This is a genomic window from Bacillus sp. CFBP9009, assembly GCF_036541465.1.
Taxonomy (GTDB): domain Bacteria; phylum Bacillota; class Bacilli; order Bacillales; family DSM-1321; genus Peribacillus.
This window is the reverse complement of the sequence record NZ_JAZHFU010000003.1, coordinates 576,714-634,384: the sequence shown is the minus strand read 5'-3', so window position 1 is coordinate 634,384 and position 57,671 is coordinate 576,714. Positions and strand designations below refer to the sequence as shown.

58 protein-coding genes (2 of these 58 cut by a window edge) are annotated in these 57,671 nt (G+C 42.9%); 2 read left to right on the top strand and 56 right to left on the bottom strand.

Going from position 1 to position 57,671, the window contains the following annotated elements:
• The 33 genes from hslV to V3595_RS12305 all read right to left on the bottom strand — a co-directional run.
• Positions 1-206, bottom strand: the start of a protein-coding gene (gene hslV / locus V3595_RS12465; RefSeq protein WP_048684874.1) for an HslVU peptidase proteolytic subunit. Its footprint begins 322 nt before the window's first position; the window shows 206 of its 528 coding nt (coding positions 1-206); it begins with the start codon at positions 204-206; its stop codon lies off the left edge, out of view.
• Between the two features lie 20 nt (positions 207-226).
• Positions 227-1,129 carry a tyrosine recombinase XerC gene (gene xerC, locus V3595_RS12460; protein ID WP_048684877.1) on the bottom strand — a complete coding sequence of 301 codons (903 nt, stop codon included), beginning with the start codon at positions 1,127-1,129 and terminating at the stop codon, positions 227-229.
• Positions 1,130-1,188: 59 nt separating this feature from the next.
• Positions 1,189-2,496 carry an FADH(2)-oxidizing methylenetetrahydrofolate--tRNA-(uracil(54)-C(5))-methyltransferase TrmFO gene (gene trmFO / locus V3595_RS12455; protein WP_101224639.1) on the bottom strand — a complete coding sequence of 436 codons (1,308 nt, stop codon included), beginning with the start codon at positions 2,494-2,496 and terminating at the stop codon, positions 1,189-1,191.
• Positions 2,497-2,922: 426 nt separating this feature from the next.
• Positions 2,923-4,998: a type I DNA topoisomerase gene (gene topA, locus V3595_RS12450; RefSeq protein ID WP_402900291.1), complete on the bottom strand. Its 2,076-nt coding sequence runs from the start codon at positions 4,996-4,998 to the stop codon at positions 2,923-2,925.
• 267 nt (positions 4,999-5,265) lie between these two features.
• Positions 5,266-6,132, bottom strand: a complete 867-nt coding sequence (gene dprA / locus V3595_RS12445; RefSeq protein WP_485907434.1) for a DNA-processing protein DprA — start codon at positions 6,130-6,132, stop codon at positions 5,266-5,268.
• A gap of 118 nt (positions 6,133-6,250) precedes the next feature.
• Positions 6,251-7,153 carry a succinate--CoA ligase subunit alpha gene (gene sucD / locus V3595_RS12440; RefSeq protein WP_241591141.1) on the bottom strand — a complete coding sequence of 301 codons (903 nt, stop codon included), beginning with the start codon at positions 7,151-7,153 and terminating at the stop codon, positions 6,251-6,253.
• A gap of 18 nt (positions 7,154-7,171) precedes the next feature.
• Positions 7,172-8,332: an ADP-forming succinate--CoA ligase subunit beta gene (sucC, locus tag V3595_RS12435; protein WP_101224636.1), complete on the bottom strand. Its 1,161-nt coding sequence runs from the start codon at positions 8,330-8,332 to the stop codon at positions 7,172-7,174.
• Positions 8,333-8,824: 492 nt separating this feature from the next.
• Positions 8,825-9,097, bottom strand: coding sequence for an EscU/YscU/HrcU family type III secretion system export apparatus switch protein (locus tag V3595_RS12430; protein WP_485907432.1), 273 nt, complete (start codon positions 9,095-9,097; stop codon positions 8,825-8,827).
• The gene (locus V3595_RS12425) at positions 9,094-11,013 is read right to left on the bottom strand and encodes a hypothetical protein (RefSeq protein ID WP_485907430.1); all 1,920 of its coding nucleotides are present in this window, start codon (positions 11,011-11,013) and stop codon (positions 9,094-9,096) included. Before V3595_RS12425 ends, V3595_RS12430 begins: the two co-directional genes overlap by 4 nt.
• Before the next feature lie 13 nt (positions 11,014-11,026).
• Entirely contained in the window at positions 11,027-11,809 is a 783-nt protein-coding gene (locus tag V3595_RS12420; RefSeq protein WP_485907592.1) for a ribonuclease HII, read from the bottom strand.
• A gap of 175 nt (positions 11,810-11,984) precedes the next feature.
• Positions 11,985-12,857: a ribosome biogenesis GTPase YlqF gene (gene ylqF, locus V3595_RS12415; protein ID WP_485907428.1), complete on the bottom strand. Its 873-nt coding sequence runs from the start codon at positions 12,855-12,857 to the stop codon at positions 11,985-11,987.
• A gap of 17 nt (positions 12,858-12,874) precedes the next feature.
• A complete protein-coding gene (gene lepB, locus V3595_RS12410; RefSeq protein WP_485907426.1) occupies positions 12,875-13,435 on the bottom strand; it encodes a signal peptidase I in 561 nt (186 codons plus the stop codon).
• Positions 13,436-13,651: 216 nt separating this feature from the next.
• The gene (rplS, locus tag V3595_RS12405; RefSeq protein WP_034313702.1) at positions 13,652-13,999 is read right to left on the bottom strand and encodes a 50S ribosomal protein L19; all 348 of its coding nucleotides are present in this window, start codon (positions 13,997-13,999) and stop codon (positions 13,652-13,654) included.
• Positions 14,000-14,129: 130 nt separating this feature from the next.
• Positions 14,130-14,864: a tRNA (guanosine(37)-N1)-methyltransferase TrmD gene (gene trmD, locus V3595_RS12400; RefSeq protein ID WP_101224632.1), complete on the bottom strand. Its 735-nt coding sequence runs from the start codon at positions 14,862-14,864 to the stop codon at positions 14,130-14,132.
• Positions 14,864-15,382, bottom strand: a complete 519-nt coding sequence (rimM, locus tag V3595_RS12395; RefSeq protein ID WP_485907424.1) for a ribosome maturation factor RimM — start codon at positions 15,380-15,382, stop codon at positions 14,864-14,866. The genes trmD and rimM overlap by 1 nt, the downstream gene beginning before the upstream one ends.
• A 10-nt stretch (positions 15,383-15,392) precedes the next feature.
• The gene (locus V3595_RS12390; protein ID WP_034313711.1) at positions 15,393-15,779 is read right to left on the bottom strand and encodes a YlqD family protein; all 387 of its coding nucleotides are present in this window, start codon (positions 15,777-15,779) and stop codon (positions 15,393-15,395) included.
• Positions 15,780-15,989: 210 nt separating this feature from the next.
• Positions 15,990-16,220 (bottom strand): KH domain-containing protein, encoded by a 231-nt coding sequence (locus tag V3595_RS12385; RefSeq protein WP_137018754.1) that lies wholly within the window; start codon positions 16,218-16,220, stop codon positions 15,990-15,992.
• Between the two features lie 13 nt (positions 16,221-16,233).
• A complete protein-coding gene (gene rpsP, locus V3595_RS12380) occupies positions 16,234-16,506 on the bottom strand; it encodes a 30S ribosomal protein S16 (protein WP_057913437.1) in 273 nt (90 codons plus the stop codon).
• Between the two features lie 153 nt (positions 16,507-16,659).
• Positions 16,660-18,000 carry a signal recognition particle protein gene (gene ffh / locus V3595_RS12375; protein ID WP_101224630.1) on the bottom strand — a complete coding sequence of 447 codons (1,341 nt, stop codon included), beginning with the start codon at positions 17,998-18,000 and terminating at the stop codon, positions 16,660-16,662.
• A gap of 11 nt (positions 18,001-18,011) precedes the next feature.
• Positions 18,012-18,344 carry a putative DNA-binding protein gene (locus V3595_RS12370; protein ID WP_034313718.1) on the bottom strand — a complete coding sequence of 111 codons (333 nt, stop codon included), beginning with the start codon at positions 18,342-18,344 and terminating at the stop codon, positions 18,012-18,014.
• A 217-nt stretch (positions 18,345-18,561) separates the two neighbouring features.
• Positions 18,562-19,578: a signal recognition particle-docking protein FtsY gene (gene ftsY / locus V3595_RS12365; protein ID WP_402900325.1), complete on the bottom strand. Its 1,017-nt coding sequence runs from the start codon at positions 19,576-19,578 to the stop codon at positions 18,562-18,564.
• A 27-nt stretch (positions 19,579-19,605) separates the two neighbouring features.
• Complete coding sequence (gene smc / locus V3595_RS12360) at positions 19,606-23,169, bottom strand: chromosome segregation protein SMC (RefSeq protein WP_485907423.1); 3,564 nt, start codon at positions 23,167-23,169, stop codon at positions 19,606-19,608.
• A gap of 24 nt (positions 23,170-23,193) precedes the next feature.
• A complete protein-coding gene (gene rnc, locus V3595_RS12355) occupies positions 23,194-23,934 on the bottom strand; it encodes a ribonuclease III (protein ID WP_101224626.1) in 741 nt (246 codons plus the stop codon).
• Positions 23,935-24,198: 264 nt separating this feature from the next.
• Positions 24,199-24,432 (bottom strand): acyl carrier protein, encoded by a 234-nt coding sequence (locus tag V3595_RS12350; RefSeq protein ID WP_034313729.1) that lies wholly within the window; start codon positions 24,430-24,432, stop codon positions 24,199-24,201.
• A gap of 57 nt (positions 24,433-24,489) precedes the next feature.
• The gene (gene fabG, locus V3595_RS12345; protein WP_170971444.1) at positions 24,490-25,230 is read right to left on the bottom strand and encodes a 3-oxoacyl-[acyl-carrier-protein] reductase; all 741 of its coding nucleotides are present in this window, start codon (positions 25,228-25,230) and stop codon (positions 24,490-24,492) included.
• Positions 25,230-26,177, bottom strand: a complete 948-nt coding sequence (fabD, locus tag V3595_RS12340) for an ACP S-malonyltransferase (RefSeq protein ID WP_101224624.1) — start codon at positions 26,175-26,177, stop codon at positions 25,230-25,232. Before fabD ends, fabG begins: the two co-directional genes overlap by 1 nt.
• Before the next feature lie 27 nt (positions 26,178-26,204).
• Positions 26,205-27,191 carry a phosphate acyltransferase PlsX gene (plsX, locus tag V3595_RS12335; RefSeq protein ID WP_485907421.1) on the bottom strand — a complete coding sequence of 329 codons (987 nt, stop codon included), beginning with the start codon at positions 27,189-27,191 and terminating at the stop codon, positions 26,205-26,207.
• A gap of 24 nt (positions 27,192-27,215) precedes the next feature.
• A complete protein-coding gene (fapR, locus tag V3595_RS12330; RefSeq protein ID WP_034313744.1) occupies positions 27,216-27,773 on the bottom strand; it encodes a transcription factor FapR in 558 nt (185 codons plus the stop codon).
• A gap of 119 nt (positions 27,774-27,892) precedes the next feature.
• The gene (gene recG, locus V3595_RS12325; RefSeq protein WP_485907420.1) at positions 27,893-29,944 is read right to left on the bottom strand and encodes an ATP-dependent DNA helicase RecG; all 2,052 of its coding nucleotides are present in this window, start codon (positions 29,942-29,944) and stop codon (positions 27,893-27,895) included.
• Positions 29,941-30,825, bottom strand: coding sequence for an L-serine ammonia-lyase, iron-sulfur-dependent, subunit alpha (sdaAA, locus tag V3595_RS12320; RefSeq protein WP_101224621.1), 885 nt, complete (start codon positions 30,823-30,825; stop codon positions 29,941-29,943). The genes recG and sdaAA overlap by 4 nt, the downstream gene beginning before the upstream one ends.
• 37 nt (positions 30,826-30,862) lie before the next feature.
• Entirely contained in the window at positions 30,863-31,525 is a 663-nt protein-coding gene (gene sdaAB / locus V3595_RS12315; protein ID WP_137018761.1) for an L-serine ammonia-lyase, iron-sulfur-dependent subunit beta, read from the bottom strand.
• 207 nt (positions 31,526-31,732) lie between these two features.
• Positions 31,733-33,403, bottom strand: a complete 1,671-nt coding sequence (locus tag V3595_RS12310) for a DAK2 domain-containing protein (RefSeq protein ID WP_485907419.1) — start codon at positions 33,401-33,403, stop codon at positions 31,733-31,735.
• 18 nt (positions 33,404-33,421) lie between these two features.
• The gene (locus V3595_RS12305) at positions 33,422-33,784 is read right to left on the bottom strand and encodes an Asp23/Gls24 family envelope stress response protein (protein ID WP_034313762.1); all 363 of its coding nucleotides are present in this window, start codon (positions 33,782-33,784) and stop codon (positions 33,422-33,424) included.
• 252 nt (positions 33,785-34,036) lie between these two features.
• Here V3595_RS12305 and rpmB point away from each other — a divergent pair, with 252 nt between their 5' ends.
• Entirely contained in the window at positions 34,037-34,225 is a 189-nt protein-coding gene (rpmB, locus tag V3595_RS12300) for a 50S ribosomal protein L28 (protein ID WP_034313767.1), read from the top strand.
• Between the two features lie 187 nt (positions 34,226-34,412).
• On the opposite strand, the gene spoVM is transcribed toward rpmB, so the two are convergent.
• From spoVM to V3595_RS12210, 18 genes are all read right to left on the bottom strand, one after another.
• Positions 34,413-34,493, bottom strand: coding sequence for a stage V sporulation protein SpoVM (gene spoVM, locus V3595_RS12295; protein ID WP_034313769.1), 81 nt, complete (start codon positions 34,491-34,493; stop codon positions 34,413-34,415).
• Between the two features lie 122 nt (positions 34,494-34,615).
• A complete protein-coding gene (locus V3595_RS12290) occupies positions 34,616-35,269 on the bottom strand; it encodes a thiamine diphosphokinase (protein ID WP_402900349.1) in 654 nt (217 codons plus the stop codon).
• 102 nt (positions 35,270-35,371) lie between these two features.
• Entirely contained in the window at positions 35,372-36,019 is a 648-nt protein-coding gene (gene rpe, locus V3595_RS12285; RefSeq protein WP_101224617.1) for a ribulose-phosphate 3-epimerase, read from the bottom strand.
• 1 nt (position 36,020) lies between these two features.
• Positions 36,021-36,902: a ribosome small subunit-dependent GTPase A gene (gene rsgA / locus V3595_RS12280; RefSeq protein ID WP_053534359.1), complete on the bottom strand. Its 882-nt coding sequence runs from the start codon at positions 36,900-36,902 to the stop codon at positions 36,021-36,023.
• A 23-nt stretch (positions 36,903-36,925) separates the two neighbouring features.
• A complete protein-coding gene (gene pknB, locus V3595_RS12275; RefSeq protein ID WP_485907417.1) occupies positions 36,926-38,959 on the bottom strand; it encodes a Stk1 family PASTA domain-containing Ser/Thr kinase in 2,034 nt (677 codons plus the stop codon).
• Between the two features lie 5 nt (positions 38,960-38,964).
• Positions 38,965-39,714 (bottom strand): Stp1/IreP family PP2C-type Ser/Thr phosphatase, encoded by a 750-nt coding sequence (locus V3595_RS12270; protein WP_485907415.1) that lies wholly within the window; start codon positions 39,712-39,714, stop codon positions 38,965-38,967.
• Positions 39,715-39,718: 4 nt separating this feature from the next.
• On the bottom strand, positions 39,719-40,813 hold the full coding sequence (gene rlmN, locus V3595_RS12265; RefSeq protein WP_485907414.1) for a dual-specificity RNA methyltransferase RlmN: 1,095 nt from the start codon (positions 40,811-40,813) through the stop codon (positions 39,719-39,721).
• Positions 40,813-42,165, bottom strand: coding sequence for a 16S rRNA (cytosine(967)-C(5))-methyltransferase RsmB (gene rsmB / locus V3595_RS12260; protein ID WP_485907413.1), 1,353 nt, complete (start codon positions 42,163-42,165; stop codon positions 40,813-40,815). Before rsmB ends, rlmN begins: the two co-directional genes overlap by 1 nt.
• Positions 42,152-43,111 carry a methionyl-tRNA formyltransferase gene (gene fmt / locus V3595_RS12255; RefSeq protein WP_485907412.1) on the bottom strand — a complete coding sequence of 320 codons (960 nt, stop codon included), beginning with the start codon at positions 43,109-43,111 and terminating at the stop codon, positions 42,152-42,154. Before fmt ends, rsmB begins: the two co-directional genes overlap by 14 nt.
• Complete coding sequence (gene def / locus V3595_RS12250; RefSeq protein ID WP_485907411.1) at positions 43,108-43,593, bottom strand: peptide deformylase; 486 nt, start codon at positions 43,591-43,593, stop codon at positions 43,108-43,110. Before def ends, fmt begins: the two co-directional genes overlap by 4 nt.
• A gap of 95 nt (positions 43,594-43,688) precedes the next feature.
• Positions 43,689-46,100, bottom strand: coding sequence for a primosomal protein N' (gene priA, locus V3595_RS12245; protein ID WP_485907410.1), 2,412 nt, complete (start codon positions 46,098-46,100; stop codon positions 43,689-43,691).
• 6 nt (positions 46,101-46,106) lie between these two features.
• Positions 46,107-47,315, bottom strand: a complete 1,209-nt coding sequence (coaBC, locus tag V3595_RS12240; protein WP_485907409.1) for a bifunctional phosphopantothenoylcysteine decarboxylase/phosphopantothenate--cysteine ligase CoaBC — start codon at positions 47,313-47,315, stop codon at positions 46,107-46,109.
• Between the two features lie 262 nt (positions 47,316-47,577).
• Positions 47,578-47,784 (bottom strand): DNA-directed RNA polymerase subunit omega, encoded by a 207-nt coding sequence (gene rpoZ, locus V3595_RS12235; protein ID WP_098371057.1) that lies wholly within the window; start codon positions 47,782-47,784, stop codon positions 47,578-47,580.
• Between the two features lie 3 nt (positions 47,785-47,787).
• Positions 47,788-48,402 carry a guanylate kinase gene (gmk, locus tag V3595_RS12230; protein ID WP_034313809.1) on the bottom strand — a complete coding sequence of 205 codons (615 nt, stop codon included), beginning with the start codon at positions 48,400-48,402 and terminating at the stop codon, positions 47,788-47,790.
• 10 nt (positions 48,403-48,412) lie between these two features.
• Positions 48,413-48,676, bottom strand: a complete 264-nt coding sequence (remA, locus tag V3595_RS12225; protein ID WP_034313813.1) for an extracellular matrix/biofilm regulator RemA — start codon at positions 48,674-48,676, stop codon at positions 48,413-48,415.
• 53 nt (positions 48,677-48,729) lie between these two features.
• A complete protein-coding gene (locus V3595_RS12220) occupies positions 48,730-49,605 on the bottom strand; it encodes a YicC/YloC family endoribonuclease (protein ID WP_137018775.1) in 876 nt (291 codons plus the stop codon).
• A gap of 155 nt (positions 49,606-49,760) precedes the next feature.
• On the bottom strand, positions 49,761-52,439 hold the full coding sequence (locus V3595_RS12215) for a calcium-translocating P-type ATPase, SERCA-type (protein ID WP_485907589.1): 2,679 nt from the start codon (positions 52,437-52,439) through the stop codon (positions 49,761-49,763).
• The gene (locus V3595_RS12210; protein WP_260357047.1) at positions 52,439-52,567 is read right to left on the bottom strand and encodes a hypothetical protein; all 129 of its coding nucleotides are present in this window, start codon (positions 52,565-52,567) and stop codon (positions 52,439-52,441) included. The genes V3595_RS12215 and V3595_RS12210 overlap by 1 nt, the downstream gene beginning before the upstream one ends.
• A 294-nt stretch (positions 52,568-52,861) precedes the next feature.
• Here V3595_RS12210 and V3595_RS12205 point away from each other — a divergent pair, with 294 nt between their 5' ends.
• Entirely contained in the window at positions 52,862-54,583 is a 1,722-nt protein-coding gene (locus tag V3595_RS12205) for an Rqc2 family fibronectin-binding protein (RefSeq protein WP_485907408.1), read from the top strand.
• 46 nt (positions 54,584-54,629) lie between these two features.
• Here the strand turns inward: V3595_RS12205 and pyrE are convergent, their stop codons facing one another.
• The 5 genes in view from pyrE to carB are tightly spaced (each overlapping or abutting the next) and all read right to left on the bottom strand, a layout consistent with a single transcriptional unit that may run on beyond the window.
• Complete coding sequence (gene pyrE / locus V3595_RS12200) at positions 54,630-55,265, bottom strand: orotate phosphoribosyltransferase (protein ID WP_101224604.1); 636 nt, start codon at positions 55,263-55,265, stop codon at positions 54,630-54,632.
• Positions 55,259-55,975, bottom strand: a complete 717-nt coding sequence (gene pyrF, locus V3595_RS12195; protein ID WP_402900385.1) for an orotidine-5'-phosphate decarboxylase — start codon at positions 55,973-55,975, stop codon at positions 55,259-55,261. The genes pyrE and pyrF overlap by 7 nt, the downstream gene beginning before the upstream one ends.
• The gene (locus V3595_RS12190) at positions 55,947-56,888 is read right to left on the bottom strand and encodes a dihydroorotate dehydrogenase (protein WP_485907407.1); all 942 of its coding nucleotides are present in this window, start codon (positions 56,886-56,888) and stop codon (positions 55,947-55,949) included. The genes pyrF and V3595_RS12190 overlap by 29 nt, the downstream gene beginning before the upstream one ends.
• Positions 56,885-57,664: a dihydroorotate dehydrogenase electron transfer subunit gene (locus V3595_RS12185; RefSeq protein ID WP_352921538.1), complete on the bottom strand. Its 780-nt coding sequence runs from the start codon at positions 57,662-57,664 to the stop codon at positions 56,885-56,887. Before V3595_RS12185 ends, V3595_RS12190 begins: the two co-directional genes overlap by 4 nt.
• A protein-coding gene (carB, locus tag V3595_RS12180; protein ID WP_402900393.1) for a carbamoyl-phosphate synthase large subunit crosses the window boundary here: on the bottom strand, positions 57,661-57,671 show its 3' end. The gene runs 3,196 nt beyond the window's last position; 11 of the gene's 3,207 nt are visible here — the last part of the coding sequence; its start codon lies off the right edge, out of view — the gene reads right to left on this strand; the stop codon is at positions 57,661-57,663. The genes V3595_RS12185 and carB overlap by 4 nt, the downstream gene beginning before the upstream one ends.

Genomic DNA, 57,671 nt, shown 5'->3' with positions numbered 1-57,671 from the left:
TACTCTTCAAGTTTAGCTTCGAACATCTCAAATAAAGTGAAAGCATCTGCAACGGAACCTGCAAAACCTGCAAGGACATTACCATTAAAGATTTTTCTTACTTTCCTCGCTGTATGCTTCATCACTACTGAATTTCCTAAAGTAACCTGCCCATCACCGGACATGGCACATTCACCTTTATGATGCACTGCAAATATCGTTGTCATAAAGTGTCCCCTTTCAACATTTAAGGCCGCGGATGTGATGCATTGTAGACTTTTTTCAATTGGTCTTTTGTAACATGCGTATACACTTGCGTTGATGAAATTTTTGAATGACCAAGCAATTCCTGAACCGTGCGAATGTCCGCCCCATTATTCAATAGGTGTGTAGCAAACGAATGCCTTAGCATATGGGGATGAAGACTTCCATCTGCGGCTGACTTTTTAATCAATTCATTTAATATATAGCGAACTCCCCTAGGTGTCAGAGGGTCTCCACGAAAATTAACAAATAAATAAACATGCGCCTTGGCGTCAGACGAAGTCAATTCCATCCTGGCTGTACGTATGTATAAATCTATCGCTTCCTGTGCATATCTACCAACCGGAACGTAGCGATCTTTTTTTCCTTTTCCATGGATCAGTACCGTCCCTAAGGAAAGATCGATATCCTGCAGTTTAATATCACAACATTCACTTACGCGAATGCCTGTAGCATACAATAATTCCAGTAAGGCATTGTTCCTTATTCCTATCGGTGAATCTTTCTTTAAAGAAGAAAACAACTGATCCATTTCCTTCTCATAGAGAAAACGTGGCAGTCTTTGATCCTTTTTAGGTAAAGAAGCAAGGGAAAAAGGATTATCCTTCACATCACCTTCACGTAGTAAAAATTTATAAAGGCTCCGCAAACAAGAAGTTTTTCTTGCTACAGTTCGCTTAGAAAGTTTTTTCTCATATAAATTCGTTAAATATAACCGGACATCAAGATATTCAACGGACGTGATGTCCTCAATGCCCTGTTCATTAAGGAACAGAAAAAATTCGTGAATATCACGTTTGTAATTTTCAATGGTGTAATGTGAACTGTTCTTTTCAATTTGTAAATATTCGATGAAGGATGATAATGCCTTTTTTTGATTAATCATGGAAACACCTCGCAAAGGCTAATAAATAGTATCATACTTTAAAACAGCAGGCAAATATTTTACAAATTTTTCACAAAGTTCTGAATTGTGTCTAAAGCGCGTTTAGCATGCGTTTCATTCCGCTCTTTTTTGGATTTGATTCTCACTTCAAGGTCTGGAAGCAATCCAAAGTTGGCATTCATCGGCTGGAAGCTCTTACCATTCGTCGAAGTTATGTACCTTGCCATGCTGCCCATCGTCGTCTCTGCAGGGAAAATGATAGGGTCCAATCCTTGAACGATCCTTGCAGCATTGATACCTGCAACCAATCCCGATGCAGCCGATTCTACATATCCTTCGACGCCAGTCATCTGACCGGCAAAGAATAAATCATCCCGATTCTTGAATTGGTACGTAGGCTTTAAAACATTAGGTGAGTTTATGAAAGTGTTTCGATGCATAACTCCATAACGGACAATTTCCGCATTTTCCAATCCAGGTATGAGCTGCAATACTTCTTTTTGCGGCCCCCATTTCAAATGTGTCTGAAAACCAACAATATTGTAAAGTGTTCCTGCAGCATCATCTTGACGCAATTGAACTACAGCAAAAGGACGTTTTCCCGTTTTTGGATCTTCTAAGCCAACAGGCTTCAATGGACCAAATAACATCGTTTTCTTCCCGCGTGATGCCATCACTTCAATGGGCATGCAGCCTTCAAAAAAGATTTCTTTTTCGAATTCTTTAAGTGGAACTGTTTCAGCAGCAATCAATGCTTCATAAAAGCGGTCAAACTCTTCTTCCGTCATCGGACAGTTCAGATAAGCGGCTTCGCCTTTATCATAGCGGGATTTCAAATATACTTTATCCATATTGATGCTGTCTTTTTCAAGAATTGGTGCGGCAGCATCATAGAAGTACAAGTATTCTTCATCCATGATTTGCTTTAAGCTGTCAGATAGTGACTGACTTGTAAGCGGACCGGTTGCAATGACAGTAGGACCTTCCGGAATTTCCGTTACTTCTTCATTGATGACCGTTACATTTGGATGATTTTTGACCCTTTCCGTAACAAGACCGGCAAATTCATGACGATCAACAGCTAAAGCACCTCCAGCCGGTACAGCACAAGCATCTGCTGCGGACATGATGACCGAATCCAGAATACGCATTTCTTCTTTTAATACACCAACTGCATTTGTTAACGTATTTGCCCGAAGTGAATTGGAACAAACAAGTTCAGCGAATTTATCGGTATGATGGGCTGGCGTTTGTTTTACAGGGCGCATTTCATATAGATCGACTTTAATTCCTCTTTTAGCTAACTGCCACGCCGCTTCACTTCCAGCAAGCCCAGCACCGATTACACTTACTTTTGTTTCTTTCATTTTTCGAACCTCCATGTATAGATATGATAAGACAGGATCATTTATCATTAAAACTGCTTTCATAAAAGTTTCATTTTTAACGATATCTATGTATTTATACCCGAAATACTCATTCCTGCTAACGATAATTTAAAGAATATGCCAGATAGCCGGCATTCTTCCTTCAATCCATTTCTTCTAAAAAGGGTAACGGACACAAATAGGAATTATATCTTTAAAAGAATGTACTTGTCCACTGAATTTTACATCACATGGCTTAAATAAAAAAGTTTCAAGCTTTATCCATTTTCTTCTTGGAAGTTAGTCCACATACTATCATGATATCATACTTTCCTGAACATAAAGAAACTCGGCAGATGCCGAGTCAATTTATATTTAGGTTTTTTCGATAGTTCACAATGATAGTAAACGATTTCACGGTCTTTTCTATGCTTGGGGCAATTCCTTGAAATCACAATCCATGCACTGTACTTGGACGCCTTTTTTGAGTTTTTTCTCAACAAGTGTACCTTCACATTTTGGACAACTCCGCGGCAGCGGTTTATCCCAAGATATGAAGTCACATCCAGGATAGGTATCACACCCATAAAATATGCGGCGTTTTTTACTTTTCCTTTCAATGATGTTTCCTTCTTTACATTTTGGGCATTTAACACCGATTTCTTTAACGATTGGCTTTGTGTTACGGCAATCCGGGAAATTACTGCATGCCATGAACTTTCCATAACGCCCCATCTTAAAGACCATCCCATGTCCGCATTCCACGCAATCTTCACCTGCAGGTTCATCCTTGATTTCAATTTTCTCCATCTCGACTTCAGCTTTAGCCAAATGAACTGCAAATTCCTTATAAAATTCATCGATGACCTTTATCCATTCGATACTGCCTTCCTCGACGCTGTCGAATTCCTGTTCCATCTTGGCAGTGAACTCTGCATCAAGAATATCCGGGAAGAATTCGCGTATCAATTCAAGAACGATCTCACCAAGCTCTGTAGGTATGAACCGTTTATTATCCAAGGTAACATAGCCCCGTTTTTGAATCGTATCCAAGGTAGGAGCATATGTAGAAGGACGGCCTATTCCCAGTTCCTCTAGGGTTTTGACAAGACGGGCTTCAGTATATCGGGGCGGAGGCTGTGTGAAATGCTGCTTCGGCTCGATATCTTTTGAAAAGAATTGATCCCCTTTTTTCACATCCGGAAGTGCATTTTCCTTTTCTTCCACCGAGTCATCGGACCCTTCAACATATACCTTCATGAAACCCGGGAATTTAATTTTTGAACCATTTGCCCTGAAGATGACATCCCCATTATGCAGGTCGATGCTCATCGTATCCATGACCGCCGAAGACATTTGACTAGAAACGAATCGTTCCCAAATCAATTTATAAAGACGGAATTGATCTCTGGATAAGAACTCCTTGACTACACCCGGTTCACGTAATGTACTTGTTGGCCTGACCGCTTCATGGGCGTCCTGGGCATTAGTCTGTTTTTTCTCTTTGCGCTGTTCAACCTGAACATACTCTTTACCATAATTATTTTGAATGAAGGTATGGACTTCCTCTTTCGCAACATCGGAAATCCGGGTCGAATCGGTTCTCATATAAGTGATTAACCCAACTGTACCTTCCTTGCCAAGCTCGATTCCTTCATAAAGCTGCTGAGCAAGCATCATGGTTTTCTTTGCACGGAAATTCAATTTACGTGCCGCTTCCTGTTGCAGGGAAGAAGTCGTAAAAGGAGCGGCTGGATTGCGCCTTCTTTCTTTTTTAGCGACAGCTCCTATCGTAAATTCGCCGCCATTTAAAGAAGCGAGCACTTTTTTGACGTCCTCTTCGTTATTCAACTCCTTCTTCTCACCGCCAATGCTGAAGAAGGAACCTTCAAACTGTTCTTTTCCTTTTACAAAATCAGCCTTGATTGTCCAATACTCTTCAGGGATAAAATCTTTGATCTCCTTCTCCCGGTCAATGATCATCCGTACAGCAACCGATTGGACCCGTCCCGCGCTTAAGCCTTTTTTCACCTTTTTCCACAAAAGCGGGCTTATATTGTATCCGACCAAGCGATCCAAGACCCTTCTTGCCTGCTGTGCATCAACCAATTTCATATTTATTGGCCTAGGTGATTTAAATGATTCTTTGATAGCCTCTTTCGTGATCTCATTGAATACCACGCGGCAATCTGAGTTAACGTCAACATCAAGACTGTGAGCCAAGTGCCAGGCAATGGCTTCCCCTTCCCTGTCGGGGTCAGCCGCGAGATAGATTTTTTTTGCTTTTTTTGCAGCGGTTTTCAATTCTTTTAAAACCGGGCCTTTGCCGCGGATAGTTATATATTTAGGTTCATATTCATGTTCAACATCGACACCCATTTGACTTTTAGGCAAATCGCGTACATGCCCCATGGAAGCCTTTACTTTATATTTTTTTCCCAAGTAACGTTCTATTGTTTTCGCCTTTGCGGGCGATTCCACAATCACTAAGTATTCTGACATCCAATAAATCCTCCTCAAAGAGGTAATATAAATCTTCACTATTATTAATCATTCAAAAATCATTTGTCAACACCTCTTTACTTTTCAAAGCTTGCTGATTCAATTATTTATAGGTATTTTGACAAGAGGTGTCATTTGCAAAACTTATAACAGTTTTACAATATTTTCAACCTTTTTGTCTAATAATTCAACCCATCCTTTTAAAAAACCACCTTTTTTTCTATATTTTCCCGTTTGATTCTCCGTCTATCTTCTATATTATATTGTTCAAAACTCTTCCTCGATCTGCCTGGCACTCAAAACAAGTTTGGCACCATCAGAAATCAATTGATTTGTCCCCAGCGATTCAGGGCTCGTAACATTACCAGGAAGCGCAAACACATCCCTGCCGTGTTCCAATGCAGCTTGTGCCGTAATAAGGGATCCGCTTCTTTCTTTTGCCTCGACCACGAATACTCCCTGTGATAATCCACTGATGATTCGATTCCGAAGCGGAAACATCCAAGGTTCCGCCCTCATTTCCGGTGGAGTCTCAGATATAAGCAAGCCTTTTTTGATGATTTCTTCAGCAAGGGGTTCATTGGATTTTGGATATATTTGCATAAGCCCCCCTCCTAAAATCCCAATCGTATCTCCGCCTTCGCTTAATGTAATCTTATGTGACTCTGCATCGATTCCAGCCGCCACTCCACTTATGATCACGAACTTTTTCTTTACTAGCGGTAATAGAATCGTTTTTAAGGCCTCCAGACCATACGAGGTTGGCTTACGTGTTCCAACAACACCTAGCGTATTCTTCCTTGTTAAAAGCCTCTTATCGCCTTTAAAATAAAGAACCCACGGAGGATCGAATATTTGCTTCAGCAAAAAAGGGTATTCATCATCGAAGATCGTCAAACAATGAATTTGGCTATCTTCGTATATTTTAAGTTTATCGATGGTATTGAGTGAATGTAAATCTTTGAGAAAGAGGTTGAGCTTATTTGAGGGGATAGGGAGCATTTTTGCCCATTCAGCGTGATTCGTCGTGAACAGGGAAGATAATGACGGGTCTTTGGACATGATTATTTGGATTGTTTTCCATCCTGCTCCGCGGCAATGATGGAGATGGATTAACTTTTCTTTTTTATTCAATTGGAAACGCCCCTAATCGGATATTTTTTTAAGTAGGTTGATAGTGATGTACTTGGTGTCTCCCGAGGAAATTGGAGGAAAAAAAGGCCGACCCAAAAAAAGGTCGGCCCAGCTTGAATCAATGTGTTTTACAAGGTTCGTAAATATCTTTTTCTTTCAAGACGGAGATCAATGTTTCACCCATTACGGATGGAGTTTCGGCAACTTTAATTCCACATTCGTTCATAACGCGGATTTTCTCGTCAGCAGTCCCTTTTCCTCCTGAGATAATAGCACCAGCATGACCCATGCGTTTACCGGCTGGAGCCGTACGGCCACCAATGAAACCAACAACTGGCTTAGTCATATTTTCCTTCACCCAGATTGCTGCTTCTTCTTCTGCCGTTCCGCCGATTTCCCCAATCATGATCACCGCATGTGTTTCCGGATCTTCATTGAACGCTTTCAAAACATCAATGAAATCCGTTCCGTTAACGGGATCTCCACCGATACCGACAGCCGAAGATTGCCCAATGCCTGCTTGCGATAATTGGTGAACGGCTTCATACGTCAAAGTTCCAGAACGTGAAACTACACCTACATGGCCTTTTTTGTGGATATACCCTGGCATGATACCAATCTTACACTCTTCAGGAGTAATGACACCTGGGCAGTTCGGTCCGATCAAGCGAGTTTTTTTGCCTTCCATGTAGCGCTTAACCTTGACCATATCCAGAACAGGAATATGTTCCGTGATACAAATGACAAGATCAAGTTCTGCGTCTACGGCTTCTAGAATTGCATCGGCAGCAAATGGAGCCGGTACATAGATAACAGATGCATTCGCGCCGGTTTCAGTGACAGCTTCGGAAACTGTATTGAATACAGGTACCCCTTCCACTTCTGTTCCACCTTTACCCGGAGTGACTCCTCCAACGATTTTCGTGCCGTATTCCAACATTTGTTTTGTATGAAATAATGCTGTTGCACCAGTGATTCCCTGAACGATCACTTTCGTATCTTTATTAATATAAACGCTCATTATGTTCCCCCCTGCCTATTATCCTACAAGTGATACTATTTTTTGTGCTCCATCTGCCATTGATTCAGCAGACGTAATATTTAAACCTGACTCTTTTAGAATCTTTTTGCCTAGGTCCACATTCGTTCCTTCAAGACGAACAACAAGAGGGACATCCAGGCCAAGCTCTTTAGCAGCAGCCACGACGCCTGTAGCGATGATGTCACATTTCATGATTCCTCCGAAGATATTAACGAAGATGCCTTTAACATTTTGATCGGAAAGGATGATTTTGAAGGCCTCTTTCACTTTTTCCTCAGTGGCGCCGCCACCAACGTCAAGGAAGTTAGCCGGATCTCCCATATAATGTTTAATGATGTCCATCGTCGCCATAGCAAGACCGGCACCATTAACCATGCATCCGATATTTCCGTCAAGCGATATGTAACTAAGGCCATGTTTTGATGCTTCAATCTCTTTCGCATCCTCTTCATCCAAATCACGGTACTCCGCGATGTCTTTATGGCGGTAAATCGCATTATCATCGAAGTTCAATTTAGCATCAAGGGCCATTACATCGCCGTCGCCAGTTACCACTAATGGGTTGATTTCTGCGATTGAGCAATCTTTATCAACGAAAGCTGTATATAAGTTAACCATCAGTTTGGAAGCTTTATTTATAAGTGAAGCCGGAATATTGATATTGAATGCAATCCTCCGTGCCTGGAAACCAGTCAGGCCGACAACCGGATCGATTACTTCTTTGAAAATTTTCTCTGGTGTCTTTTCAGCCACTTCCTCAATTTCCGTTCCGCCTTCTTCAGAAGCCATCAATACGACACTGTCCGTAGCACGGTCAAGGACCAGCCCGATATAATATTCTTTTGTAATGTCGCAGCCTTCTTCAATAAGTAAACGCTTAACTTCCTTGCCTGCAGGACCTGTTTGATGGGTCACCAATGTCTTGCCAAGAATCTCTTCTGCATATGTACGCGCTTCATCAAGATTCTTCGCTACCTTGACTCCGCCGGCTTTCCCGCGGCCACCCGCATGAATTTGAGCTTTGACGACAACAACTTCCGTACCTAACTCCTTCGCTGCTTCCACTGCTTCATCAACAGTAAAGGCAACCCGGCCATTTGGAACGGATACCCCGTATTGTCGCAATATCTCTTTCCCCTGATACTCATGGATATTCATTTCCCATCCTCCTTATCTACTAAAAAACAACTTTGAAATTTAATGCGTGTTTTCTCTAACATATTACAACAAAATTCTCCTTCGTGCATAATTTTCTTTCACATAATTTTTAAAATATTATTATAATATACTTCTATACCCATGTTTAAAATGGAGAAAACCTTCTTTGCCGTTGTGTTTTTTTCTTATTAAATTCATATATTTTAGTTCTAAAAATCTATTTTCAAAAAAGTCATTACAGTTATAAATCTTCTAAAAGCACCTCTATGAAAGCCTTTTCACTATATTAACCCAGAGGTCGATTCATTGATAAATTACAATTATCCTTGTCTTGATTCAAAGTAAAAGCAAAAGGACAAAGCCATGGCCTTGTCCTTTTGCTTTTACTTTAGTATTTTTTTAATATAATGAAAATTCATCAGTGATTTCCCTAATATTCTACATAAACTAACAGTAATCCATTAAGCAATATGACTGGGATAAATTAGGAAACTACCGATTCATGTCCTTGTCAACTTTATAAATGAATGCGAATACCTCTGCAACAGCTCCATACAATTCTTCCGGAATCGTTTGATTTATATCCAATTGACCTAAAAGTGCAGCAAGCGATTCGTCCCTTTGGACCGGTATATCCAGTTTCATCGCCTTTTCCAGAATATTTTCAGCCTTTTTACCTTTTCCCTTCGCCAATATGAAGGGCGCTTTAGATGTCTTTTGATCATACTTTAAGGCAATCGCTTCTTTTCGTTTATCATTCTTCATATTCGAATATCCACTCCACTATACGAACCGGCTTCTGAAAAAGGAATCGGTTTCACCCCTTGGTCCCGCTCTTTTTCATGCACGGGATTTACAAAGGAAACCCCTGACAATCTGTAATCCATTTTTTCAAGTTTCTCTCTCAGGATGTCAAGATATTGACCGGCTGCCTCTTCAAGGACCGCACCATTCCCATTGATGACCGTCACTTTGATGATTCGGTTTTGAACCTGCATGTCGATGACCGTCTCTTTAAGGCGTTCCAATTCTAAATAAAATAGGACACGGCAGTAATCCGGGTCAATTTTGCCATCTTTTGTTTTTCTTCCGCTCCATTGTAAAGTCAGATCCGTTTGAGCAGATCCCAGATTGAGTGGAAGTGTAAGAAGTAAATTCTGAATCGGTCCATTTTCCTGTGAAAGGATCTGTTGCGCAGTAATCCGATTTAGGATTTGTTCTGCCATCTCCTTCATAGATGCCGGAATTTGTTCATTCAGCAATTTAAGCAGCAGCGGTTTAAGTGTCTCCAAATCCTTCGGGAACTCCGCCATATCATCTCCAGAAAGGTTAATGAGTGCATGTTCCAGCTGAAGACCAAGGATCTTGGTCATTTCTTTCAGTTGATGTGCAACAGAAGGTCCATCGGTGAAATCGATTGTTTGAAACTCAGCTTCCAATACAAGTGAAAGGACCAGCTTCTCATTATTCCTAGCGTATTGGGCCTCAGGAAGCCTATTAAGCGACTGGAACAATAATTCAGCCGCCTTACCCTTCGACTCAGCTACTTGATCTGTGTCCTTATTCAAGTAGCCTATAAGGTCATTCACTTCCATTTTTCCGCCTACTGCCTTTTTAGCTGTTGCTTCGGTAAAAGAACTCTGGAGTAAATGAAAGGCAAGAGAGGAAAGTTTTTCTGCAGGAATGTTTTTTCTCGGCATCGAGTGGATATCAATTGGCAGTTTTGCCCCCACATGTTCATGACCGTTCAATATGCGATTAATAGCAGTATCGATCTCTTCAACTTTTGCAAATGCTCCGCTTTTTGCCTCGGAAAGCAGCTGCAATCCTTGGTGTAATTTATCAACCGCTGAATTCTTAGCAATACCTGACCTAGCCTCAGCTCCATCAATTAAATTCTCCCGAAAGACAGATTCCGTCATTCCCTTTGGTATGAAACCCGTCTTTTGAAGCAGGGAAAATGCACCAGATTTCATTTCTGGCGTTGAATCGAAATCCAGCCAAGTGGTGACTAGTTTTTGCAAACCGATTTGTTGAAACTGGTTCTGTTTAGCAACGTGTAAGGAGTCCAACACTTCCATTAGCTTGACGGCAGTCCTCGTTACTGCCCCACCATCCTCCAGCTTTTGCTTGAAGCCACTGAGGAGTTTATGGAAAGGTTCACTTTTGGACTGTGTAAATAAAGCATCAAATACATCTTCTACAAAAGGCAGTTGCTGAATGAACATCGTTTTTATTACAGGCAGACCGACTTCTGCAGCATCAGCAGCTTTTAACCATTGCATGGCGGGCTGAAAAGTTTCCTTGGTTATCGGGAGGCGATTTGTCAGGAGATATTCGGCAAGCTTCGTTGCGGACGGTTCGGGCGTTATGCCTAGATGAGCTATTAATTTTGCAGCCGTTCCCTTTATGCCGGAATCGTTCAAATCGGGGGAATCTAAAGCTTTTAACACGAGCCCCGCCTCAATTGGGTCCTGCACTTGAAACCAATGCCTTTCTCCTGTCCGAAGCGGGATATCGAGAGTGGCAATCATTTTTTGATGGCCAATCTGTACTTCGGCCGTTTGGTTAGGAAAAACCTTATTCACCTTCCCGAAAAGGATTTGCCCGTTTTTCCAACTCGCAGTTCCTTTTATTTCAATGGGTGAAGATAACGGTTGACCGCTTGTTATGGATTGCACCACTCATCCCCCCTTAATCCTTCGTTCGTGCAGCTATTTCCTTAACTGGTGCAAAACTTCTTCTATGCCAAGGTGTAAGCCCGTGCGTGTCGAGCGCTTCTATATGTTGGCTTGTCCCGTAACCCATGTGCTTTTCAAAACCATATTCCGGATATTTTTCACCATAATCCTTCATCATTCTATCACGGGTCACTTTCGCTATTATGGATGCCGCAGAGATGCTAATGCTTCTTGCGTCCCCCTTTATGAGCGAAAGCTGCGGAATCGGCACATCCAGTTCCATTGCATCGATCAACAAATGATCAGGAAGTTCCGACAGATCGTTCAATGCGGCCACCATTGCCTTTTTCGTAGCTTGATATATATTGATTTCATCAATTACTTCGCTATGTACAACACCTACACCTATGGATAGTGCTTCCTTAAAAATCATTTCATAAAACAATTCCCTTTTTGCTTCTGGAATCTTTTTGGAATCATTAAGCCCTGGCAAATAAAAAGATTCAGGCAAGATGACTGCACTTGTCACAACTGGTCCTGCCAGAGGTCCTCTTCCAACTTCATCGATACCAGCCAGAATGGAAAACCCCTGTTTTCGCAATTGACGTTCAAACTCCGTCATTTCCGTGAAAGCATCCCTTACCTGTTGTTCTTTTTCATAAGCTCTTTGCCATTTGCTTACTAAGTCGGTTACTCCCTTTCGTCCGTCCTCCCGGCATTTCTGTAAAAATAAATCTTCGGGCCCTCTTATTGTCTTTAACTTTGAGGAGATTTCCTTAATGCTCATTTCGGTTATCATCTTTATCACCCATCATATTAATTATCGGCAGCCTTGCTCTCTTTCTACAGTTCAGACAAAAATACGGAGCGGAAAAGAGACATCAAAAAGAGTAAGCCTTTTTGACATCCAACTCCAGCTCCGTATCAATCCTTTTCACTGATTGTCTTCAACAATCAGGTCAATGTTAATGTTATTCGGGGATATCATTCTCTTCATAATCCAAAGGGACCTCAAACGTAAGCGGACCCATCTTTTCTGAACGGATTTCACGTACGACCAACTCTGCGGTTTTGTCATAATCGATGAAGCCCCCAGATGCTAAACAGCCCCTGAACTTTCCGACCGCATCGAACAATTCGAGCGTTTCCTGCGGAATTACATCCAGGTTATAACGGGATTTCAACCTATCCGGATATTCTTTTTCCAAAAAGCGAAGACCGTATAATGAGACTTCATGCAAGTTTAAAATCGTATCTTTAATCGCACCTGTCAACGCAAGCTTCAAGCCTACTTCTTGATCCTCGAATTTCGGCCAGAGAATCCCCGGCGTGTCGAGCAATTCCAATTCCTTGCCAACTTTTATCCATTGCTGCGCTTTCGTGACGCCAGGCGTATTCCCTGTTTTGGCAATGTTCTTTTTGGCAAGTCGATTGATTAAAGTCGATTTCCCCACGTTCGGAATGCCGACTATCATGGCACGGATCGCTCTCGGCTTTATTCCTCTTGATTCCATCCGCTCATACTTCTCTTTTAAAAGTTTTTTGGAAGCAGCTGTAATCTGGTTTAAACCGTTTCCCGCCTGTGAGTTAATGGAAATCGCCGTTTTCCCCTGCGATTTATAATGTTCAAGCCACATATTCGTTTTTACCGGATCGGCCATATCAGCTTTATTCAAAAGGATGACCCTCGGTTTATGCTGAATGATTTCATCGATCATCGGATTTCGTGAAGATGCCGGTATCCGGGCATCCACAAGTTCAAAGATGATGTCGATCAGTTTTAATTTCTCTGTTACTTCCCGTCTTGCTTTGGCCATATGGCCAGGGAACCACTGTATTGTCAATGGAATGCACCTTCCTACTATTCCGCCAATCGAAAGTCTTCGATCGGCCAATAAACTAATTTAGTTTTTCCTAACACTTTATCGTAAGGAACGGCACCTACACCAATATGGCGGCTATCCTTACTGAAACGGCGATTATCCCCCAGGACAAATAGGTGGCCTTCAGGCACCGTTTCTTGTTCTATGACATCACTTAATGTAAAAGGTTCCGTCAAGTCCCCGCCATCAATCAATTGTTCTTTATATTCATCCAAGTATGGCTCATCATAAGCTTTTCCATTCACGTAAAGAGTATCATTTTTATATTCGACTTTTTCCCCTGGCAATCCGATGATCCGCTTTATGTAATCCTTGCCTTCTGGAGCTTCGAAAACGATAATGTCGAATCTTTTCGGTTCGCCAATCGAATAGGAAATTTTATTAACGATCATGCGGTCCGTATCCTTTAATGTCGGCATCATGGAATTACCGTCCACAACAATAGGAGCCAGAAGGAAATAACGAATCAGCGTCGCCGCTATAACCGCGATTATGACCGCCTTTGTCCATTCCCACAATTCATTTTTCTTTTTCGCCATCCTTACCCACCCTTTTTGAAGCATATCAACAATTATTTTAACATGTTGCGGACGCTATAGCGAGCAGGATTCTATATAGTTTTCACCGTAAGTGTATTCATCGTTTCTTAAAGTGCAAAAAGGGAGCCTGATAAACAAGCTCCCTTTTTGCATGATACTCTTTGGTTATTCACCTTATGTGGATCATGGTAAACCCGCATGAAGATATTCGAAGAATTAACGACGAATTTCTTTAATACGTGCTTTTTTACCACGAAGTTCGCGTAGGTAATAAAGTTTCGCACGACGTACTTTACCGTGACGGATAACTTCTAATTTCGCAATTTTTGGTGTGTGAACAGGGAAAGCACGTTCTACTCCAACGCCGTAAGAGATCTTACGTACTGTGAAAGTTTCACTAACTCCGCCGCCACGACGTTTGATTACAACGCCTTCAAACAACTGGATACGTTCGCGAGTTCCTTCAATAACCTTTACGTGTACACGTACTGTGTCACCAGGTCTGAATGATGGAAGATCTGAGCGAAGTTGTTCTTTTGTGATTTCGTTAATAAGATTTTGCATCGATTTCAACTCCTCCTGGACGCTCTTGCAAATACTTATTGTTTGCAGCGGAACATCGTTATAAGACTGAGCATTTTGCCCAAGTCACAAGGTATATCCTATCATACTATAAACGTCGATGCAATAGACATCAGTCTTCTTTTTTAATCTCGGACAATAATTTTTCTTCAACTTCCGATAGTTCATAACTATCGAGCAAATCCGGACGTCGAATCCAAGTTCTGCGCAGGGATTCCTTCATCCGCCATTCATCGATTTTTTTATGATTCCCGGATATTAGCGGATCGGGAACTTTCATCCCGCGGAAATCTGCAGGTCTAGTATAATGTGGATGCTCTAACAAACCAGAAGAATAGGAATCAAGAATTGGGGAGTCAACATTTCCAAGAACGCCAGGCAGCAAGCGCACAACGCTGTCAATAATGACCATTGCGCCCAATTCCCCGCCTGTAAGCACAAAATCACCTATCGATATTTCATCAGTGACAACATGCTCCCGGATCCGCTCATCATACCCTTCATAATGCCCGCAAATGAAAATGAGATGTTCCTCTTCAGCTAACTCTTCGGCTTTTTTCTGCGTATAACGCTCTCCCTGGGGGCAAAGCAGGACTACCCTTGGGGTTAGCTCAGCTTGCCCTTTAAGAGCTTCCACGGCATCAAAGATCGGTTGTGCCTTCAATACCATTCCGGCACCGCCGCCATACGGATAATCGTCTACCGTCGAATGCTTATTATCTGCATAATCTCGGAAATTGGTCACCTTATAGCTGACAGCCTGCTTTTCCGCAGCCTTTTTTAAGATTGATGAGCCAAATACCCCTTCGAACATTTCTGGAAAAAGCGAAAGCACATCGATTTTCATCAGTCTAAAAGTCCTTCCATCGGTGTAATGATGACCTTTTTAGCGGAAATATCCACTTCTTTTACAATTTGTTCAATATAAGGAATCAGAATGTCCTTACTGCCAGCTTTCTTAATGACCCAAACATCATTGGCACCAGGCGTAAGAACCTCAATGATTTCCCCAACTTCCATACCTTCATCCGTAAATACCGAACAGCCGATGATTTCATGGAAGTAGAACTCACCTTCGTCCAATTTACCAAGCTGTGCTTCCTTGACTTTAAGGACCCCGTTTTTAAAAGCCTCGACTTGTCCGACGTTATAATAGTTCTCGAACGTCAATAGGTTAAAGTTTTTATGGGTGCGATGCGACCTGATGACAAGCGGCAAAGGTTTTTTCTCAGTGTCCCTGAACAAATGCAGAGTATTTCCCACTTTGTATCGTTTTTCCGGAAAGTCTGTTGAAGAAATAACACGGACTTCTCCTAAAAGACCATGTGTGTTGACAATTTTACCTACATTAAACCATTTTTCCATTCTTTCACCTCTAACGAATTTCCGAGACGATTCCATCTTTAATGACAATGGTCTTCGTTGCCATGATTTCGTCCCAATCTGCCCCAATTTCCACATCAATGATACTTTGAACTTCCCGTTCCTTCAATTCACTTCCGGCGGGAAGGATCTCCAACTGCTCCATTTGAAATTCAAGCAGTTTAATTTTTTCTTGCCTCTGGTTTATTTCTTTTTCGAAATGAGCACGGAGACTAGCAGGTTGGAGAGTTCTTGTTTTTTCAAGTTTTTTCAGTTCAAAGCGAAGCTGTTCACTCTCTTTTTGAAGCTGAAGACGTTTTGACTTGTATTTCTCGAGGAGCTGATTCTTGCTGGATTCCGTTAATACTTGGTTAACGATTACATTTTGGAGAATTTTCATTCCAGCACCTCCTATTATCTATGATTTCGTATTTCCTTCAAAAAATATGTATGATTGGGGTAATCTTTTTGAAATGGGGGTCATTCTCTTAAGTATAACGTAAATCGGTAAAAGATGCGTCTTAAAAGGCGTAAAGTTTAAAGCCCGGATCTGATCAATTGGGATCTAAGCTTTCTTGAAGTACAAAAAAAGGAGGGGTATTAACCCTCCTTATTCGGAAATCTCCAAATAGATTTTCTTCTGCTGTGAAGATCCTGCTGCATATACCACAGTCCGAATCGCCTTAGCAACACGCCCTTGTTTACCGATCACCTTGCCCATATCCTCTTTATGAACGGAGAGGATATAAACAATCCGGTCGGATTCTTCCTTGGAGGTCACGATGACCTCTTCCGGATGATCCACAAGTGCTGAAACAATCGTTTCAATCAGTGCTTTCATCAACTACCGTCGATTACTTGCTGTTTTTTGCAACATGGAATTTTTCCATGATGCCTTGTGTTGAGAATAAGTTACGAACTGTATCAGATGGTTTAGCTCCATCTTGTAACCATTTAAGAGCAAGCTCTTCGTTGATATCAACTTTTGCTGGTTGAGCAACCGGGTTATAAGTTCCTACCACTTCAATGTAACGTCCGTCACGTGGTGAACGAGAATCTGCAACTACAATACGATAGAAAGGAGATTTTTTAGCTCCCATACGTTTTAAGCGAATTTTTACTGCCATTTTAAATAAGCACCTCCGAATAGTTTCACACAAGATAGTATAATATCAAATGTCTTGTATGTTTGTAAAGGTTTTTTTCTTAACAGGTAAAAAAAGTGTTGAAATACATGGCTTCGACCCGTATTTCACCTTAGTTCCGAGCTGAAATAAACCTTACATGAACGGGAATTTGAATCCCTTTTTCTTTCCTTTTTGCATGTTCGTAACCTGTTTCATCATCTTTTTCATTTCCTCGAATTGCTTCAGTAGACGGTTCACTTCTTGAATCGATCTGCCGCTTCCTTTGGCAATCCGTTTCTTGCGGGAAGCATTCATGGTTTCCGGATGTTCCTTTTCATGCGTTGTCATTGAACGGATGATAGCTTCAACATGACCGATTTGTTTCTCATCGATCTGAAGGTTGTCCATCCCTTTCATTTTATTCGCACCTGGAATCATTTTCAGAATATCATCAAGCGGTCCCATATTCCGCACCTGACCGAGCTGATCAAGGAAATCATCAAAGGTAAAAGTGGCTGTACGCATCTTTTTCTCTAATTCTTTCGCTTTTTCTTCATCTACATTGGCCTGTGCTTTTTCGATAAGGGTCAATACATCACCCATGCCGAGGATCCTTGACGCCATTCGTTCCGGATGGAACGCTTCAAGTGCATCCAATTTTTCACCCATACCGACGAATTTAATCGGCGTGTTGGTGACTGAACGAATTGAAAGTGCCGCACCACCACGTGTATCCCCATCAAGTTTCGTTAATACGGCTCCTGTCAGGCCCAGCTGTTCATTGAAGCTTTGGGCTACATTGACCGCATCCTGACCGGTCATCGCATCGACAACCAGGAAGATTTCATCTGGTTTTGTCAACTCTTTGATATCCTTCAGTTCGCCCATCAAGTTTTCATCAACATGAAGGCGGCCTGCGGTATCAATCAACACATAATCATGATGTTCTTCCTTAGCTTTTTCAATTGCCTGTTTGGCAATTTCAACAGGACTGACCTGGTCCCCAAGGGAGAAAACAGGCATGCTTAATTGTTTGCCAAGTGTTTCAAGCTGCTTAATCGCCGCCGGACGGTAAATATCAGCCGCAACGAGCAATGGCTTGCGGTTGTATTTTTTCCTTAGAAGATTGGCAAGCTTTCCGGTGGTCGTCGTTTTACCTGCACCTTGAAGACCTACCATCATGATGACAGTCGGTGGTTTCGAGGCAACGGCAATCTTGCTTTGTTCGCCGCCCATCAGCTCCGTCAATTCTTCCTTGACTACCTTTATTACCTGTTGACCGGGGGTTAAGCTTTTCAGCACTTCCTGACCTACCGAACGTTCACTGACACGTTTTACAAAATCCTTCACGACTTTAAAGTTAACATCCGCTTCAAGCAGGGCCAATCGAACTTCACGCATCATTTCTTTAACGTCCGCTTCGTTGACTTTCCCTTTTCCACGGATCTTTTGCATCGTGCTCTGCAGTCGGTCGGCCAATCCTTCAAATGCCATATTGCCGCCTCCTAATCCAACTTCTCAAGCGTTGTGATTGCGTCTAGCAGCTTCTCTTTTGAAAAGGATTCCTTTTCTATGAGTCCCTTCATATTCGCAATCCACTGGTTACGCTCTTGAAATTTTTGAAATAACAATAGCTTTGCTTCATATTCCTCAAGCATCGCTTCTGTTCTTTTTATATTATCATAGACTGCCTGCCTACTGACTTCGTATTCATCGGCAATCTCGCCAAGAGAGTAATCATCCAGATAGTAGAGGGACATGTAGCTCTGCTGCTTCTCTGTTAACAACGATTGGTAAAAGTCATACAAATAATTAATCCGCGTTGTCTTTTCAAGCATCTTAGCAAGCCTCCCTGCTGTTAAGTGAAAACCCTTTACAAGTTTATATTGTAAAGCCTTGTTTATTTGATGTCAAGTTAAACTCCTTACCACTTGTTTGCAAAGCATTATTTTTTTCTTTTTTCCGCTTTTTTAGACCTTTATGCAATTGTTTCCCTAATTTGCACAGTGAACAAAAAACCAGAAGAGAATTATCTCTTCCGGCTTACAATTTTTCTTAAACCTCTTCTTTATCGATGATATCAGCAAAAAGGCCATAAACATATTTCTCAGCATCAAATTCCTGTAGATCGTCCATTTTTTCACCTAGCCCGACAAATTTAACGGGAATGGCCAATTCATTGCGAATTGCCAAAACAATTCCGCCTTTTGCGGTGCCATCAAGCTTTGTTAAAACAATACCGGAAACATTGGTCGCTTCCTTGAATGTCTTGGCCTGAATGAGGGCATTTTGTCCAGTTGTTGCGTCAAGGGCAAGCAACACCTCGTGTGGTGCACCTGGTACTTCACGTTCAATTACACGTTTCACCTTTTCCAATTCCTTCATTAAGTTCACTTTATTCTGTAAGCGACCGGCAGTGTCACAGATCAGGATATCCGCTTTTCGTGCCTTGGCGGCCTGAATGGCGTCGAACATGACCGCAGCAGGGTCAGAACCTTCACCCTGTTTGATTACACTGACGCCGACACGCTCTCCCCAAACCTCAAGCTGTTCAATCGCACCGGCACGGAAGGTATCCCCGGCAGCTAATACGACAGATTTACCTTCCGTTTTGAATTTATGGGCAAGTTTACCAATGGTTGTCGTTTTCCCTACCCCATTAACCCCTACAAACAAAATGACCGTCAAACCTTCTTCTTGTATATTCAGGCTTGAAGTCGTTTCATCATCACCTTGGTAGATTTCCACTAGCTTTTCGGAAATAACGGACTGCACTTCCCTTGTATCAGAGATATTACGAAGCTTGACTTCCCTTTTCAATTGATCAATAAGTTCCATCACAGTATCAAAGCCTACATCAGCCTGTATCAGGATTTCTTCAAGTTCTTCAAAAAAGTCCTCATCCACTTTCCGATAACGGGCAACAAGTTCATTAACCCTTCCAGTAAAGGAATTCCTCGTCTTTGTCAAACCTTGCTTGAATTTTTCCCCTATGGATACTTCTGCTTCAACCGATTTTTCTTTTTCTTCCTGGGTCGTAAATTTCTCTTTTAGCTTTTTGAAAAAACTCATTGTCCCACTTCCTCTAATTCATGAATTTTAAACTTCAATAAAGTTTTCTGATTCTTCCATCCGGACGGAAACAAGTTTGGAGACGCCTGACTCCTGCATCGTAATGCCATATAGGACATCTGCTTCTTCCATCGTGCCTTTGCGGTGAGTAATCACGATGAACTGCGTTTCCCTGCTGAACTTCCTTAAAAATTGACTGAACCGGACAACATTCGCCTCATCAAGCGCTGCCTCGACTTCATCAAGGATACAGAAAGGCACCGGACGCACTTTTAGAATGGAGAATAAAAGGGCTATGGCTGTCAATGCTCGTTCTCCCCCGGATAAGAGGCTCAAATTTTGCAGTTTTTTCCCGGGAGGCTGTGCAATGATATCTACCCCTGTATTTAGTAAATCATCCGGATTTGTCAGTTTCAGCTCGGCTCTGCCTCCGCCAAATAAAGCTTTGAAGACTTGTTCGAATTCTTCACGGATCGAATAGAAGGTATCCGCAAAGCGCCGCTTCATTTCATCATCCATTTCATCGATGACTTGGAATAATGTATCCTTCGCCTGTTGAAGGTCTTCCTTTTGACTTAGAAGGAATTCATAGCGTTCAGCTACACGTGCGTATTCATCAATTGCACCTAGATTCACCGTCCCCAGTTCCTCGATTGCAAGCTTGATGAGCTTCACCCTTTTTTGAGCTTCTTCTGCAGGCATCATCAATGGATACTGTTCTTTAGCACCTTCAAAGGAAAGGGTATATTCTTCTCTCAAGTGGTCGAGACGATTTTCCAGTTCGACATCCAGACGAGTTAATTTCACTTCTTCATCCTTTATCACTTCGACAATGCCTCTATAAAGTCGATTTTCTTCTTTCAAGGACAGTTCAAGCGATTCAACTTCCTTTAGAAGCTCGTTTTTTTCCTGTTTTTTCATGGTGATTCCTTCAATTGCCCCATTTTTGTCGAGCAATTTCTGCTGAGCCATATCTTCCAGTGACTCTTCCCCGCTTGAACTGTCTGTCATTTCATTGGTCAGGAGCCCTAAATCATCTTTGTTTTCGGCAAGCCTGCTTGTTTCCTTTGAAAGATCCGATTCAATGCGTTCCATCTTCTCTTTTTGGTTTTGCAGCTGGCCACGCTTAGAGGCAAGCATTACCCTCAGTTCATTCGTTTCTTCAGCAAGGCTCTCTTTTGAGGATTGTTGGGATTGCTTTTGTTCGGTCATTTCGGAAATCAACCTGTCAAGCCCTTCAATTTCCGATTTACATGAGTCCAAAAGTTCTTCCAGCTCTTCAAGTCTTGCTGTTTTTTGCTGTTGTTCTTCTAAATATGAATTTTTATCCAAATCATAAAGATGCAGCCGTTCATTCACATTTCTTTCCTGCAGCTCCACTTCACGGAGTTCGCCCTTAAGGGTTTGTTCTTGTAATCGAAGTCTCTCTCCTGTTTTTCTGGTTTGTTCAAGCGTTTGCTCTTGAACACCCACATCCACTTTGAGCTGTTTGACTTGCTTTTCTAGCTGATTCGTTTTAGCTTCCATGGCAGCAAGTTTTTGTTGGAGCTCTTCCAATTCCGTTTTCCTTGAAAGCAGGGAGGTCGTTTTTTGCTTTAAGGCTCCGCCAGTCATTGAACCGCCTGGATTGACGATATCCCCCTCAAGCGTTACGAAGCGGAAACGGTGCTGCATCATTTTCGCCAGGTCATTTGCACCTTTTAAATCTGTAGTGATTATCACGGTTCCCAATAGGTTTTCAGCAATCGCTGCATGCCTATCATCATATTGGATCAATGAGGAACCAGTCCCTACAAAAGCTGAATGGCTCTTCAGCATTGATAATTGGTTAGCTGATATCTCTCTTGCCTTTATGACTGATAAAGGCAAGAACGTCGCACGCCCATACCTATTTTTCTTTAAGAAGGAAATGGCTTCCCGTGCATGCTCCTCGCGTTCCACGACAACATGCTGCATCGCTCCGCCCAGAGCCGTTTCGATGGCCGTTTCATATTCCTTTGGAACCTTTATCAATTCCGCAACTGCCCCTTCAATGCCTTGAAGGGTTTCTTTCGCTTTCAAAACCTCTTTTACACCCTGAAAGAAGCCTGCATAATCATCTTCCATTTCTTCAAGCAGTTCCTTACGTGATTTTGCCTGTTGAAGGAATTGATAGGCCTTATAAAGGGTGGTTTCTTGTTTTTGATACGTATCTTTTGCCGCATTCAATTTATTCTGCTGATTTCGGAAATAAGTGACATGCTCTTCAAGCTGCTTGGTCATATTGTCCATCAGCTTTGAATATTCCATTTTTTTAGCAGTGATATCCATTCTTTCGGTTAAGAACTTTTCATTTTCCATGTCAAGTTTAGCATTTTTATGTTCCTGCTGTGTTAGCTGCTGGAGCAGGTATTGTTTTTCATTTTTAGCCGATGCCTGCTTGTTCAACCACTCGATATAGTCACTCTTTTTCGCTTCGATCATCGCTTCGATATCACTATTGAATAGGCCCAGGCTTTTTTGTTTTTCATGTAAGGTTTCAGAAATCCCTTTCACTTCCAAGTTCAGTGCATTCAGGATTTCCGTTTCTCTTTCCTTTTGCAAAGACAGACGCTCGACAGCAGCCTCACCTTCCACAATCGCTTTTTCCAGCTGTGACTTGTTTTGGGCGGCATTCTTTTTCCGTTCTTTCAAAACTTCTTTACGGCCTTCAAGCTTTTCAAGTTCTTCGCTGGCATTCAGGAGAATTTCCTGAAGACCATTAATCGATGTCTCAAGCGTCGCAAGACTATCCCTTAGCTTTTTGAGATGCGCTTCCCTATCATGAAGCTGTCCTGCCATTTGCTGTTCCATTTCATTATGTTTTTCAAGTTCCTGTGATAGTTTTTCCCATTTTTCATAAAGTTCTTCTATTTCAAAAACGGTTAAAGCCACTTCTATTTGCTCAAGCTCGTCTTTCTTCGCCAAAAATTCCTTGGCGAGGGAAGACTGAATTTTTAACGGCTCCACCTGCCCCTCCAATTCATGGAGGATATCATGGACACGGTTTAAGTTATCCTGTGTTTCCGTCAGCTTCGATTCCGCTTTTCGTTTTCTCGTTTTATACTTCAAGACACCGGCTGCTTCTTCAAAAATCACTCGTCTTTCTTCAGCCTTACTGCTAAGGATTTCTTCCACTTTCCCTTGGCTGATGATGGAAAACGCTTCTCTCCCAAGACCAGAATCCATGAAAAGGTCTATGATGTCTTTCAGACGGCAACCTTGATTATTAATGAAAAATTCACTTTCTCCCGATCGATATACACGTCTTGTCACACTGACTTCATGAAAGTCAATTGGCAGGGAATTGGTCTCGTTATCAAGGGTCAATGATACTTCCGCAAAATTCAACGCTTTCCTCGTGTCACTTCCCGAAAAGATGATATCTTCCATTTTTGCTCCACGCAGTGATTTCGCAGACTGCTCTCCAAGTACCCATCGGACTGCATCGGTCACATTACTTTTACCGCTTCCGTTTGGTCCAACCACTGCCGTGACACCAGGTACAAAATCAATTGAAATTTTCTCTGCGAAAGATTTAAATCCTACAACGTCCAAACGTTTGAGGAACATGACCTTTCCCCCTCTACTGTTCAACTATCTTGTTGATTTTTTTTCTTTTAAAACGATCAATGCATGCTCGGCAGCATGCTGCTCCGCTTCTTTTTTGGACTTACCTATTCCAGAGCCCAGCTCTTCCCCATTCAAGGAGACGGTCGAAACAAACTCCCGATTATGAGCCGGTCCTTTTTCCTGCAAGATCTTATATTGCAGGACACCGATGGCATCACGCTGGATCAGCTCCTGAAGCTGGCTCTTATAATCCATCACATGAGAAAAAGCACCCTCGTCTATCTTCGGAAACACGACATTCGTCAAAAACTGCACCACTGGCTCTAATCCTTGATCAAGGTACAAAGCACCAATATAGGCTTCGAATACATCCGCAAGCATGGCAGGGCGTTCTCTTCCGCCTGTCATTTCTTCCCCTTTTCCGAGCAATACATATTCCCCGTAAGAAAGACTATTGGCAAAAGCAACAAGTGAAGGCTCACATACAATGGCTGCCCTCAGTTTGGTAAGTTCACCTTCGCTCATCATCGGATATTTTTGATATAAGTATTTAGAGATGGTCAGTTCAAGTACAGCGTCCCCCAAGAATTCAAGCCTTTCATTATCTTCATAAGGCTTACGGCGATGCTCATTCACATAAGATGAATGTGTAAAAGCTTGTTTCAATAAATTTTCATCTTTAAAATGAAAACCCAGATTTTCTTGCAACTGTTTAAATTTATTATCCTTGATTGATGGTTTACGATTATTTCCGTTCCTACGCATCACACAAAACCCTCCACAACGGTTCAAAAAGCATATTTTTCCAATATATAAAAAGAAACCTGGCAGGAATTCCTGTCAAGCTTTCCTATGTACCATCATACATTATTATCCGCTTAAAGAAAACTAATGGCAAAAGACCACTGACATGCAGGCGGTGCTTACCCGCGTACATGCTCATTCCCTTATCTGACGCGGCATCAAACTTCTTTAGCAATAAGAGAAAGCCCCGTTAAAAAACGGAGCTTTTAGTCAAATGACAATTCATTACATAGTGCTTTGTATGTAATTCACAGCATCACCTACTGTGGCGATTTTTTCAGCGTCATCGTCCGAAATTTCCATATCAAACTCGTCTTCGAATTCCATGACTAGTTCAACTACATCCAGGGAATCGGCACCAAGATCTTCTTTGAAAGAAGCTTCAAGTTTTACCTCTGATTCTTCTACGTTCAAACGATCTACAACGATTTTAGTTACTCTTTCTAATACATCTGCCAATGTGTTCACCTCCCCTCAAGACATTATAAATTAATTTCGAAAAAAATCAAAGAAAACTTACATGACCATGCCGCCATCTACATGAAGAGTTTGCCCAGTCATATATTTGCTGGCATCGGAAGCGAGGAAAGACGCCACTGCAGCAATATCTTTAGGGTCACCGAACCGCGCAAGCGGAATTTGGTCCAGCATAGCTTTTTGGACGTCTTCAGGCAATTCCCCAGTCATATCCGTAGAGATGAAACCTGGGGCAATCGCATTGACCGTAATGCCTCTTGAAGCAAGTTCCTTTGCCGTGGTTTTAGTCAAACCGATCACACCAGCTTTAGCCGCTACATAATTAGCCTGCCCTGCATTTCCGCTGACGCCGACGATCGATGCCATATTGATGATCCTGCCGCTGCGCTGCTTCATCATTTGCCTTGTAACCGCCTTTGTGCATAGGAACACGCCTTTAAGATTCGTATTGATCACAGAATCCCATTCATCTTCTTTCATACGCATCAATAGGTTATCACGTGTGATACCTGCATTATTAACCAGGATATCCACTCTGTCAAACTGTTCGATGACCTCTTTGATCATGCTTGTCACCGATTCACTATTTGCAACATCGCATTGGACGGCGAATGCTTTACGGCCCAATGCCTTGATTTCATCAACCACTTCATTCGCTTTAGCTTCACTGCCGGAATAGTTGATGGCAACGTCTGCTCCCTGACGGGCAAGTTCCAATGCAACTTCCCTGCCAATACCTCGTGAAGCTCCCGTTACAAGTGCTTTTTTACCTTCGAGGATCATGCTTGTACCCCCTTCAATGTTTCAATTGTTTTAGTTAGAGTATCTATATCGGAAACCGAATGAATTTGAACGGAACGATCGATTTTCTTTATCAATCCGCCCAATACTTTCCCCGGGCCCACCTCGATGAACGTATCCACGCCCAACTCAAGCAGATTTTTCACGCTGTCTTCCCAAAGGACCGGTGAATACAGCTGTTCGATTAATTTTTCTTTAATTTCAGCAGGTGCTGTAATGGGCTTAGCCGTTACGTTTGAAATGACAGGAATTTCTGCCTGTTTGAAGCTTACTTCATCGAGGACCCCCTGTAACTTTTCTGCTGCCGGTTTCATTAATTCCGAATGGAACGGTCCACTCACTTCAAGAGGAAGAGCCCGTTTAGCCCCATTTTCCTTGGCTTTTGCACTTGCAAGTTTAACCCCTTCGGAGGTGCCTGAAATGACGATTTGCCCTGGACAATTAATATTGGCCAATTGAACGGATTCACCAGTGGCCGTAATTTCAGAAGTGACTTCAGATAAAGCTTCACGGTCCATTCCCAATATCGCAGCCATTGAGCCTTGGCCATTCGGTACCGCAGCTTCCATGAATTCACCACGTTTACGCACTGTATATACGGCATCTTCAAAAGAAATTGCGCCAGATGCCACTAATGCCGTATATTCACCTAAGCTGTGCCCGGCTGTATAATCGGGTTTGATCCCCGCTTCTTCCAGCTCCTTGACAAAAGCATAACTCGTGGTCAATAAAGCAGGCTGTGCATTATATGTCACCGTTAATTCTTGTTGTGTGCCATTAAAGATCAATTCGGAAAGTGGAAAATCAAGTTTTTCATCTGCTGATCGAAAAATTTGCTGAGCACGCTCGTTTTCCTGAAATAAGCCATGCCCCATTCCTATTGATTGTGATCCTTGTCCTGGAAAGACAAAAGCAATTTTACCCATATGTTACTCCCCTGCCTCTATGATTTATTATTGTTTTTCTATCGTCTCCGCAATTGTCGATATGACGTCATTTCCAACCATATCGCGAGTCTGGCGTATTGCATTATAGACTGCATTCGCATCTGAAGAACCATGAGCCTTAATGACAGGGGCCTTCAAACCGAAGAGCCCGGCACCGCCATACTCCGAGTAATCCATTTTATTTTTTATGCCTTTTAGTTCAGGCTTTACCATTGCTGCAGCCAGCTTACTCTTGAGGTTGCTCATCAAGGCCGTTTTCACCATTTTAAATACACTCATAGCAGTACCTTCAAGCGTCTTTAACACCATATTTCCCGTGAAGCCGTCCGTCACGACAACATCTGCCGGCCCGCTTAGGAGGTCCCTTGCCTCTACATTGCCTATAAAGGATATCTCCGATGATTGCTGCAGTAAAGTAAAGGCATGCTTAGTCAGTTCATTCCCTTTTTTTTCTTCTGTTCCGATATTAAGTAATCCGACACGGGGCTTTTCGATTCCCCGCACTTTTTGAGCATAAACAGACCCCATTATGGCGAATTGAAGGAGATGCTCCGGTTTCGCATCGGAGTTTGCGCCTACATCCAGTAGTACAAAACCTTTGCCATCGATTGTCGGAAGGGTTGGAGCCAACGCCGGACGTTCAATGCCTTCTATCCTTCCGACCACAAACAAGCCTGCAGCCATTAGTGCCCCCGTATTGCCTGAAGAAATGCATGCATCCGCTCCTCCGTCAGCCACTTGCTGTGCAGCCAATACCATCGAGGCGCTTTTCTTGCGGCGAACCGCACGAACAGGTTCATCGGTGCTTAATATTTTTTCATCAGTATGTATAACCTTTATACGGCCATGTTTCGCTAAGTATTGGTTGATCTCCGATTCATTGCCAATCAAGGTGATTTCCACATCGGAAAAAGCCTCGACAGCTTTCATCGCTCCCAAAACCTGTGCCTTGGGAGCATTATCGCCACCCATTGCATCTATCGTTATCTTCATTATCTTTCATCCTTTACTAGCAAGTTAAGAGCGATACATTTCGAACTCGCCTTTAAAAACCAGTTCATTACCCACGTAGCTTCTAACCTCCACCACGGAACGATCGTTGGTGTGGTCCACGTTTTTAACCCTAGCTTTAGCTACCACTCTTTCATTTTCCTTTACAGAACGAGTAAATAAAATGGATGCTTTCGCAGTTAATGCCAATTCATCATTTATGACTGCTACAGCCAATGAATTTGCTTGGGCAAAAAGGTGATGTCCCCTTGCAATTCCATTCCGCTTAAAGACATGCTCCTTATTTATATCCAAAATCGAAATTGCATTGTCATCTAAATTAAGATCAATTACTTCCCCGATGATTTCATCCAAAGGCAATGCCCTGATTTCGTCACTGAATTTTTTCTCGGCCACGCTTTTAATACGTTCACGCAGTTCCGGTATCGATAATTCAAGACGGTCAAGCCTAATGGTCTGGACGCTCACCGAATATTTTTCAGCCAGCTCCTCATCCGTTACAAAAGGATTCTGTTTAATCGTTTCGATTAATAATTGCTGGCGTTCCTTCTTATTTCTTCGCATTTGAAGGTCACCATCCGTAGTATTATGACTAGGTACTAATAGTAGTATATATATTTTAAAAACAGATTGCAAGATATTGAGTAAAATCTCACAATCTGCTATTGGGTTTTTTATTCAGTTCAGTCCAGCTTTTCTCCCGTGAATACTCCCGTTCCCGCTAAATAGTTCCGCAGCGGTGCATACTCAGGGGAATGCCAAAAGCTTTGGGAGGCAATCAATTTTGCAGCATCTTCCCTTGCCACTTCCAGGGTCCTGTAATCATGGACCATGTCGGCTACCTTGAACTCGGGAAGGCCGCTTTGTTTTTTACCGAAGAAGTCCCCGGGGCCGCGTAGTTCCAAATCTTTTTCGGAAAGGGCGAATCCATCGTTTGTCTCGGTCATGATTTTCATCCGTTCTTTGCCGACTTCCGTTTTCGGATCAGCCAACAGGATGCAAAAGGACTGATCGCTTCCCCGTCCAACCCTTCCGCGCAACTGATGCAACTGTGAAAGCCCAAAGCGCTCCGCATCATAAATGACCATTACCGTAGCATTTGGAACATTCACCCCAACCTCGACAACTGTCGTGGAAACAAGGATTTGTGCTTCATTGGCACTAAACTGCTGCATCACTTCGTCTTTTTCATCCGCGGGCAGCCGGCCATGCATAAGTCCCACTTTGTACCTGTTCGCAAAGTATTGAGTCAGCATTGCATGAACATCGAGAACATTCTGTAAAGAATCGAGTTTCTCTGACTCCTCAATCAATGGACAGATAACGTAAGCCTGTCTCCCTTTCTTTAGTTCCTTTTCGACAAATGTTAAGATCCGATCAAGCATTTGGTGTTTTGCCCAATAGGTTTCTATCGCTTTACGCCCGGCAGGCATTTCATCGATCGTCGAGACGTCCATTTCCCCAAACACTGTAATTGCAAGCGTTCGCGGAATCGGTGTAGCCGTCATGAAAAGTACATCTGGATTTGTACCCTTTTCACGAAGGATCCGGCGCTGCTCCACTCCGAAACGATGTTGTTCATCCGTTATGACAAGTCCCAGGTTCCGAAAATTCACTTCATCCTGTATCAATGCATGTGTTCCTATCAAAAGATCTAGCTCCCCGGATTCCAGCATTTGCAATAGTTCCTTGCGCTTTTTACCTTTTACCGAACTTGTCAACAATGCGACCTTCACTCCACTCGGTTCCAACATCGCCTTCAGCGATTGAGTATGCTGCTCAGCCAAGATTTCCGTCGGGACCATTAATGCACCTTGGAAACCTGCTGTAATCGTCGCCTTAAGGCATATCGCGGCAACCACCGTTTTTCCAGACCCGACATCCCCTTGAAGCAGGCGATTCATCCTGTAGGGAGATTTCATGTCATTCATTATTTCCTCGACGACCCTATTCTGAGCGTTCGTCAAAGGAAAAGGGAGAGTTCCAACAAAGGCTTCCAGCTGCTCCATGTCAAACTCTTGGCCAATTCCTTTTGACTGCTCCCGCTGCACTTTACGCAGTGCCTGCATTTTAAGTTGAAACAATAAAAATTCTTCATACACAAAACGGCGGCGAGCCTTTTTCACCTCATTGGCCGATTGAGGGAAATGCATGGTACGAAGAGCGTCGTTACGCGGCATCAGTTTGTATGCCGACAATAATTGCGGGGGCAGATTTTCTTCTATCATTGCCCCATATTCAGAAAATGCATTGGAGATAAAGCGACGGAGCCCTTTGACAGTAATGCTGCCCTTCACTGAGTATACCGGTTCGAACTCTTTCTCCCGGCTACGATCGCCAACGTGGCATTCCGAGCCTGTAATGGTTTGGCGATGACGATCCCACTTTCCCGTTACCGTTACAGTTTCGCCTATCGCAAGCTTCGGCTTCAGATATGGCTGGTTAAAAAAAATCACATTTATTAAATATCTCCCAGTTAACACTTTAATCGTAAGCCTGGATTTTTTCTTTCCGAAGTACCCTAATGTAGGCACCGTATGAACTTTGCCTTCTATGGTAACCCGCTCATCATGCTCGACCGTTTCTAAATCCCTCAAGCGGTAATCTTCATAGCGATATGGGAGGTTCTCAAGGAGATCCGCGACGGTATGGATCTCCATTTCCCCCAAAGCTGCCCCCGTTTCGGCCCCAATGCCCTTTACTGCTGTTATGGGTTCCTGTAAAGCGGGGTTCACTTCTTATTCAGCGGCAAGCCAAAGATTTTGGCTTCCAACTCCCGTCCAGTCGGTGTAGCCGCTAAACCTCCTTGTGCAGTTTCCCTAAGAGCCGATGGCATCGTTTGCCCGATTTTGTACATCGCATCAATCACTTCATCACACGGTATGCGGCTTGTGATCCCCGCTAGCGCCATATCTGCGGCAACCATAGCATTGGCTGCACCCATGGCATTACGCTTCACACAAGGCACCTCCACAAGCCCAGCAACAGGGTCACACACAAGGCCAAGCATGTTCTTTAATGTGATTGCCATCGCTTCTGCACTTTGCGCAGGTGTCCCTCCTGCCATTTCAACGATGGCTGCCGCCGCCATGCCCGAAGCAGAACCGACTTCAGCCTGACAGCCCCCTGCGGCTCCAGAGATCGAAGCATTATTCGCTACAACAAAACCAAACGCCCCTGCTGTAAATAGGAACTCAATTTTCTGTTCCCGATTCGGCTTTAATTTATTTTGCAAAGCAAAAAGGGTTCCAGGCACAACACCGGCAGATCCGGCAGTAGGCGTCGCACAAATCGTTCCCATGGCTGCGTTCACTTCGTTTGTTGCCACCGCTTTGCTTACCGCATCCAGCAGCAGTTCACCGGATAAGGAATTTCCTGATTTAATGTAAGTCTGAAGAAGGACTGCATCCCCTCCCGTCAGGCCGGAAACGGACCGGACACCTTGAAGTCCTTTTTCAACTGCCTGTTCCATTACATCCAGGTTGACTCCCATCTGGCGGATGATTTCTTCACGGCTTTTTCCCGTTACTTCCATTTCCTGTTCTATCATCAGCGTTGAAATTTTTTTTTGCTTTGATTCAGCTAATTCTACTAATTCCGCTACATTACGAAACATGATTTCTTCTCCTTCCTAAGTGGAAACGATTGCCCTATCAATCCACAATCCTCGCTACTTGAGTGATGTTGGGGAGTGCTGTAATTTCAGCGATGACGTGATCCTCCAGGTTTTGGTCCACTTCAATCGTCATCAAGGCCATCTTCCCTTTTTCTTTTCGGGAGACTTCCATCTGGCCAATATTGATTTGATGCTTGGCTAATATGTTTGAAACATTTGCGATGGCACCAAATCGATCATCATGAACGACGAGTATGGCAGGGTTGTGCCCGGAGAGCCTCAATTTAAACCCATTCAGTTCGACGATTTCAATTTTCCCCCCGCCTATCGATATTCCGACAAGTTCCAGTTCACCATCATCATCACCAACCGTTATTTTTGCTGTATTGGGATGTTCCGGTACGGCTTCTTCTTCCCGAAAAGTAATTTTCATCTTTTTTTTACGGGCTATTTCCAGCGATTCTTTGATTCTCTCATCAAATGTATCAAAATCAAGTAAGCCTCCTACAATGGCTACATCCGTTCCATGGCCTTTATAGGTTTTGGCAAATGATCCGTAAAAAGAAATATGGGCCCATTTTGGTTCCCGGTCGAATAAATTCCTGGCAACCCTGCCGATCCTTGCAGCTCCTGCCGTATGGGAACTAGAGGGGCCGATCATAACAGGACCAATTATATCGAATACACTTCTAAATTTCATGACTTGCTCCTCCTTCTATACACTGGGAGTCAGTTTAATAATAAAGCCTGATATATTGTAATTACAATTACGCTGTCCGTAATCCTTCTTTTCATAAAAAATAAAACTGCATAGCCTAATGACATATGCAGTTTATTGCCTTTTATTTTTTTCAGGATCCTCAAACATTGTGACGAATAAGTCTCCCTCATCTTCACGGTTTTTTACTTATTCAATTGAAAAAATGAAAGAATATAAAGGTTGTTTCCCATTATGCACTTCAACTTCAACGTCTTCGAAATTCTCATTACAAAACGCAACAAGACTTTCGACATTTTCAGCAGTGGCATCTTCTCCATATAAAATGGTAAGGATTTCTGAATCTTCGTCAATCATATCGGAAAGAAGATCTTTTGCCACTTGAGTCATGTCTTTATCCTTCACTTTGATGGTGCCTTCAGCAATTCCCATGAAGTCCCCGGTCTCGATTGCAAGACCGTCAATGTTGGTATCCCGGACAGCATAAGTAATCTGGCCCGTTTTCACATGCGAAAGGGCTTCGATCATCGCTTTTTTATTCTCTTCAGCATCAAGTGAAGGGTTGAAAGCCAGCAATGCAGCCATTCCCTGTGGTACTGTTTTCGTTGGGATGACAGTCACATGATCCCCAAGTACATCTGCAGCCTGATTGGCCGCCATGATGATATTTTTATTGTTAGGCAAGATGATCACATGATCTGCATATGCCTCTTCGACAGCTTTAACGATATCTTCCGTGCTAGGATTCATCGTTTGTCCGCCTTCGATGACGGACTTAGCGCCGATGCTTTTGAATAATTCGCTGATGCCAGCACCCATCGCCACTGACACTACAGCGTACTTCTCCTTGGTGGACGGTTTAGTTTGAAGCGGTGTATTCGTCTCACCTACAATCGCAGTATGCTGTTCACGCATATTATCGATTTTCATTTTTATTAAGCTACCATATTGCTGCCCATAATTCAGGCACGTGCCAGGCTGTTCAGAGTGAATATGTACCTTGACGACTTCATCATCTGAGATGACTAATAAAGAATCTCCGTATTCACTTAAATCATTTCTGAATTTTTCTTCATCAAATGAATTATTGGCAAGTTTTTCATTTTCCAATCGGACCATGAATTCCGTGCAGTAGCCATACACGATATCTTCCGTGTTCATATGCCCTTGTACATTCATGTGATGTTCGGCATTGATCATGTCATCCATGCTTGGGCCATTTGCAGGTCGGACTGGAAGGGCCTCACCTTTCAGCTCAGCAAGGAAACCTTCATAAACGAACACCAACCCTTGCCCGCCGCTATCAACGACTCCCACTTCTTTTAAGACTGGAAGAAGATCCGGTGTGCGCTTTAATGAAGCATTGGCCTCCGTAACGATTTCTTCCATCACCTGAATAAGGTCTATATGCTTTGCTGCTGATGAAACCGCTTGCTTGGCTGCATCTTTAGCAACCGTTAAAATGGTTCCTTCAACAGGTTTCATAACGGCTTTATAAGCTGTCTGAACCCCCGCTTCAAAAGCTTGGGCAAATTCTTCACTATTGATTTCCGATTTATGTTCAATCGCTTTAGCAAAACCGCGGAACAGTTGCGAAAGGATAACTCCCGAATTGCCGCGTGCGCCCATTAGCAGTCCTCTTGAAAGTGACGCACCCACTTTCCCGATGTGTTCCTGGACGTTATTTTGCACTTCCTTCGCACCCGAAGTCATCGATAAATTCATATTCGTTCCAGTATCCCCATCTGGAACAGGGAAAACATTCAACGCATCAACCATTTGGGCATTAGCCGCTAAATGGTTGGCACCTTGAATGATCATTTCTGCAAAGCGCTTTCCGTTCAAACTTGTAATTGACACAAAACTTTCCTCCTATACTTAAGGGTTCGTCACACGAACTCCCTGTACAAAAATGTTGACGGAATCAACAGCTAATCCTACAGTTTTGTCCAGGGTGTACTTTACCTTTGATTGCACATTATGTGCAACTTCCGAGATTTTCGTTCCATAACTTACGATAATATACATATCGATATGAACTTCTTCCTCTTCTTGACGGACAATTACACCCTTAGTAAAGTTTTCTTTTCTTAAAATTTCGGCAATGCCGTCTTTAAATTGTTTTTTGGAAGACATTCCTATAATTCCGTAGCAATCCACGGCTGCGCCGCCTGCTACAGTAGCGATAACCTCATTAGAGATATCAATTTGTCCATACTTCGTTTGTAATTCGATAGACATTTTCTTTTCCCTCCCAAAAATCAAATCAACTAAAGACATTTTACTATAATGTCTATGGTTTTAAAAGTAAATGTCTTACGGTACTATATATAATTCAATTTTGAAGTATGTATGTCAAGGTTTTTTTCTTGAAAGTAATTAACTGAAGTATTGCATTCTAACGGTAGGTATGATAAATTATTAAAGTATTTTACAAAGACTTAAGACGACTGCGAAAAACTTAAGCTTGTTGTAGTTAGGAGGGAATTTGACATGGCACGTAAATGTGTAATCACTGGAAGAAGAACTCGTTCTGGTAACAGCCGCTCTCACGCAATGAACGCTAGCAAGCGTACATGGGGCGCTAACCTTCAAAAAGTACGTATTTTAGTTGACGGTAAACCTAAACGTGTATACGTTTCTGCAAGAGCTCTTAAATCGGGCAAAGTAGAACGCGTATAATGTTACGGCATCCTCTTAGGATGCCTTTTTACTTGTAATGGCCGGTATTTAATGGGGATGGTTTCAATTCGTTGATCAGGTCTTTCCTGCATCAAGGAGGGAGCCTTCACCCATTAATGGATGGCCGCCCCTTTTTACCGAAAAAATAACACCTCCCTTAATTTGAGAGGTGTCATGGAGATAAGTATCAGCCTTTTTTAAACGCTCCGAGCATAGCCCTTACCAAACTGCCCAGAACTTTTGGCAATTTAATCGTATAAAATTTCATCATGCCCCTCCTCTTTGCATCCCACAATTAAAGATGAAGTGGAATTTTTCTATTACAACATAAGCTTTTAAGCGGATATAGGATGATCGTAATTATATCCGAATCTGCTTTAAGCATGAATTTTAATCACTGCTTCTTATCACCATTAATATGCCTTTCTCAAATGAAACATTCCCAGATTCGGAAATTAGTTCATTGCTGATGCAAAGCGTCGAACCTATTTCCAAGCTTGCATCATCCAGCGGATATTTGAAACCCGAAAGTGTAATGCCGGTGACTTCAGCCGTTACGGGGAGCAATGACAAGTATTTCTTATCTTTCAAAGCAGTGACCTCATATGAACCTGCTGTCTTTACCGTGAATATATTTTGCCGATCGACTATGTATATATCCATATCGCCATGATGAGGGAGGACACTTTCTTTTTGGAGCAGCTGGATATTCCCAAGAAAATGGTCCATTCTTCCCCCTGTTGCGCCCAGAATGTGAATTTCACTTGGCTTTTGCCCTATTGCCCATTTAAATGCGATCTCTAAATCCGTTTCATCCTTTTCCGAAGAATATAGATTGATTTGTTCCAGCCTTTGCTCAATTTTCCTGTATTCATCTTCCGAAACTGAATCAAAATCCCCAAAACCGCATCTAGGTTCGATACCTTTTTCAAGTAAAGACCATACTCCCCTGTCAACCCCGACCCAAAGGTCAGTCTTCTCCTTATACCATGTCAGATCCGGCCAAAAACATTCCGGACCTCCAGCCATAATACTAATAATCATCGAAATCATCCTTTTCTTTACATATTCATATCAAAGATTCCTATGTTTGATTGATAAAAAAAGCCGATCACCATCATACGAATATGATAGTGTCGGCTTATATCACTTTCCCCGAATCTTTTGAATCGCTGCGTTTCGATCTTCTTGATTATATATTGCCGAGCCTGCCACAAGGATTGTCGCCCCTTGTTCAATACATAGTTTAGCCGTTTCTTCATTTACTCCACCATCAATCTCTATTTCCAGATTTTGATTATACATTTCCGCCATCGCCTTCACTTCGGCAATTTTGGGAAGAACGGATTTAATGAACTTTTGTCCGCCAAAACCAGGATTGACCGTCATCAACAATACCATGTCAATATCTTCGATTATAGGTTGGATCAAGGAAGCTGGAGTGGCTGGATTAAGCACCACGCCTGCCTTTACACCAAAAGATTTAATCAATTGGATCGTCCGATGCAAATGTGTGCATGCCTCTACATGTACAGTTATATAATCGGCTCCTGCTTTCGCAAAGGCCTCGATATAACGATCTGGTTGTTCGATCATTAAATGAACATCAAGCGGAAGCTTTGTTATGGGGCGGATAGCATCGACAATTAGTGAGCCTATCGTTATATTCGGCACGAAATGCCCATCCATGACATCTACATGGATTAAATCCGCTCCGCCCCTTTCCACATCAAGAATTTCTTCTCCCAATTTTGCAAAGTCAGCTGATAAAATGGATGGTGCGATTTTAACCATTTTAATACCTCGGCTTTCTATCTCTTATTTCTTCTAAGAATTGCATATAATGCTCGTATCGATAACGGGGAATTTCCCCGGAATCAACCGCTTCCTTCACTGCACATTTCGGTTCTTTATCGTGCAGGCAGGCCCTGAATTTACAGTCTTCCCCATGCTTATGCATCTCCGGGAAGCAATAGGATAGCCGTTCAGCTTCCATTTCCATGAATTCAAGTGAACTGAACCCTGGAGTATCCGCGACAAGTCCAGAGCCAATATGAATCAATTCAACGTGACGGGTCGTATGTTTCCCGCGTCCCAGGTGTGAAGAAATATCATCCGTCTTTAAAGCCAATTCCGGATTGATTGCATTCAGCAAAGACGATTTCCCAACACCTGACTGACCCGCAAATACACTGGTTTTTCCTTCTAAATACGGCACTAGTTCTTCAATCCCTCCAGCGGTAACAGAAGATGTCTCCAGTACAGTATAGCCAAGTTTCTGATAGTCCTTGATATACTGAGACAATTTCTTTTGGTTTTCAGCTGTAACCAAGTCCAGTTTCGTCACGACGATAATCGGTTCGATTTCGTTATCTTCAATCAGTACGAGAAATCGATCGAGCAATGCCGGACTGAAATCAGGTTCCACTGCCGAAAAGACAAGGATTGCCTGGTCTACATTGGAGATTTGCGGACGTATCAATTCATTCTTTCGCGGTTTTATTTCGGTTACGGTCCCGTCCGTTTTATTTTCCGCTTCAAAAACAACATAATCACCAACGAGCGGGGTTACCTTATTCTTCCTGAACAGGCCCCTTCCACGGCATTGATAGACCTCTTCACCATCAAGGACATAATAAAATCCACTTAATGCTTTGATAATTTTTCCTTCGGGCATAACCACACTCCTAATTATTAAATTTATTCTGGATATGAGACGGATTCGTCAATGATGACCTGATTGTCCCGCATGACTTTATATCCTGCTTTCTTATCCGGGGTAACCATTAATTCGATCGTTCTCTTCGCATCTTCCAATATATAGAATGTTTCTTTAGGCTCCGTCATGCTATTGTCGATATCCTCGATGAAGATTTGTATTTTTTGTGTTTTGCCTGGCTCAACCGGATCATACTCGATTTTGACTTCCTCCGTTACACTCTTGGGCGGAATCTCTTCTTTCCCTTTTGAAATGACCACTTTCACAGTACTGCCCTTTTCCACCTTCGTAGCAGGTTCCGGTGACTGGGATATGACAAGCCCCTCCGCTACGGAATCATCATAGATTTCTTCTTCGATCTCTACCTTTATTCCACTCTCACTTGAATAATCATTAAGGCCAGCTTCATTGAACCCCGTTAAGTTCTTCAAGCTCAACAGATCTTCCCCTTTACTGACCGTCAGCTCAAGCTCCGTTTCGGAAGGTACGACCTCAGTGGCACCCGAAGGAGATTGATCTATGATCGTGCCGGAAGCACTGTCATCATATTTTTCAGTAACGCTTATGTTTTTGAATCCCATTTTTTCAAGCAGGGATTTAACATCAGAGTAATCTCGACCTTCATAGCTGGACAATGAAATCGTCTCTTTACCAACGCTTTGGTAAATATCGATCACTGCACCTTCCTTGACCGTCTTACCTTCCTTAGGGTTGGTTTTGATCACAAGACCAGCTTCAACCTCTTCATCTTCAATCTCGATCGTTTCTCCAACTTCCAAATCCAATTCAAGCAATTCAGTAATGGCATCATCCAATTCTTCCCCTTTAAGGTCTGGGATCGTCACTTCCTTAGAGACAAGGAGGGGAGGTAAAACAGTGACAGATAAAACAGCAAGCAGGGCGAGAACTAAAAAGGTGGTCACCAGGATTGCAGGCATGTTCTTTCGTTTTTTACCTTTATGTTCCGACTTGTTTTTTTGTTTTTTCTGTTTCTTTTGTTTCTTCTGTTTCTTTTTCGATTTACTCTCTGCTTCAGAATCAGTTTCCTCTTCATCCGCATAAACTAAAGTATTTTTTTCAGGACCCCTTATGATTGTCTCATCGATGCTTGAAAGCTGATCATCCGTTATGACGGGGATGGCTTTTGTTGCATCATGATCTTCGGGAATGGCAAAAGGCAGTTCATTTGAACGCTCAGGATTAAGCGACGTCCGTATGTCATCTTCCATCGAGTCTACGCTCTCATAGCGGTAATATGAATCTTTGGCTGTCGCTTTCAAGATAATATTTTCCACACTCTGGGGTATTTCAGAGTTCCAGCGTTTTGGCGACGGAGTTTCCGATTGTAAATGTTTAAGAGCAATTGAAACGGCTGATTCACCCGAAAATGGCAATCTTCCCGTCAACAATTCAAACATGACGATGCCAAGTGAATAAATGTCCGACTTCTTATTGGCCATACCGCCTCTGGCCTGTTCAGGAGATAAATAATGAACCGAGCCCAAGACTGCGTTAGTTTGCGTTATGTTTGTTGCACTTAGTGCCAATGCAATGCCGAAGTCCGTAATCTTGACGGTTCCTTCTTTATCAATCAAAATGTTCTGTGGCTTGATATCACGATGAATGATCCCATTATGATGGGCATGGGAAATCGCTGCCGTGATTTGCCTCATGATATCCAAGGCTTCATCAACTGGAATTGGATAATATTTTTGTATGTATTGCTTAAGTGTAAACCCGTCAACGTATTCCATTACAATATAATAGATGGAATCTTCTTCACCAACATCATAAATGCTTACGATATTGGGATGGGCCAAACTGGTTGCCGATTGGGCTTCCCGATTGAAGCGCTTGATGAACTCTTCGTCATTATTAAAATCCATGCGAAGGATTTTCAATGCGACATCCCTATCTAAGATCATATCCCTTGCAAGGTAAACATTCGCCATACCGCCGCCGCCGACCATCTCGATCAGCTTATAACGGCCGTTGATTCTTCTACCAATCAACATTCAATTCACCTGCTTTCACTTTCTTCAGTAAATTGAACAAGCACAAGTGTGATATTATCTTCCCCACCGTAGTGATTGGCCTTATCTATTAATGAATTCGCCTTTTCTTCAAGTGACTGTCCATTGGTTACTGTTTCTTCCAGTTCCTGTTCACTCACTTTATTCGTCAATCCATCCGAGCAAAGCAACAGTAAATCATTTTCTTCGAAGATGACCGTCATAATGTCCATTTCCACTTGCATTTCTGTCCCCAAGGCTCGTAATAATACATTTTTCCGTGGATGGTTTTCGGCATCTTCCTTCGAAATCTGACCGGAACGGACCAATTCGTTAACGAGTGAATGATCTTCCGTGACCTGCTTAAAACCGCTCTCATTATACAAATAACACCGACTGTCCCCGATGTTGGCAATCGTAGCAAACTTGTCGGTGCAAATGGCTGCAACAATGGTGGTCCCCATGCCCTTACATTCCGTATTCGCTTCTGCATGTTCAAAAAGCAACTGATTGACCGAGAAGATTTGCTGCTTCAGCCAATCCTCGGCATCATTTGCCGTTTCGATTCCGGTTGATGCTTCCCAGCCCTTTTTCAGAAGGTCTATCGTCATTGCACTGGCTACATCCCCGGCACGGTGGCCGCCCATGCCATCTGCAACGATGGCAAGGCGAACGCCTTCCGAGTTCTTAAAGATTCCGCCATTATCTTCATTATGCTGGCGGACTTTTCCACGGTCTGTCTTAAATATTGCCCTCATAGGGTCACCTCGTCTCTTCTTTGCGCTCCTTGGCCCGAAGCTGGCCGCAGGCTGCGTCAATATCACTGCCTTGTTCCCTTCGGATCGTTACATTAATGCCGCGCTTCTTCAATGTTTTTTCAAACTCAAAAATTTGGTCCCGAGGTGTTCGTACATAGTTGCGTTCAGGTACATAGTTAACCGGTATTAAGTTGACATGGCATTTTATCCCTTTTATTAAAGCTGCTAATTCTTCAGCGTGCTCCACTGAATCATTCTCGCCACCGAATAGACCATATTCAAAACTTACACGGCGACCTGTTTTTTCTGTATAGTACTTGATTGCTTCGATCAAGTCTGGAAGTTTGTAGGCCTTATTGATCGGCATCAATTTACTTCTCAATTCCGTATTTGGTGCATGAAGGGAAACAGCAAAGTTTATTTGCATGCTTTCTTCGGCAAACTTATAGATCTTAGGAATGATTCCACTTGTGGAAACGGTAATATGACGTGCACCGATGTTCAAGCCCTTTTCATGGTTTATATTCTTCAAGAATGACATCATATTATCGTAGTTATCAAACGGTTCACCTATTCCCATGATTACGACAGAACTAACACGTTCTTCCGATTCGTCAAGTGCTTGCTGAACTTTTACGACTTGGGCAACTATTTCCCCTGATTCAAGATTCCGCTTTAAACCGCCTAATGTCGACGCACAGAATGTACAGCCAATTCTACATCCTACCTGCGTTGTCACGCAAATGGAGTTTCCGTATTCATGGCGCATCAGCACCGTTTCTATCGAATAACCATCTTGGAGTTCAAATAAAAACTTCATCGTTCCGTCATTGGACGTTTGCTGAATCAAAGTTTTCAAAGTTGTGAAGGTGAATTGCGCTTCCAACTTATCCCGTAATGATTTCGAAAGGTTGGACATATCTTCAAAACTGGAGACACGTTTTTTATAAAGCCAGTCATATACTTGTTCGGCCCGGAATGCCTTTTCTCCATTTTGAACAAGCCAATCTTTAATCTGGTGTAGCTCCAATGAGTAAATCGACGGTTTTTCTGGTGTCGTATCTTTTCTTACTCTAGATGATTTAGTGATTTCTGCCATTACAGCACCTTCTTTCTAAAACTCGCAATAAAGAATCCGTCACTGCTAAAATATTGCGGAAAAACTTGCAGCGTATGACCCTCGATGAATGGCTGAACGCTTTCAGGCATTCTTGCGGACAAGGTTGCATCGCTTTCAAAATCCGGGTGGCTTTCCAAAAATGCTGCAGCGACTTTGTCATTTTCTTCTTTATCCACCGTACAGGTACTATATACTAACCGTCCGCCTTGCTTAACAAGCGGGGCAGCCGATTCCAATAATTGTTTTTGTATACTTGAGAGTTTCATTATATCATCTTTTGTTTTAGTGTACTTTACATCCGGCTTCCGGCGCATGACTCCCAACCCGGAACATGGTGCATCGATCAGGACCCTGTCAAAACCTTCCTTATTGAAGTGTTCTTGCACTTTTCTGCTATCAAGGGCCATTGTCTTAATATTGTTTCTGAGCTTTAGGCGCTCCGCCTGCTCTTTAATGAGCTTGACCTTATGCTCATGAAGGTCGAGAGCATATACTTGTCCAGTGGTCAAGCCTTCTGCGATATGTGTCGTTTTCCCTCCAGGTGCGGCACAGCAATCGAGTACAGCATCATTTTCATTCGCACCCAATGCATGGGCAACAAGCATTGAACTCTCGTCCTGAATCGATAAATAACCCAATTTATAGCTTTCTGAATGAGCAAGATTCCCTTTATAGCTGACAATTGCTTCGGGAATGACTTCACTTGCTTCAACATCATATCCTTCTTCCGTTAATATGCTGATCAGTTCACGGCGTGAAATCTTCTTTAAATTAACCCGACCCGTCTGTAATGGCGCAGTTAAGTTGATTTCACACATTTCCTTGGTTTTTTCATAGCCAAATTGCTCTACCCAACGCTTTACAAGCCAAATTGGATGACTTACTTCTATGGAAAGCCGTTCCAGATCATCTTTAATTTCATCTAAAGAAGGAACACCATTCCTTTGGATGTTACGAAGGACACCATTGACCATCGAAGATGTACCCTTGTGTCCGCGTTTTTTGGAAATTTCGACAGCCTCGAAAATGATTGCATGATCAGGCACTTTATCTAAATAGACCATTTGATAAACGGAAAGCCTAAGTAAATTGATGACCCAGCTTTGCGTTTTTTTAGGTTGTTTAATATATGGGCTCAAATAATAATCCAAAGTCATCTTACGCTGTATGGTACCGTAACTTATTTCTGTAAGCAAACCGCTGTCCACGACGGATAACTGGTGCTTTTTAATCAAGTTGTTCAATAATAGGTTACTGTAGGAATGGTTTTTCTCTACAGATTCCAAAATATCGAGAGCGATTTCACGTACTCCCTTTTTAGTTTGCTTCATTCTGTTCTCCTAACTTCATGCCTGCTTTAATGAACGATCCGGCTCCGCGCAAGTAATCTTTCGCCGGCATTTTTTTCTTTCCTGAAGGCTGCAGTTCTGTAACCAGTATTGCCGTCTTATTGCCTGTCGAAACGATGAAACCATCATTTTGTACATCAATGACCGTGCCCGGCGCAGCCTGATTGCCATCTTCAAGTTTCTTTACCTGCCAAATCTTCAAAATGGACCCTTCTAAGGTTGTATAAGCAACAGGCCAAGGATTTAGGCCGCGTACATGGTTATAGATGTCTTCTCCTGATTTCGACCAGTCGATTCTTTCCTCCGACCGCTTGATGTTAGGTGCAAATGACGCTCTAGCCTCATCCTGCTTGATCGGCTGTAACTCCTCATTAATAAGTTTCGGAAGTGTCTCCGCAAGTAAATCCGACCCTATCTTGCTTAATTTATCATGCAGTGTTCCGACATTATCTTGTTCTTCGATAGCAACTTCCGCCTGAGTCAATATATCACCGGCATCCAATTTTTCCGCCATATACATGATGGTTATCCCAGTCTTTTCTTTCCCCTGTAAAATGGAATAATGAATGGGCGCCCCTCCACGCAGTTCTGGAAGCAGGGAGGCATGTACATTAATACATCCGTACTTAGGGGCATCCAGCAATTCATTCGGAAGGATTTGTCCGAAAGCCGCCGTCACCACCAATTCAGCATTCAAGGAGATGATCTTTTCAAGTTCTTCTTTTTCACGGATTTTTTCGGGCTGATAAACGGGAATCCCATGCTTTTCGGCTTCGACCTTAACTGGAGGCGGCGTCAGCACTTTTTTGCGGCCTACTGGACGATCGGGCTGTGTGACAACAGCTATCACATCATACCCTTCATCAATGATTCTTTTCAATACCGGCACTGAAAAGTCCGGTGTACCCATAAATATTATTTTCGTCATTCTTCTCCATACCTTTCTAACTCTTCTTCCGAAATATACCGGGAAACCTTACTTGTAAATAAAACTCCTTGCAGATGATCGATTTCGTGCTGAAGGGCCCTTGCAAGGAAATCTTCCGCTTCTATCTCGAAAAAAGATCCTTTTCGGTCTTGTGCCTGGACTTTGACACGGTATGGACGCGTTACTTCACCATATAAACTCGGGAAGCTCAAGCATCCTTCAACACCTGTCTGTTCGCCTTCCATTTCCAGCACTTCAGGATTAATCAGTTCAATTGCACCTGATCCTTCCTCTATTTCAACGACGGCCACTTGCTTTTTCACGCCAACCTGAGGTGCTGCAAGTCCAACGCCATCCGCCTCCACCATCGTTTCATACATGTTATTTAACAGCTTTGCCAACTTTTTATCAAAACTTGTTACTTTATCGCATTTTTGTTGTAAAATTTTTTCAGGAAACAAGACAATCGGTAAAATAGCCAAAATTAAAGGTAACCTCCTAGATATGAAAAACAACACTTCATTATATAAAAACGCAAGCTGTAACAGCTCGCGGTAATCATCCATCTCTTAAACAATTACATCATGATCTGTGGATTTAAATCTATTGAAATCTGCAGCTGATTCTGAGCGGTTTCTTTTTGGTAATGCTCCAAAAGTGTTCGTAAATGCTGATTCAGGTCCGGCTCTCGTTTGTATTTTATCAGACATTGATAGCGATATCTATTGTTGATTCGACTAATGGGCGAAGCAACCGGACCTAGTACGATAGAATCCCGATTCAATCGTGAGCCTAAATAATTCGTGATTTTCTCAGTAACACTCACTGTCTTCATTAAATCTTCATGTGAAACGGTTATAAGGACAACATAATAATAAGGAGGGTAATGACTTTGCCTCCTTAGATGCATCTCCCGTTCATAAAAAGCATCATAATCCTGAAAAGCAGAAAGCTCGATGCTGTAGTGCTCAGGTGTATAGGTTTGGATGACCACTTCTCCCGGAAGCTGATGACGTCCTGCCCTTCCGCTGACCTGTGTCAGCAGCTGGAATGTCTTTTCCGAAGAACGGAAATCAGGCAGATGCAGCATCGTATCAGCTGAAAGGACTCCAACAAGGGTGATATTAGGAAAATCAAGGCCCTTGGCAATCATTTGGGTGCCTAACAATATATCGGCCTTCCCTTCACCAAAGGCATTCAGCAACCGCTCATGTGAACCCTTCTTACTCGTCGTGTCAACATCCATCCGTATGACCCGTGCTTCAGGGAGGATTTTCGCAAGCTCTTCTTCAACCTTTTGAGTGCCTGTACCGAAGAACCTTATATGTTCACTTTCACATTCAGGGCAAGCGGAAGGCATTCCCTCTTCAAAACCGCAATAATGGCATTTCATTATATCATTAAAGCGATGATATGTGAGTGAAATGTCACAATTAGGGCAGTTGATGACCAATCCGCAGCTTCGGCACATCACAAAGGAAGAATGCCCCCTTTTATTTAGCATCAGAACTGTTTGCTCCCCCTTCTCAAGCCGGTCTTTCAGCTTGGTAAAGAGCAGCTCCGAAAACATGGAACGATTTCCCGTTCTTAGTTCTTCGCGCATATCTACAATATCCACTGCTGGCAACGCATTTTTATTCATCCTCTGGCTAAGTGTCAATAATTTATAGACATTTTTCTTGGCTCGCGCAAAAGATTCAAGTGTAGGTGTCGCGCTGCCAAGAATAACCGGACAACCATATGATTTTGCTCTTTCAATGGCTACGTCCCTGGCGTGGTATCTTGGCGTTTCTTCTTGCTTATAACTGGATTCATGCTCTTCATCAATGATGACCAGCCCCAGGTTTTCAAAAGGAGCAAACACGGCGGAACGCGCGCCCACCACAACTTTTACTTCTTTACGGTGAATTTTCCGCCATTCATCATATTTTTCACCTACGGATAAACCGCTATGCATGACAGCTACCTGCTCCCCAAACCTTTCCTTAAACCTCTTCACCGTCTGTGGAGTTAAAGAGATTTCAGGTACAAGCATGATGGCTTCCTTCCCTTTTTCAATGACAGAGGCAATAGCCTGTAGATACACTTCCGTCTTCCCGCTTCCGGTTACACCATATAAAAGGAAAACATCATGTTCATCATGATATATTTTCTCTTGGATAGGCTTCAAGGCAGCTGTTTGTTCAGCTGTAAGTGTAAAGGGAGTGGATTTTTCGAACACACGGTTTTCATAAGGATCTCGGTATATTTCTTGATCCATTTCCGCCAAGGCCCCTTTTGACACTAGGGATTTGACGGTACCGCTTGATGTGTTCATCAATTCAAGCAATTCTTTTAACGGAATGGGTTCTTGATGTTCAGTAAAGTATTGAAGGAGTTCCTGTTGTTTTTTTGCATTGCTTGACATGGCTGATGCCATTTCTTTCAGTTCCTTAGGGGAAAGCAAAGATTTTATGACTCGGACTGTCTTCTTATTAAGTCGGTTTTTCACATTATATACGAGCTCAAGATTGCCATTTTGCATTTCCTTTTGGAAAAGGGAGGCGTTCTCCCCTTCAATCACGTCTTTCCAAGATATTGAATCATTTTTTCCGAAAAGGTTTTGAATGAAGGGAGGCAGCTGATCCTTTTTATCTTCAACGACTTTGATCACTTTTTCATACTTTGCTTTCATCGCTGCCGGAAGCATGGCCTGTAGCGCTGAAATTTTAAAACACATCGCCTCTTTGGTCAACCAGTCACCGAGCTGAAGCAATTCATCATTAAGAATGGGCTCCAAATCCATTGGTTCTTTTATATAGCGTAATTTCGCAAATTCGCTTTTAGCTTTTAAGCCTGTGACGAATCCCTGAACCATTCTTGGACCGAATGGGACGATGACCCGCATTCCGGGTTTGATGACTTGGTTCCACTTTTCAGGTATGCGATAGTCGAATTCTCGATCCGTTTGTTTAGCAGGTACATCCACGATGACGGATGCTATATCCATATGACATCATTCCTTTTGCATGCGAGATACTTCTGCCAGGATGCTTTTAGCTATATCCGCTTTACTCATTTTTGGAAGTTCGGTCGCACTTCCATCTTTATCGTAAATAGTCACGATGTTCGTATCCGTTCCAAATCCTGCCCCTGGGGCGGTAACATTATTGGCAACGATCATATCTGCATTCTTTTTGGCTAATTTCCCTCTTGCGTATTCTTCAACATTGTTCGTTTCAGCCGCAAAGCCTACCAAGAACTGATGAGTTTTATTTTCACCGAGTTCCATGAGGATATCCTTTGTCCGTTCAAATTCAATCACATTTTCCCCTGGCTGCTTTTTCATCTTTTGAGCATGATAAATCTTCGGTTTATAGTCCGCCACTGCAGCCGTCATGATTACGACATCACTGGTAGCGAACTGATCGAATACCGCATCATACATATCTGCTGCTGATACCACTGGTATTACTTTGGCCTTGGAAGGCGGTGTCAAGTTCACTGGGCCAGTGATCAATGTCACCTCAGCGCCCATTTCGATTGCCTTTTCGGCTAGGGCATAGCCCATTTTGCCGCTGGAATGATTCGTCACGTAACGCACGGGATCGATTGCTTCACGAGTCGGTCCTGCCGTTATCAAATATTTCTTTCCTTTAAGAGGCTGTTGGTGTGATTTGCGTTCATCGAAATATCGATTAAGATGTTCTACGATTGTTTCCGGTTCCTCCAATCGCCCTTTCCCTACATAACCGCAGGCCAAATACCCTTCACCCGGTTCAATGAATTGATATCCAAACGACCGAAGTGTCTCCATATTTTTCTGAACCGCTGGGTGGGCGTACATGTGCACGTTCATTGCCGGCGCAACCCAGACAGGCGCTTCCGTTGCCAGAAGTGTGGTCGTAATCATATCATCCGCGATTCCATTGGCTACCTTTCCGATGACATTGGCTGTAGCAGGAGCCAACAGGATGATATCAGCCCAATCAGCCAAGTCGATGTGGGCAATGACTGATGAATCCTTCTCATCAAAAGTATCTGTGTACACATCATTTCTCGAAAGTGCTTGAAAGGTGAGCGGCGTCACGAATTTACGTGCCGATTCACTCATGATCACTTTAACATGTGCACCTTCCTGAGTTAATTTACTTGTCAGGGCAGCAGCCTTATATACAGCAATTCCGCCGGTGACACAAAGAAGTACTTTTTTATCGATAAGCATGCAAATTTCCCCTAACTATACATTCTATTTTTCTTTTAATTATGACGGAAAACCGAAGAAATTTCATTCGAAATGCGCAATAACATATGGATTTTCCTAAACATTCCATATCTCTGCCTGCTTTCATCAATGACTTCCGGACTTTTTTAAAACCAAAACAAACAGGCCTGACACCTTGGCCGCAGGAAGGAAGCACTTTCCAAATGTTACGCTCCTGTTTGCTTTAGGGTGTCAGGCCCGATAGGTCAAGCTATGTGTTCTTTTAGTTTTCCTCGTAAGAATTATCGTAAGTCAACTTACCGGAATGAATCTCTTCAAGGGCACGACCTACTGATTTATGGGAAACCGGTTTCGTTACGAGGCAATTATCTTTAATTTGCATTTCCCTGGCACGCTTAGCTGCCACTGATACAAGTGAGTATTTTGAATCGATTTTAAGTAATAGAGAATCAATTGATGGATATAACATAATTTATTCCGCCTCCAACATTTTTTTATATAAAACAGCAACTCTTTCCCGACGGCAATGCTCGGCTATTACAATTGCATTAATTCTAGCACAAGCGGCATCCACATGATCATTTTCAACAACATAATCATACAGATCCATAAGTTCTATTTCTTCCTTGGCCACTTTCATCCGTCCTTTTATCGCTTCCTCCGTCTCGGTTCCGCGAGTAACGATGCGGCTTTCGAGTTCGGTCAAACTCGGAGGAGCAAGGAAAATGAAAAGTCCTTCAGGGAATTTCTCCCGGACCTGTTTAGCTCCTTGAACTTCAATTTCCAGAAATACATCTTTTCCGGAATCGATTGTTTCACGGACATAATCCACGGGTGTTCCATAATAATTACCGACGAACTCTGCATATTCCAGCAATTTTCCTTCTTCGATCAGTGCTTCGAATTCCTCGCGTTTTTTGAAGAAATAGTCCACTCCGTCCACTTCACCATGGCGAGGCAGCCGTGTGGTCATCGAAATCGAATATTCGAATGCCGTTCCTGGCTGAGAAAAAATCGCCTTTCTTACAGTTCCTTTACCAACACCGGATGGACCGGACAAAACGATTAATAAACCTTTTTCTCTCATATTGTTTCAGTTACCCCTCTTCTACGCTGTCATCTCTATCTTGAAGCCGTGCGGCAACCGTTTCCGGTTGAACGGCAGATAAGATAACATGGTCGCTGTCTGTAATTATAACGGCCCTAGTCCTTCTACCATATGTAGCATCTATTAAGGATCCGCGGTCTCGGGCATCTTGGATGATCCTTTTGATCGGAGCCGATTCAGGGCTCACGATGGATACGATCCGGTTTGCGGAAACGATATTCCCAAAACCAATATTAATGAGCTTAATTGACATTTTTGTCCCCCATTCATATCTATTGTCACCTTGTTAGGTTCATCATAAACTGACTACTCGATATTTTGAACCTGTTCCTTTAATTTTTCAAGCAGACTTTTCATTTCCACCACTTCTTTGGTAATGGCCGAATCATTTGCCTTTGATCCAATCGTATTGACTTCCCTATTCATTTCCTGGACAAGGAAGTCAAGTTTCCTTCCAATTGGTTCACTATGGGTAAGCGTCCTTGAAAATTGCTGTACATGGCTATCGAGTCTGGTCAGTTCTTCATTTATATCACATTTATCAGCAAAAATGGCCGCTTCTGTCACAATGCGGCTATCTTCGATCAATCCTTCAGTCAACTCTGCCAGTTTGATTTCCAAGCGGGCTTTATATTTTTCGACGACTGAAGGTGCATGCATTTTGACCCCTGCTACAATCTCACCAAACTTTTCAAGCTGGCGTTTCATGTCCAAGGCCAGTTCCTGACCTTCCAGATTCCGCATTTTTTTTAGATTTTCCAATGCCCCCGTGACAGCCTTCAATAACAAGGATTCCAAATCGGCAGGAACCGCAGGTACTTCCTCCGTTATGAAAATCGATTCAAGTTGCAGCATATCCTGTAATGTAATGGAACTTTCCAGATTGTATTTTCCCTTGACTTCTTCCATCAATCCCACATACTGATCAGCAAGATCCCAATCGATCTTCACCTTTTTGGAAACCAGGCTCTCACCTTCAACTGTAATGAAGATTTCCACCCGTCCCCTTCTTATGTATTGATTCGCCTTCTTTTTCACCTTTTCTTCCAAAACTAAAAGCTGGCGCGGCATTCGAATCGTATATTCACAAAAACGATGGTTCACGGTCTTAATTTCAGCAAAAACCTTGACCTGTTCGTTTTCCGCTTCTTCTCTTCCATAGCCCGTCATACTGGTAACCATGGTTCCACATCCTATCAAACATAATGTAGTAATTTAGCCTTTAACATTCATTATATATTAGCTACAGCACGAAAACTTTAGCTCACAAATAAAATACTACAAAAATAAAAAGGCAATAGAGCAAGACTCTACCACCTTAAAGATTATATCATATATCATTGTGCTTTTCTTGCTAAAAAGGTTCCAGCCAGTAAAAAAGTTGGAATGGATGCCATTCCTATTACTAATAGCCAATCCCTTCCCGAAATCGGTACCGTATGAAAGATTGTTTGTAAAGGCTGCACATACATGACGGCTACCATCAATAATAGGGAGGATAATACCGCCCCCACTAGATAAAGGTTACCGAATGGATTTCTCGAGAAGATCGAACGTTCACTTCGGCAATCGAATACATGTATAAGCTGAGCCAGTACCAAGGTAGCGAAAGCAATCGTTTGTGCATAAGCAAGGTTTTCGGGATTTGCACGATATACAACATAAAATGCGATCAATGTAGAAACCCCGATCAGAAAACCGCGTGAAATGATCTTCCAGCCAAGCCCTCTTCCAAAAACACCTTCATTGGCATTTCTTGGATTCCTTTTCATTACATCTTCTTCGGCGGCATCCAGACCCAACGCCATCGCGGGCAGTCCGTCAGTTACAAGGTTCACGAATAAGATCTGGATTGGTATCAAAGGTAAAGGCAAGGCACATAGCATCGCAAAAAACATGACCAAAATCTCCCCCACATTGGAAGCAAGCAGATAACGGATGAACTTCCTGATGTTTTCATAAATATTCCTGCCTTCTTTGATGGCCGATTTAATTGTGGCAAAATTATCATCAACCAATATCAAGGAAGAAGCTTCCTTCGCGACATCAGTACCAGTGATGCCCATGGATATACCAATATCCGCTGATTTTATTGCAGGGGCATCATTGACTCCATCCCCTGTCATTGCAACGACATGTCCTTTATTTTGCAAGGCTTTTACGATTTTTAACTTATGTTCTGGGGAAACGCGGGCAAATACCGAAACACTTTCAACAACTTCCTCAAGTTCCCCGACATCCATGTCCGCCAATTGCCGTCCTTCAAGTACACGGTCTTTTCCTTTTAAAATACCAAGTTCTTTAGCTATTGCCTTTGCGGTTATTACATGGTCGCCAGTAATCATGACAGTTTTGATCCCGGCATCCCTGCATTCCTTAACTGCCTGCTTCACCTCCGGACGCGGGGGATCGATCATGCCCTGCAGTCCCATGAAGGTCAAATTGCGCTCAGCTTCGGTTTCTTGAAGCAAAATCGTTCCTTTTGAAAGGGGTTTATAACCAACAGCAATCATTCGAAGTGCCTGCGAGGCAAGCTCATTCATGTCCTGCTGTACCCTTTCCTTACTCTCCCGATTTAATATTTCCGACCTTCCTTCCCAAAGAATCGTATCGGACTGGGCGATCAATACGTCAGGGGCCCCTTTTGCGATGACAAAATGATTATCTTTATCATCCTTCACTATGACACTCATCATTTTGCGGCTCGAGTCAAACGGAAACTCCTTGACTATCGTAAACCTCTTAGACAGGTGTTCCCTCGTCAACCCTGCTTTCATTGCCGCGACTAACATCGCCCCTTCTGTCGGATCACCGTCTAAAATATATTGTTTACCATTTTCCTTTAACTCAGCTTTGTTACAGAGCATGCCGAATGTAATTATTTGCAGCAATGCATTATGGTTTCTCGGGGCAACTGAAACTCCCTCTAAAGAAAACTCTCCGACAGGTTTATAACCAGTACCGCTGACATCCCAAGTTTTCCCTCCACTCCAAACCTTCGTCACCGTCATTTTGTTTTGGGTCAGGGTTCCTGTCTTATCTGAGCAAATCACCGTTGCACAGCCTAGCGTTTCTACGGCAGGAAGTTTGCGGACAATCGCTTTTTGTTTGATCATACGCTGAACGCCTAAAGACAAGGCTACGGTCACAATGGCTGGCAAGCCTTCGGGAATCGCAGCAACAGCCAATGATACCCCGGCCAAAAACATCGTATAGAGGTCATGCCCTTGAATGACACCAGTCAGGACCACAATTACAGTTAATATTAAAGCCGTGACGATCAAAATTTTGCCTAGCTGCTCCAACCTCCGCTGAAGCGGTGTTTCTTTTGTTTCTGCAGTCTGCAGGAGATCCGCAATCTTGCCCATCGCCGTATTCATACCTGTAGCGGTTACGATTCCGATTCCATTTCCTCTTGTCACCATCGTTCCCATAAAAGCCATATTTTCCTGATCACCGATACCTTCGACTTCATTCATCAATGGATCGGAACATTTAACGGCCGGGAGTGACTCGCCGGTAAGTGCAGACTCTTCTATTTCAAGGCTTGAATGGTCGACGATCCGTAAATCGGCACCAATTCGGTCACCGCTCGAAAACTTCAGGATATCCCCCACAACGACTTCTTTCGATGGGATTTTCAGCCACTGTCCACCTCGAAGCACGTTAACCTGCGGCGCAGCCATTTCCTTTAGGGCATCCAAGGATTTTTCTGCCTTCCGTTCTTGAAAAAAACCAAGTAATCCATTCAAAAAAACAATCGCCATGATGGCAATCGCATCGATATATTCACCCAATATCCCGGAGACCAATGTCGCGGCAAGTAAAACGATGACCATGAAATCTTTGAATTGGGCGAAGAATAAAAGAATGGCAGACTGTTTTTCTCCTTCCTTCAATTCGTTAAAGCCATGCTTTCGCAGCCTGTCCTTTACTTCATCATCGTCCAAACCGTGTGTAACGTTTGTTTGAAGCGCTTTCTCCATTTCTTGATTATTCATTTCCTTGAACTCCATCAAGTATCACACATCCCTTTGAATAGAATGAAATAGGCTCCTGTATACATCTCAACAGGCGCTTTTTGCTTTACCCATCCAACACCTGCCTGCTTACCGATACATAAAACAACCTGCTCTTCTTCCATGATTATTCAGACTCGTCCAAAATAATGCTATAATTAAACAGAATTGCGGAAAGAAGAACGATGCGGATAATATAATGAATGAACGAGAGCTAATCATGATGGATGGTCAAATTTAGGATTAATCTCAGGAACCTATAAAAATAGCATCCATTCAATATTCCCGAACGGCAGCTTCAGCTTTTCACCCAGTTCGCTTAAATTTGTGATTAGCTAAAATGAGCAGTCCTGATGCACTGATAACGCCTAGCAAAATGAGTATCTTAGAAAATCTTATGTAAAGGAAGTAAAAATAGAATGTCATTTGATGGATTATTTACGAAAGCGATGACGGAAGAAATCGCTTCTATATTAAAAGGTGGACGAATCAATAAGGTACATCAGCCTTATAAAAATGAAGTAATACTGGTTGTTCGTGCTGGAGGTAAGAACCATAAGCTCTTATTGTCAGCCCATCCAAGTTATTCGAGGGTGCAAATGACCGAAGAAAGCTATGAAAATCCCAAAGAAGCACCCATGTTCTGCATGCTTCTTAGGAAGCACCTCGAAGGCTACACGATAGAAAATATTTATCAATATGAACTTGATAGGATGATCATTTTTGAAGTGAAGGGCCGCAATGAGCTTGGTGATGTCTCCCAAAAGCAGTTAATCATCGAAATCATGGGGCGTCACAGCAACATAGTTTTAGTCGATAAAGAACGGAATATGATTTTGGACAGCATTAAGCATGTTTCACATGCAGTAAACAGTTATCGGGCGATATTACCCGGCCAGGAATATAAGGCTCCACCCGCACAAGAAAAGAATAATCCCTTCGATGCTACCGAGGACGATATCAGGAAGAATATCGACTTCAATGCAGGAAAGCTGGATCGACAGCTTGTTGCCCATTTTTCCGGAGTTTCACCATTAGTTGCAAAGGAAGCCGTCTACCGGGCTGGACTTGCCAACAGCACGACCCTTCCTTCAGCATTTTTAAGTATTATCCAGGAAATCTCGGAGCAGAAGTATTCCGCCACGATCAAACAAGATGGAAATAAAGAAGTTTTTTATATGCTTTCACTAGAGCATCTGACTGGCAATCAACGTACGTTTTCTTCATTGAGCGAGATGCTCGACCGCTATTACTTCGGAAAGGCAGAAAGAGATCGGGTTAAGCAAAAGAGCCAGGATGTAGAACGTTTCATTACGAATGAAATCGAAAAGAACTCAAAAAAAATCGGGAAGCTCGAACGTACATTAAAAGATACGGAACGCGGGGAACAGTATCAGTTGTTCGGTGAGCTGCTTACAGCTAATCTATATCAAATGAAAAAAGGCATGAAGGAAATAGAAGTCGTCAATTATTATGATGAAGATCAAAGTATGGTCACCATCCCGCTTGACCCTTTAAAAAATCCATCAGATAATGCACAAAAGTACTTCTCCAGATACCAAAAGTCCAAAAATGCAGTCGGAGTCGTCCAAGAACAAATCGAAAAAACAAAATTGGAATTGGCCTACTTTGAAGCCTTGCATCAGCAGCTTCAATCAGCGTCACCCAGAGATATAGAGGAGATTCGCGAAGAACTTCAGGAAGAAGGATATATTCGGCAAAAAAAGAAAAAAGGCATGAAAAAGCCTGCAAATGCAAAACCGCAGCTTGAAACATATTATGCTACAGATGGAGATCTCATTTTTGTCGGGAAGAATAATAAACAAAATGATTACCTAACCAATAAGTTTGCACGCCGTGATGAAATATGGCTTCATACCAAAGATATACCTGGCTCACATGTTGTGATTCGAAATGAATCGCCAAGTGAAGAAACGATAAAAGAGGCAGCCGTATTAGCAGCTTTCTTCAGTAAAGCTAAGCAATCGAGCTCAGTGCCCGTTGACTTCACACAAGTTCGCCATGTCAAGAAACCGAATGGTTCCAAGCCCGGGTTCGTGATCTATGAGCAACAGCAGACCGTATATATTACACCTGATGCCGATACCGTCATACGCTTAAAGGAAGCGGTAAAGGAGTAAAAAAATAGAGGCGGCCCAATCCTCCGTGATTGGGCCGCCTCTATTTTCATGCTGAAATCCAAGCTGTATCAGCCGGATTCTCCCTCCATTTTTTTAGCTTTTCCAATTCATCTGCCGTGATGTACCCTTTTTCATTAGCGACTTTTATCAAAGTCGAGTAGTCACTCAACGAATGGTTAATAATGCCCTCAGCATCGAATTTTTCTTTTCCCTTTTCCAATTCATAAGTAAAGATCGAAACGACTCCTAGAACATCACAGCCTGCTTCCTTCAGCGCGTTAACAGCAGTAATTACACTTCCCCCGGTTGAAATCAAGTCTTCCACAACCACCACTTTTTGTCCTGGAACAGCGCGGCCTTCGATTTGATTGCCCTTTCCGTGCTCCTTGGCTTTGGATCGAACATAGCACATCGGTGCATTTAATTTTTCACTCACCCAAGCTGCATGCGGAATGCCGGCAGTTGCTGTGCCTGCAATCAGTTCAGCCTCAGGGAAGTGCTGTTCAATCAATCCTTTCAATCCTTCCGCTATTTCATTGCGAACCTCTGGGTATGAAAGGGTTAAGCGGTTGTCACAATAAATGGGTGATTGAATTCCAGATGCCCAAGTAAATGGGTCATTCGGCTGTAGGTACACTGCTTTTATTTCCAATAGATGTTCAGCTATCTTATTATTTAACATGATATTCCCTCCCAAGCTGCTTTCATATCCAAATAAGCCCTTAATGGATCTTCCGCCCCCGTTATGGCTCTTCCTACAACGATGGCATCCGCTCCAAATTCCCTAGCCTGTTCAGGCGTGGCAATTCTCTTTTGATCATGCGTCTGTCCTCCTGCATTTCGGATTCCAGGTGTGACCGTTAAAAATTCATGACCGATGCGTTCATGTATGTTCTTTACTTCATGAGTGGAACAGACGACGCCATCCAATCCTGCCTGTTTAGTAAGTTTTGCATAATGGAGGACCGAATCCTCCAGAGATCCGGCAATGTTTTGCTCAACATTCATTTGTTCTTGTGACGTGCTCGTCAGTTGGGTAACCCCTATGCATAATGGACGCTTTTTACCAGCGGACGTTCCCTTATCCAGGCCTTCGATGGCTGCTTCCATCATCTTTTGGCCACCCGCCGCATGTACATTGACCAAGTCGGCACCTAAAGTTGCCAATCCTGTCATGGCCATTTTGACCGTATTCGGAATATCATGAAGCTTCAAGTCCAAAAACACATCGTGGCCTTGCTCTTTTACGAAAGAGATTATTGATGGTCCATTCTGATAAAATAATTCCATCCCCACTTTAACAGCCAGTTTTTCCGAGTGGAACTGTTTTAGGAATTTCTCCGTTTGAATGAAGTCAGGGAAATCAAGAGCGATAATTAGTGACTGTTTCATTCTGCTTCCAGCTCCTTCCGGTACATTCTGAAATATGGTCAAATCCCAGCTCATCCAACAATTTCGGTAATTCTTCAATGATGGTCGGGCATACAAAGGGATCCACGAAGTTCGCGGTTCCCACCGCAACAGCACTGGCACCCGCATAGAAAAATTCGATGACGTCTTCCGCTGTAGCGATGCCGCCCATTCCGATTATTGGAATCGACACTTGCTGGCTTACCTCATAAATCATCCGGAGCGCAACAGGTTTTATTGCAGGACCAGATAAACCTCCCGTTCTGTTCGAAAGAATCGGTTTACCAGTCTTTAAATCCAACCGCATGCCGACTAATGTATTTATCATTGTCAGCCCGTCGGCCCCGCCTTCTTCTACAGCTTTGGCCATCTCCACAATATCACTGACATTCGGTGAAAGCTTCACATATACAGGAACGGAAGATACTTCCTTGACCGCCTTGGTTACCTCTTTGGCAACTTCCGGTACCGTACCGAAAGCTATGCCTCCTTCTTTTACATTCGGACAAGAGATATTCAATTCAAGTGCTTTTACATTCCCCACCTTGCTTATTTCCCTGGCAACCTTTACATAGTCAGCTATTTGCGAACCTGCAACGTTGGCGATGATGGGAACATCATACCCACCTAGCCAGGCCAGCTCTTCACTGATGACCTTTTCTAAACCTGGATTCTGCAGACCGATGGCGTTCAGCATTCCCGAAGAGGTTTCCGCAACACGCGGAGTAGGGTTACCGAACCTCGGCTCAGGAGTGGTCGCTTTGATCATGATCGCCCCAAGAATATCCAAGTTGAAAAATTGACTGTATTCACGGCCGAATCCAAAGCATCCAGATGCTGGCATGACTGGGTTTTTCAAATGTAATCCTGGTAATTCAACTGAAAGCCTGCTCATAGTACCACCTCTCCTGCCCGGAATACGGGTCCATCGCTGCATACCTTTTTATAACTGAATCCAGTTGGATCATCCCCTGTATGACACACGCAGGCAAAGCATGCACCGATGCCGCAGCCCATCCTTTCCTCGAGGGACAGGTAAAGCTTTTTCTCACGATAGCCCGCTTCCAACGCTCTTAACATTGGTGTAGGCCCGCAGGAAAAGATCGTTGCAAACTCTTGCTCCAGGTTGTCTATTACAGTCGTAACAAATCCTTTTGTCCCATATGAACCATCCACCGTGGCTATATGGGTATCACCTAATTCACTGAATTCTTTTTCGTAAAAGATGGCTGACTTGGTCTGGAAGCCCAATACATGGATTACCTTAACACCTTTCGCAACCAACATCTGTGATAGTTGATACAGGGGCGGGACACCAATCCCGCCGCCAACCAATAATGCCGTTTCTCCCTTTTTGGCCTCATGAACGGGAAATCCGTTGCCAAGGGGTCCAAGAATATCGACCGCTTCCGCCTCTTTACGCTGTGATAACAGCGTCGTTCCTTTCCCTTCAGCCCGGTATATCATCGTGAACTGTTTTTCACTGCTGTTGTAAGAAGAAATTGAAATCGGGCGTCTTAACAATGGCTCAGTGCCTTCTGTTGTCTTGACCTGGACAAACTGGCCTGGTTGCTTCATCTCTGAAACCAATTCACCTTGCAGAGTAAGTTCAAAGATGGATGGGGCCAGCTCCTTATGATTTAACACCTTCATTCTTTCCTTCTTGATCATATATAGC

Excerpts from the sequence above, each read along its gene's own strand:
- V3595_RS12185 (WP_352921538.1), bottom strand. The coding sequence starts at position 57,664 with ATGATCAAGAAGGAAAGAATGAAGGTGTTAAATCATAAGGAGCTGGCC.
- V3595_RS12390 (WP_034313711.1), bottom strand. The coding sequence starts at position 15,779 with ATGAAAATTCTCCAAAATGTAATCGTTAACCAAGTATTAACGGAATCC.
- rsmB (WP_485907413.1), bottom strand. The coding sequence starts at position 42,165 with ATGAAGCAAACTAAAAAGGGAGTACGTGAAATCGCTCTCGATATTTTG.
- V3595_RS12215 (WP_485907589.1), bottom strand. The coding sequence starts at position 52,439 with ATGGAGTTCAAGGAAATGAATAATCAAGAAATGGAGAAAGCGCTTCAA.
- V3595_RS12210 (WP_260357047.1), bottom strand. The coding sequence starts at position 52,567 with ATGGAAGAAGAGCAGGTTGTTTTATGTATCGGTAAGCAGGCAGGTGTT.
- pknB (WP_485907417.1), bottom strand. The coding sequence starts at position 38,959 with ATGTTGATTGGTAGAAGAATCAACGGCCGTTATAAGCTGATCGAGATG.
- rpoZ (WP_098371057.1), bottom strand. The coding sequence starts at position 47,784 with ATGTTATATCCATCAATTGATTCTCTATTACTTAAAATCGATTCAAAA.
- pyrE (WP_101224604.1), bottom strand. The coding sequence starts at position 55,265 with ATGTTAAATAATAAGATAGCTGAACATCTATTGGAAATAAAAGCAGTG.
- rlmN (WP_485907414.1), bottom strand. The coding sequence starts at position 40,813 with ATGGCAGAAATCACTAAATCATCTAGAGTAAGAAAAGATACGACACCA.
- lepB (WP_485907426.1), bottom strand. The coding sequence starts at position 13,435 with ATGGCGAAAAAGAAAAATGAATTGTGGGAATGGACAAAGGCGGTCATA.
- V3595_RS12305 (WP_034313762.1), bottom strand. The coding sequence starts at position 33,784 with ATGTCTATCGAATTACAAACGAAGTATGGACAAATTGATATCTCTAAT.
- sdaAA (WP_101224621.1), bottom strand. The coding sequence starts at position 30,825 with ATGTTTCGTAATGTAGCGGAATTAGTAGAATTAGCTGAATCAAAGCAA.
- xerC (WP_048684877.1), bottom strand. The coding sequence starts at position 1,129 with ATGATTAATCAAAAAAAGGCATTATCATCCTTCATCGAATATTTACAA.
- topA (WP_402900291.1), bottom strand. The coding sequence starts at position 4,998 with ATGTCAGAATACTTAGTGATTGTGGAATCGCCCGCAAAGGCGAAAACA.
- gmk (WP_034313809.1), bottom strand. The coding sequence starts at position 48,402 with ATGAGAGAAAAAGGTTTATTAATCGTTTTGTCCGGTCCATCCGGTGTT.
- pyrF (WP_402900385.1), bottom strand. The coding sequence starts at position 55,975 with ATGAAACAGTCACTAATTATCGCTCTTGATTTCCCTGACTTCATTCAA.
- V3595_RS12370 (WP_034313718.1), bottom strand. The coding sequence starts at position 18,344 with ATGCTTGAAAAGACAACGCGGATTAATTATTTGTATGACTTTTACCAA.
- rplS (WP_034313702.1), bottom strand. The coding sequence starts at position 13,999 with ATGCAAAATCTTATTAACGAAATCACAAAAGAACAACTTCGCTCAGAT.
- rpe (WP_101224617.1), bottom strand. The coding sequence starts at position 36,019 with ATGGTTAAAATCGCACCATCCATTTTATCAGCTGACTTTGCAAAATTG.
- sdaAB (WP_137018761.1), bottom strand. The coding sequence starts at position 31,525 with ATGAAATTTAGAAGTGTATTCGATATAATTGGTCCTGTTATGATCGGC.
- rpmB (WP_034313767.1), top strand. The coding sequence starts at position 34,037 with ATGGCACGTAAATGTGTAATCACTGGAAGAAGAACTCGTTCTGGTAAC.
- rpsP (WP_057913437.1), bottom strand. The coding sequence starts at position 16,506 with ATGGCAGTAAAAATTCGCTTAAAACGTATGGGAGCTAAAAAATCTCCT.
- V3595_RS12190 (WP_485907407.1), bottom strand. The coding sequence starts at position 56,888 with ATGAGCAGGCTTTCAGTTGAATTACCAGGATTACATTTGAAAAACCCA.
- ffh (WP_101224630.1), bottom strand. The coding sequence starts at position 18,000 with ATGGCATTTGAAGGATTGGCCGACCGACTGCAGAGCACGATGCAAAAG.
- V3595_RS12270 (WP_485907415.1), bottom strand. The coding sequence starts at position 39,714 with ATGAGGGCAATATTTAAGACAGACCGTGGAAAAGTCCGCCAGCATAAT.
- ftsY (WP_402900325.1), bottom strand. The coding sequence starts at position 19,578 with ATGAGTTTTTTCAAAAAGCTAAAAGAGAAATTTACGACCCAGGAAGAA.
- plsX (WP_485907421.1), bottom strand. The coding sequence starts at position 27,191 with ATGAAGATAACGATAGATGCAATGGGTGGCGATAATGCTCCCAAGGCA.
- fabD (WP_101224624.1), bottom strand. The coding sequence starts at position 26,177 with ATGGGTAAAATTGCTTTTGTCTTTCCAGGACAAGGATCACAATCAATA.
- priA (WP_485907410.1), bottom strand. The coding sequence starts at position 46,100 with ATGGATATAGCATCCGTCATCGTGGATGTACCTGCTAAACAAACGGAT.
- remA (WP_034313813.1), bottom strand. The coding sequence starts at position 48,676 with ATGTCAATTAAGCTCATTAATATTGGTTTTGGGAATATCGTTTCCGCA.
- trmD (WP_101224632.1), bottom strand. The coding sequence starts at position 14,864 with ATGAAAATCGATGTGCTTTCGCTTTTTCCAGAAATGTTCGAAGGGGTA.
- rsgA (WP_053534359.1), bottom strand. The coding sequence starts at position 36,902 with ATGCCCGAAGGAAAAATTATCAAAGCATTAAGTGGATTTTATTATGTC.
- V3595_RS12385 (WP_137018754.1), bottom strand. The coding sequence starts at position 16,220 with ATGAAAGCACTGATTGAAACGATTGTTTCAGCACTTGTGGATCATCCG.
- V3595_RS12290 (WP_402900349.1), bottom strand. The coding sequence starts at position 35,269 with ATGATTATTAGTATTATGGCTGGAGGTCCGGAATGTTTTTGGCCGGAT.
- trmFO (WP_101224639.1), bottom strand. The coding sequence starts at position 2,496 with ATGAAAGAAACAAAAGTAAGTGTAATCGGTGCTGGGCTTGCTGGAAGT.
- sucD (WP_241591141.1), bottom strand. The coding sequence starts at position 7,153 with ATGAGCGTTTATATTAATAAAGATACGAAAGTGATCGTTCAGGGAATC.
- coaBC (WP_485907409.1), bottom strand. The coding sequence starts at position 47,315 with ATGCTTATCGATAAAAAAGTACTTCTTTGTGTCACCGGCGGAATTGCT.
- rnc (WP_101224626.1), bottom strand. The coding sequence starts at position 23,934 with ATGCGTAGGAACGGAAATAATCGTAAACCATCAATCAAGGATAATAAA.
- V3595_RS12220 (WP_137018775.1), bottom strand. The coding sequence starts at position 49,605 with ATGGTTACCAGTATGACGGGCTATGGAAGAGAAGAAGCGGAAAACGAA.
- rimM (WP_485907424.1), bottom strand. The coding sequence starts at position 15,382 with ATGGAAAAATGGTTTAATGTAGGTAAAATTGTCAACACACATGGTCTT.
- V3595_RS12205 (WP_485907408.1), top strand. The coding sequence starts at position 52,862 with ATGTCATTTGATGGATTATTTACGAAAGCGATGACGGAAGAAATCGCT.
- spoVM (WP_034313769.1), bottom strand. The coding sequence starts at position 34,493 with ATGAAATTTTATACGATTAAATTGCCAAAAGTTCTGGGCAGTTTGGTA.
- smc (WP_485907423.1), bottom strand. The coding sequence starts at position 23,169 with ATGTTCCTCAAACGTTTGGACGTTGTAGGATTTAAATCTTTCGCAGAG.
- sucC (WP_101224636.1), bottom strand. The coding sequence starts at position 8,332 with ATGAATATCCATGAGTATCAGGGGAAAGAGATATTGCGACAATACGGG.
- fmt (WP_485907412.1), bottom strand. The coding sequence starts at position 43,111 with ATGACGAAAATAATATTTATGGGTACACCGGACTTTTCAGTGCCGGTA.
- fapR (WP_034313744.1), bottom strand. The coding sequence starts at position 27,773 with ATGCGAAGAAATAAGAAGGAACGCCAGCAATTATTAATCGAAACGATT.
- V3595_RS12430 (WP_485907432.1), bottom strand. The coding sequence starts at position 9,097 with ATGAAGAATGATAAACGAAAAGAAGCGATTGCCTTAAAGTATGATCAA.